Source organism: Pseudomonas sp. B16120 (genome assembly GCF_044218845.1).
Taxonomy (GTDB): domain Bacteria; phylum Pseudomonadota; class Gammaproteobacteria; order Pseudomonadales; family Pseudomonadaceae; genus Aquipseudomonas; species Aquipseudomonas paracarnis.
Genome location: NZ_CP162588.1, coordinates 4,725,676 through 4,782,317 on the forward strand (window position 1 = coordinate 4,725,676; position 56,642 = coordinate 4,782,317).

52 protein-coding genes, 1 pseudogene and 1 riboswitch (2 of these 54 only partly in view) are annotated in these 56,642 nt (G+C 59.9%); of the genes and pseudogenes, 24 read left to right on the top strand and 29 right to left on the bottom strand.

From position 1 onward, the window contains the following. Both alaS and ltaE read right to left on the bottom strand, forming a co-directional pair. On the bottom strand, positions 1 to 1,102 hold the 5' portion of the coding sequence (gene alaS, locus AB4P90_RS22060; protein WP_014719590.1) for an alanine--tRNA ligase. Its footprint begins 1,517 nt before the window's first position; only the first 1,102 of its 2,619 coding nucleotides appear in the window; the start codon lies at positions 1,100 to 1,102; its stop codon lies off the left edge, out of view. 146 nt (positions 1,103 to 1,248) lie between these two features. After that, positions 1,249 to 2,253 carry a low-specificity L-threonine aldolase gene (gene ltaE / locus AB4P90_RS22065; protein ID WP_014719591.1) on the bottom strand — a complete coding sequence of 335 codons (1,005 nt, stop codon included), beginning with the start codon at positions 2,251 to 2,253 and terminating at the stop codon, positions 1,249 to 1,251. Positions 2,254 to 2,443: 190 nt separating this feature from the next. Continuing rightward, a riboswitch (FMN riboswitch) is annotated at positions 2,444 to 2,613 on the top strand. 97 nt (positions 2,614 to 2,710) lie between these two features. On the opposite strand from ltaE, the gene AB4P90_RS22070 reads away from it, so the two are divergent. Continuing rightward, positions 2,711 to 3,220 carry a 6,7-dimethyl-8-ribityllumazine synthase gene (locus tag AB4P90_RS22070; RefSeq protein ID WP_003193604.1) on the top strand — a complete coding sequence of 170 codons (510 nt, stop codon included), beginning with the start codon at positions 2,711 to 2,713 and terminating at the stop codon, positions 3,218 to 3,220. Positions 3,221 to 3,353: 133 nt separating this feature from the next. Here AB4P90_RS22070 and astE read toward each other — a convergent pair whose 3' ends face one another. The 7 genes from astE to AB4P90_RS22105 all read right to left on the bottom strand — a co-directional run bounded on the left by astE (position 3,354) and on the right by AB4P90_RS22105 (position 11,182). After that, on the bottom strand, positions 3,354 to 4,358 hold the full coding sequence (astE, locus tag AB4P90_RS22075) for a succinylglutamate desuccinylase (RefSeq protein WP_014719592.1): 1,005 nt from the start codon (positions 4,356 to 4,358) through the stop codon (positions 3,354 to 3,356). 11 nt (positions 4,359 to 4,369) lie between these two features. Beyond that, on the bottom strand, positions 4,370 to 4,657 hold the full coding sequence (locus tag AB4P90_RS22080) for a hypothetical protein (RefSeq protein WP_003175651.1): 288 nt from the start codon (positions 4,655 to 4,657) through the stop codon (positions 4,370 to 4,372). Positions 4,658 to 4,683: 26 nt separating this feature from the next. Continuing rightward, on the bottom strand, positions 4,684 to 6,030 hold the full coding sequence (gene astB / locus AB4P90_RS22085; protein WP_103452218.1) for an N-succinylarginine dihydrolase: 1,347 nt from the start codon (positions 6,028 to 6,030) through the stop codon (positions 4,684 to 4,686). 156 nt (positions 6,031 to 6,186) lie between these two features. Continuing rightward, positions 6,187 to 7,656 carry a succinylglutamate-semialdehyde dehydrogenase gene (gene astD, locus AB4P90_RS22090; protein WP_166405422.1) on the bottom strand — a complete coding sequence of 490 codons (1,470 nt, stop codon included), beginning with the start codon at positions 7,654 to 7,656 and terminating at the stop codon, positions 6,187 to 6,189. Next, positions 7,653 to 8,678, bottom strand: a complete 1,026-nt coding sequence (gene astA, locus AB4P90_RS22095) for an arginine N-succinyltransferase (RefSeq protein ID WP_003193612.1) — start codon at positions 8,676 to 8,678, stop codon at positions 7,653 to 7,655. The genes astD and astA overlap by 4 nt, the downstream gene beginning before the upstream one ends. Positions 8,679 to 8,729: 51 nt before the next feature. Further along, positions 8,730 to 9,749, bottom strand: coding sequence for an arginine/ornithine succinyltransferase subunit alpha (gene aruF / locus AB4P90_RS22100; protein ID WP_003175655.1), 1,020 nt, complete (start codon positions 9,747 to 9,749; stop codon positions 8,730 to 8,732). A gap of 212 nt (positions 9,750 to 9,961) precedes the next feature. Then, positions 9,962 to 11,182 carry an aspartate aminotransferase family protein gene (locus AB4P90_RS22105; protein ID WP_014719595.1) on the bottom strand — a complete coding sequence of 407 codons (1,221 nt, stop codon included), beginning with the start codon at positions 11,180 to 11,182 and terminating at the stop codon, positions 9,962 to 9,964. 301 nt (positions 11,183 to 11,483) lie between these two features. On the opposite strand from AB4P90_RS22105, the gene AB4P90_RS22110 reads away from it, so the two are divergent. After that, positions 11,484 to 16,532, top strand: a complete 5,049-nt coding sequence (locus tag AB4P90_RS22110) for a dermonecrotic toxin domain-containing protein (RefSeq protein WP_395605375.1) — start codon at positions 11,484 to 11,486, stop codon at positions 16,530 to 16,532. A 7-nt stretch (positions 16,533 to 16,539) separates the two neighbouring features. Here the strand turns inward: AB4P90_RS22110 and argR are convergent, their stop codons facing one another. From argR to acs, 7 genes are all read right to left on the bottom strand, one after another. Then, the gene (gene argR / locus AB4P90_RS22115) at positions 16,540 to 17,520 is read right to left on the bottom strand and encodes a transcriptional regulator ArgR (protein ID WP_014719597.1); all 981 of its coding nucleotides are present in this window, start codon (positions 17,518 to 17,520) and stop codon (positions 16,540 to 16,542) included. Positions 17,521 to 17,766: 246 nt separating this feature from the next. Further along, on the bottom strand, positions 17,767 to 18,531 hold the full coding sequence (locus AB4P90_RS22120) for an ABC transporter ATP-binding protein (RefSeq protein ID WP_395605376.1): 765 nt from the start codon (positions 18,529 to 18,531) through the stop codon (positions 17,767 to 17,769). 27 nt (positions 18,532 to 18,558) lie between these two features. After that, the gene (locus tag AB4P90_RS22125; protein ID WP_168224592.1) at positions 18,559 to 19,671 is read right to left on the bottom strand and encodes a succinylglutamate desuccinylase/aspartoacylase family protein; all 1,113 of its coding nucleotides are present in this window, start codon (positions 19,669 to 19,671) and stop codon (positions 18,559 to 18,561) included. A 1-nt stretch (position 19,672) separates the two neighbouring features. Beyond that, positions 19,673 to 20,371, bottom strand: a complete 699-nt coding sequence (locus AB4P90_RS22130; RefSeq protein WP_003193625.1) for an ABC transporter permease — start codon at positions 20,369 to 20,371, stop codon at positions 19,673 to 19,675. Beyond that, complete coding sequence (locus AB4P90_RS22135; protein WP_003193627.1) at positions 20,368 to 21,057, bottom strand: ABC transporter permease; 690 nt, start codon at positions 21,055 to 21,057, stop codon at positions 20,368 to 20,370. Before AB4P90_RS22135 ends, AB4P90_RS22130 begins: the two co-directional genes overlap by 4 nt. A gap of 91 nt (positions 21,058 to 21,148) precedes the next feature. Beyond that, positions 21,149 to 21,934, bottom strand: a complete 786-nt coding sequence (locus tag AB4P90_RS22140; RefSeq protein ID WP_020302951.1) for an ABC transporter substrate-binding protein — start codon at positions 21,932 to 21,934, stop codon at positions 21,149 to 21,151. Between the two features lie 696 nt (positions 21,935 to 22,630). Then, positions 22,631 to 24,586 carry an acetate--CoA ligase gene (gene acs, locus AB4P90_RS22145; RefSeq protein ID WP_005790645.1) on the bottom strand — a complete coding sequence of 652 codons (1,956 nt, stop codon included), beginning with the start codon at positions 24,584 to 24,586 and terminating at the stop codon, positions 22,631 to 22,633. Between the two features lie 398 nt (positions 24,587 to 24,984). Between acs and AB4P90_RS22150 the strand changes: the two genes are divergently transcribed. Beyond that, positions 24,985 to 25,254, top strand: a complete 270-nt coding sequence (locus tag AB4P90_RS22150) for a DUF2790 domain-containing protein (RefSeq protein ID WP_014719601.1) — start codon at positions 24,985 to 24,987, stop codon at positions 25,252 to 25,254. A gap of 137 nt (positions 25,255 to 25,391) precedes the next feature. On the opposite strand, the gene AB4P90_RS22155 is transcribed toward AB4P90_RS22150, so the two are convergent. Continuing rightward, a complete protein-coding gene (locus AB4P90_RS22155) occupies positions 25,392 to 25,805 on the bottom strand; it encodes a type II toxin-antitoxin system VapC family toxin (protein ID WP_014719602.1) in 414 nt (137 codons plus the stop codon). Continuing rightward, positions 25,802 to 26,032 carry a type II toxin-antitoxin system VapB family antitoxin gene (gene vapB / locus AB4P90_RS22160; RefSeq protein ID WP_395605377.1) on the bottom strand — a complete coding sequence of 77 codons (231 nt, stop codon included), beginning with the start codon at positions 26,030 to 26,032 and terminating at the stop codon, positions 25,802 to 25,804. Before vapB ends, AB4P90_RS22155 begins: the two co-directional genes overlap by 4 nt. A 480-nt stretch (positions 26,033 to 26,512) precedes the next feature. On the opposite strand from vapB, the gene AB4P90_RS22165 reads away from it, so the two are divergent. The 3 genes and pseudogenes from AB4P90_RS22165 (at position 26,513) to AB4P90_RS22175 (ending at position 28,723) form a co-directional block, all read left to right on the top strand. Further along, on the top strand, positions 26,513 to 27,763 hold the full coding sequence (locus AB4P90_RS22165; RefSeq protein WP_014719604.1) for a ribonucleotide-diphosphate reductase subunit beta: 1,251 nt from the start codon (positions 26,513 to 26,515) through the stop codon (positions 27,761 to 27,763). A gap of 66 nt (positions 27,764 to 27,829) precedes the next feature. Next, positions 27,830 to 28,003, top strand: a pseudogene (locus AB4P90_RS22170) (HNH endonuclease); the annotation flags it as partial. 72 nt (positions 28,004 to 28,075) lie between these two features. Beyond that, positions 28,076 to 28,723 carry an HAD-IB family hydrolase gene (locus AB4P90_RS22175; protein WP_020303103.1) on the top strand — a complete coding sequence of 216 codons (648 nt, stop codon included), beginning with the start codon at positions 28,076 to 28,078 and terminating at the stop codon, positions 28,721 to 28,723. A 91-nt stretch (positions 28,724 to 28,814) separates the two neighbouring features. Here AB4P90_RS22175 and AB4P90_RS22180 read toward each other — a convergent pair whose 3' ends face one another. Beyond that, entirely contained in the window at positions 28,815 to 29,774 is a 960-nt protein-coding gene (locus AB4P90_RS22180; RefSeq protein ID WP_014719606.1) for a LysR family transcriptional regulator, read from the bottom strand. 193 nt (positions 29,775 to 29,967) lie between these two features. On the opposite strand from AB4P90_RS22180, the gene argH reads away from it, so the two are divergent. The 7 genes from argH to AB4P90_RS22215 all read left to right on the top strand — a co-directional run bounded on the left by argH (position 29,968) and on the right by AB4P90_RS22215 (position 36,818). Next, positions 29,968 to 31,395 carry an argininosuccinate lyase gene (gene argH / locus AB4P90_RS22185; protein ID WP_032902798.1) on the top strand — a complete coding sequence of 476 codons (1,428 nt, stop codon included), beginning with the start codon at positions 29,968 to 29,970 and terminating at the stop codon, positions 31,393 to 31,395. Between the two features lie 123 nt (positions 31,396 to 31,518). Beyond that, positions 31,519 to 32,397 (top strand): amino acid ABC transporter permease, encoded by an 879-nt coding sequence (locus AB4P90_RS22190; protein WP_038451266.1) that lies wholly within the window; start codon positions 31,519 to 31,521, stop codon positions 32,395 to 32,397. A 24-nt stretch (positions 32,398 to 32,421) separates the two neighbouring features. Further along, the gene (locus tag AB4P90_RS22195) at positions 32,422 to 33,186 is read left to right on the top strand and encodes an amino acid ABC transporter ATP-binding protein (RefSeq protein WP_003193648.1); all 765 of its coding nucleotides are present in this window, start codon (positions 32,422 to 32,424) and stop codon (positions 33,184 to 33,186) included. A 25-nt stretch (positions 33,187 to 33,211) separates the two neighbouring features. Continuing rightward, positions 33,212 to 34,033, top strand: a complete 822-nt coding sequence (locus AB4P90_RS22200) for an ABC transporter substrate-binding protein (RefSeq protein ID WP_014719608.1) — start codon at positions 33,212 to 33,214, stop codon at positions 34,031 to 34,033. Between the two features lie 163 nt (positions 34,034 to 34,196). Next, positions 34,197 to 35,366, top strand: coding sequence for an MFS transporter (locus AB4P90_RS22205; RefSeq protein WP_019819281.1), 1,170 nt, complete (start codon positions 34,197 to 34,199; stop codon positions 35,364 to 35,366). Between the two features lie 54 nt (positions 35,367 to 35,420). After that, positions 35,421 to 36,371 carry a hypothetical protein gene (locus AB4P90_RS22210; protein ID WP_166405529.1) on the top strand — a complete coding sequence of 317 codons (951 nt, stop codon included), beginning with the start codon at positions 35,421 to 35,423 and terminating at the stop codon, positions 36,369 to 36,371. Positions 36,372 to 36,461: 90 nt separating this feature from the next. Next, the gene (locus AB4P90_RS22215) at positions 36,462 to 36,818 is read left to right on the top strand and encodes a transcriptional regulator (RefSeq protein ID WP_014719611.1); all 357 of its coding nucleotides are present in this window, start codon (positions 36,462 to 36,464) and stop codon (positions 36,816 to 36,818) included. 6 nt (positions 36,819 to 36,824) lie between these two features. Here AB4P90_RS22215 and AB4P90_RS22220 read toward each other — a convergent pair whose 3' ends face one another. The 3 genes from AB4P90_RS22220 to AB4P90_RS22230 all read right to left on the bottom strand — a co-directional run bounded on the left by AB4P90_RS22220 (position 36,825) and on the right by AB4P90_RS22230 (position 40,364). Continuing rightward, entirely contained in the window at positions 36,825 to 38,270 is a 1,446-nt protein-coding gene (locus AB4P90_RS22220; RefSeq protein WP_020303107.1) for an amidase family protein, read from the bottom strand. 231 nt (positions 38,271 to 38,501) lie between these two features. Next, entirely contained in the window at positions 38,502 to 38,993 is a 492-nt protein-coding gene (locus tag AB4P90_RS22225) for a hypothetical protein (protein WP_019819290.1), read from the bottom strand. A 312-nt stretch (positions 38,994 to 39,305) separates the two neighbouring features. Continuing rightward, positions 39,306 to 40,364, bottom strand: a complete 1,059-nt coding sequence (locus tag AB4P90_RS22230) for an MBL fold metallo-hydrolase (RefSeq protein ID WP_395605378.1) — start codon at positions 40,362 to 40,364, stop codon at positions 39,306 to 39,308. A gap of 122 nt (positions 40,365 to 40,486) precedes the next feature. On the opposite strand from AB4P90_RS22230, the gene AB4P90_RS22235 reads away from it, so the two are divergent. The 3 genes from AB4P90_RS22235 to AB4P90_RS22245 all read left to right on the top strand — a co-directional run bounded on the left by AB4P90_RS22235 (position 40,487) and on the right by AB4P90_RS22245 (position 43,944). Next, on the top strand, positions 40,487 to 41,116 hold the full coding sequence (locus tag AB4P90_RS22235) for a TetR/AcrR family transcriptional regulator (RefSeq protein WP_014719615.1): 630 nt from the start codon (positions 40,487 to 40,489) through the stop codon (positions 41,114 to 41,116). Positions 41,117 to 41,302: 186 nt separating this feature from the next. After that, positions 41,303 to 42,361 carry a diguanylate cyclase gene (locus AB4P90_RS22240; RefSeq protein WP_395605379.1) on the top strand — a complete coding sequence of 353 codons (1,059 nt, stop codon included), beginning with the start codon at positions 41,303 to 41,305 and terminating at the stop codon, positions 42,359 to 42,361. Positions 42,362 to 42,624: 263 nt separating this feature from the next. Beyond that, the gene (locus AB4P90_RS22245) at positions 42,625 to 43,944 is read left to right on the top strand and encodes a PAS domain-containing methyl-accepting chemotaxis protein (RefSeq protein WP_020303112.1); all 1,320 of its coding nucleotides are present in this window, start codon (positions 42,625 to 42,627) and stop codon (positions 43,942 to 43,944) included. 25 nt (positions 43,945 to 43,969) lie between these two features. On the opposite strand, the gene AB4P90_RS22250 is transcribed toward AB4P90_RS22245, so the two are convergent. After that, positions 43,970 to 44,854: a LysR family transcriptional regulator gene (locus tag AB4P90_RS22250; RefSeq protein ID WP_014719618.1), complete on the bottom strand. Its 885-nt coding sequence runs from the start codon at positions 44,852 to 44,854 to the stop codon at positions 43,970 to 43,972. Between the two features lie 80 nt (positions 44,855 to 44,934). On the opposite strand from AB4P90_RS22250, the gene AB4P90_RS22255 reads away from it, so the two are divergent. Both AB4P90_RS22255 and AB4P90_RS22260 read left to right on the top strand, forming a co-directional pair. After that, positions 44,935 to 45,642 carry a CTP synthase gene (locus AB4P90_RS22255; RefSeq protein WP_014719619.1) on the top strand — a complete coding sequence of 236 codons (708 nt, stop codon included), beginning with the start codon at positions 44,935 to 44,937 and terminating at the stop codon, positions 45,640 to 45,642. Next, positions 45,639 to 45,959: an antibiotic biosynthesis monooxygenase gene (locus AB4P90_RS22260; RefSeq protein WP_019819298.1), complete on the top strand. Its 321-nt coding sequence runs from the start codon at positions 45,639 to 45,641 to the stop codon at positions 45,957 to 45,959. The genes AB4P90_RS22255 and AB4P90_RS22260 overlap by 4 nt, the downstream gene beginning before the upstream one ends. 130 nt (positions 45,960 to 46,089) lie before the next feature. Here AB4P90_RS22260 and AB4P90_RS22265 read toward each other — a convergent pair whose 3' ends face one another. Next, positions 46,090 to 46,413, bottom strand: coding sequence for a DUF2025 family protein (locus AB4P90_RS22265; protein ID WP_014719621.1), 324 nt, complete (start codon positions 46,411 to 46,413; stop codon positions 46,090 to 46,092). Between the two features lie 232 nt (positions 46,414 to 46,645). Here AB4P90_RS22265 and AB4P90_RS22270 point away from each other — a divergent pair, with 232 nt between their 5' ends. From AB4P90_RS22270 to AB4P90_RS22280, 3 genes are all read left to right on the top strand, one after another. Then, on the top strand, positions 46,646 to 47,773 hold the full coding sequence (locus AB4P90_RS22270; protein WP_395605380.1) for a glycerophosphodiester phosphodiesterase: 1,128 nt from the start codon (positions 46,646 to 46,648) through the stop codon (positions 47,771 to 47,773). Positions 47,774 to 47,867: 94 nt separating this feature from the next. Then, on the top strand, positions 47,868 to 48,173 hold the full coding sequence (locus AB4P90_RS22275; RefSeq protein WP_014719623.1) for a PepSY domain-containing protein: 306 nt from the start codon (positions 47,868 to 47,870) through the stop codon (positions 48,171 to 48,173). Positions 48,174 to 48,319: 146 nt separating this feature from the next. After that, positions 48,320 to 49,339 (top strand): transporter, encoded by a 1,020-nt coding sequence (locus AB4P90_RS22280; protein ID WP_014719624.1) that lies wholly within the window; start codon positions 48,320 to 48,322, stop codon positions 49,337 to 49,339. 465 nt (positions 49,340 to 49,804) lie between these two features. Here AB4P90_RS22280 and AB4P90_RS22285 read toward each other — a convergent pair whose 3' ends face one another. Genes AB4P90_RS22285 through AB4P90_RS22295 form a run of 3 tightly spaced genes read right to left on the bottom strand, consistent with a single transcriptional unit; the run spans position 49,805 to position 52,469 of the window. Then, positions 49,805 to 50,779, bottom strand: a complete 975-nt coding sequence (locus AB4P90_RS22285; RefSeq protein ID WP_072435199.1) for a biotin-dependent carboxyltransferase family protein — start codon at positions 50,777 to 50,779, stop codon at positions 49,805 to 49,807. Further along, positions 50,776 to 51,654: an allophanate hydrolase subunit 1 gene (locus AB4P90_RS22290; RefSeq protein WP_020303116.1), complete on the bottom strand. Its 879-nt coding sequence runs from the start codon at positions 51,652 to 51,654 to the stop codon at positions 50,776 to 50,778. The genes AB4P90_RS22285 and AB4P90_RS22290 overlap by 4 nt, the downstream gene beginning before the upstream one ends. A 56-nt stretch (positions 51,655 to 51,710) precedes the next feature. After that, entirely contained in the window at positions 51,711 to 52,469 is a 759-nt protein-coding gene (locus tag AB4P90_RS22295) for a 5-oxoprolinase subunit PxpA (RefSeq protein WP_038451281.1), read from the bottom strand. Between the two features lie 249 nt (positions 52,470 to 52,718). Between AB4P90_RS22295 and AB4P90_RS22300 the strand changes: the two genes are divergently transcribed. Beyond that, on the top strand, positions 52,719 to 53,636 hold the full coding sequence (locus AB4P90_RS22300) for a LysR family transcriptional regulator (protein ID WP_014719628.1): 918 nt from the start codon (positions 52,719 to 52,721) through the stop codon (positions 53,634 to 53,636). On the opposite strand, the gene AB4P90_RS22305 is transcribed toward AB4P90_RS22300, so the two are convergent. After that, a complete protein-coding gene (locus AB4P90_RS22305; RefSeq protein ID WP_020303117.1) occupies positions 53,633 to 54,529 on the bottom strand; it encodes a LysR family transcriptional regulator in 897 nt (298 codons plus the stop codon). The genes AB4P90_RS22300 and AB4P90_RS22305 overlap by 4 nt on opposite strands. A 106-nt stretch (positions 54,530 to 54,635) precedes the next feature. Here AB4P90_RS22305 and AB4P90_RS22310 point away from each other — a divergent pair, with 106 nt between their 5' ends. Continuing rightward, the gene (locus tag AB4P90_RS22310; protein WP_014719630.1) at positions 54,636 to 55,394 is read left to right on the top strand and encodes an SDR family NAD(P)-dependent oxidoreductase; all 759 of its coding nucleotides are present in this window, start codon (positions 54,636 to 54,638) and stop codon (positions 55,392 to 55,394) included. Positions 55,395 to 55,405: 11 nt separating this feature from the next. Here AB4P90_RS22310 and AB4P90_RS22315 read toward each other — a convergent pair whose 3' ends face one another. Then, a complete protein-coding gene (locus tag AB4P90_RS22315; protein WP_014719631.1) occupies positions 55,406 to 55,843 on the bottom strand; it encodes a multidrug/biocide efflux PACE transporter in 438 nt (145 codons plus the stop codon). An 88-nt stretch (positions 55,844 to 55,931) separates the two neighbouring features. Between AB4P90_RS22315 and AB4P90_RS22320 the strand changes: the two genes are divergently transcribed. Further along, a protein-coding gene (locus tag AB4P90_RS22320; protein WP_019819309.1) for a LysR family transcriptional regulator crosses the window boundary here: on the top strand, positions 55,932 to 56,642 show its 5' portion. 144 nt of this gene lie beyond the right edge of the window; the window shows 711 of its 855 coding nt (coding positions 1-711); it begins with the start codon at positions 55,932 to 55,934; its stop codon lies off the right edge, out of view.

Below are 56,642 nucleotides of genomic sequence, written 5' to 3' on the forward strand. Positions count from 1 at the left end.
CCAGGGTCTTGGAGAATTGCTCTTCTTCAGCCTTGAGCACCCGCTCGATGTTGCTTTGCTGTTGCTTGAGTTCCGGGAAGGCATCGCCCATCTCGGCAACCAGCGCGGCCACGATCTTGTAGAAGAAGCTGCCGGTAGCGCCCAGCTTGTTACCGTGGCGGCACGCACGACGGATGATGCGACGCAGCACGTAGCCACGGCCTTCGTTGGAAGGCAGCACGCCGTCGGCGATCAGGAAACCGCAGGAACGGATATGGTCCGACACCACCTTGAGCGAAGACTGGCCTTCATTGGCGCAGCCAATGGCTGCCGCCGAGGCGCTCAGCAGGTTGGTGAACAGGTCGATTTCGTAGTTGGAGTGAACGTGCTGCATCACCGCACTGATCCGCTCCAGGCCCATGCCGGTGTCTACCGACGGTGCCGGCAGCGGATGCAACACGCCATCGGCGGTGCGGTTGAACTGCATGAACACGTTGTTCCAGATCTCGATGTAGCGGTCGCCGTCTTCTTCCGGCGAGCCTGGCGGGCCACCCCAGATATCGTCGCCGTGATCGTAGAAAATCTCGGTGCACGGGCCGCACGGGCCGGTATCGCCCATGGTCCAGAAGTTATCGGACGCGTAGGGCGCGCCTTTGTTGTCACCGATACGGATCATGCGCTCGGCAGGTACACCGATTTCCTGGGTCCAGATGTCATACGCTTCATCGTCCGTCGCGTACACGGTGACCCAGAGTTTTTCCTTGGGCAGCTTCAGCACGCCGGTGAGGAAGGTCCAGGCGAACGTGATCGCGTCTTTCTTGAAATAGTCGCCGAAGCTGAAGTTACCCAGCATCTCGAAAAAGGTGTGGTGACGGGCGGTGTAGCCGACGTTTTCCAGGTCACTGTTCTTGCCGCCGGCGCGTACGCACTTCTGGCTGCTGGTAGCGCGGGTGTAGGCGCGCTTTTCCTGGCCCAGGAAACAGTCCTTGAACTGGTTCATCCCCGCGTTAGTGAACAGCAGGGTTGGGTCATTGCCTGGGATCAAGGAGCTGGAGGCTACACGGGTGTGGCCTTGCTCTTCGAAGAAGCGAAGGAAGGCTTCACGGATTTCTGCGCTTTTCATTAGGTTCTTCCACGGAGGCTGCGGCCAAAGGCCAGTGCGCAACATCATCAGACGGAGCGACGGCAAAGGGCCGCATTATATCGGCCCTTTGCCGGTGGTACAGCGTGTTTATGTGATAGAAACAGTCAATTAGACGGCCTGCACTGTCATTTCTGCGAAAACGCGACGAATGTCTGCACCACTTGCTCGATCTGCGCCCGGCTCACATCCAGATGGGTGACCATGCGCAGGCGCGGCGCGGCGCTCAACTTGACCCCACGCTCGGCCGCAAAGGCCTTCAGCGCCTGCGCCTGATCACCTACCTGCACATACACCATATTGGTCTGCACCGGCTCGACGCTGTAGCCGGCCTTGCGTAACTCATCGCCCAGCCATTGCGCGTTGGCATGGTCGTCAGCCAGGCGCTGCACCTGATGATCCAGAGCATACAACCCCGCCGCCGCCAGGGAGCCCGCCTGGCGCATGCCGCCGCCGACCATCTTGCGCAAGCGCCGAGCCTTGGCGATCAGCGCCGTCGAGCCACACAGCACCGAGCCGACCGGCGCACCGAGGCCCTTGGACAGGCACACCGACACCGAATCGAAATGCTGGGCGATTTCTCGCGCATCCACCCCCAGCTTGACCGCCGCGTTGTAGAGGCGCGCGCCATCCAGGTGCAGGGCCAGGCCATGCTCGTGGGTAAATGCACGGGCCTTGGCCAGGTAATCCAGCGGCAGCACTTTGCCCTGCATGGTGTTTTCCAGCGCCAACAGGCGTGTGCGGGCGAAGTGGAAGTCGTCGGGCTTGATGGCGGCAAGCACTTGGTTCAGATCAAGGGAGCCATCAGCTTGAACTTCCAGGGGTTGCGGCTGGATCGACCCCAGCACCGCCGCACCGCCGCCTTCGTATTTGTAGGTGTGAGCCTGCTGGCCGACGATGTATTCCTCGCCGCGCTCACAGTGAGCCATCAACGCCAGCAGGTTGCTCATGGTACCGGTGGGCACGAACAGCGCCGCGGCAAAGCCCAGGCGCTTGGCCAACTCGGCCTCCAGGCGGTTGACGCTGGGGTCTTCGCCGTAGACATCATCGCCGCTGACGGCGCTGGCCATTGCGTCGAGCATGCCGGGGGTAGGTTGGGTCACGGTGTCGCTGCGCAGGTCGATCACGGTCATGAAGGGGGCCTCTAACGGAGTGGATAAGTCCTTTTGTGTGTGATTACTGCGGGCAAAGCCACGGAATATCAAGCCCCTATTGCATTCATTCGAATACCAACCAATCAAACCGATATAAGTTATCGAGACGGCAGCCGTGCAGTTTTCGAAAAACCATGTTAAAAACTCTGCGCCGCCAGGGTTCTGGTGGCAACGTTCTCAGGGCGGGGTGCAATTCCCCACCGGCGGTAATTGCACGCAATGTGCATAGCCCGCGAGCGCTTGGCGCCTCGAACTGCTCAGGCAGGACGGCGACGAGGTCAGCAGACCCGGTGTGATCCCGGGGCCGACGGTCATAGTCCGGATGAAGAGAGAACGGGATTGGCACCTAAGGGCCGCGCGCTTGTTTGCGCATGCGTACCCTTAAATCCCATTCGATTCATAACGCCCTGTTTTTTTCTTAAACAGGAGTCAGAACATGCAACCCACCGCAATCGACAGCAAAAGCAAAAACCATCACGGCGAGCGCGTCGCGTTTATCCAGGCCTGCTGGCACAAGGATATTGTCGACCAATCGCGCAAAGGCTTCCTCGCCGAAATGATCGCCCAGGGTTATCAGGAATCGGACATCGACTTCTTCGAAGTCGGCGGCGCCTTTGAAATGCCCCTGCACGCCAAGTTGCTGGCCAAGACCGGCCGTTACGCCGGCATCGTCGCTGCCGCGCTGGTGGTGGACGGTGGCATCTACCGTCACGAATTCGTCGCGCAATCGGTAGTCAGCGGCCTGATGCAGGTGCAGCTGGAAACTGAAGTGCCGGTGTTCTCGGTGTCCCTGACGCCGCACCACTTCCATGCCGGCAGCGAGCACACCACGTTTTTCTACGAGCACTTCGTGCACAAGGGCCAGGAAGCGGCGCGCACCTGCGCCGATACCCTGCACAAGGTACGCGCGATCCGTCGTAGCGAGCCGCGTGCGGTAGCGGTCTAAATCCAAGCCTCACCGCAAACCAGTGTGGGAGCTGGCTTGCCTGCGATGCAGACACCTGGGTGTATCAGTGATACCCAGGTGATGTTATCGCAGGCAAGCCAGCTCCCACATTGGACTGAGCCAGACTTGGCTCTCAGGCCAGGCCGGCATCCGTGGTGGGCACGATCAATATCCCGGCGCGCAAGCCGTTCTTCACCTTTGGGTTGGGAAAGATAATGCGGGCGCCCTCCTCCTCGATCACCCAACGGGTCTTGGCCACGTCTTCGGCCAGCAGGTAGCCCCTTTCCAATTCCGAAAAGTTTTCCACATCTGCGGGCAGGTGCATCAGGAAGGCGTCGCTGTGCTTGATCACTTCTCGCGCAACGGCGAAGAGTTGCAGGCCGTCGAGGCTACCGGTCTCAGGCTCGTTGCCCTCGATGATCTGCTTCAGACGCGCTTCCAGGCGCGACACGTCCACACCGTCGTTCTGCCCGAACGGCCGGGCCTTGCCCAACTCCAGGGTGAACGCCTCGGCGCCGAGTTGCTCGTAGGTAAACGCGGTGAAGGTAATCGAGGTTTTGTTCTGCAGCAGCACCGCCTGCATGCCAGCCGCGTTCAGCCGCTCCAGCTCACGGCGCGAATGCTGTCGGTCTTCTTTCCACGGGTACAACGCGAACTGTTCGATTTTCGAACCACGAATCGCGGTATGCAGGTCGTAATGCAGGCGCGAACGGCCAGGCAGGCTGAAAAAGCTGCGGGCCAATTGCTCAAGCTCGGCGGCGCGCATGGCTTCGGGGCCGATGTTTTGTTCATGCCGGCCATTGAACAGCCGGTTGACGTCCAGCTCGAGGTAACGCTCACCGCGGCGCATGGCCTCGGTATTACCGAACAGGAACAGAATACGGGTGCGGGGTTTGATCTCCCCGCGGGCAATGCCATGCAACAGGCGGTCGAGCAATTCGATCGGCGCGGTTTCGTTGCCATGGATGCCGGACGACAGCAGCAAGTCGCTGCCGTTGTCCAGAGCTTCAGGAGGGCGCACTTCAAGCGCGCCTTCGCTGAGCCAGCGCATCTGCACGCCGTCGACAGTCAGTTGAATTTTTTGCGCCGGTTCACGACCGGCGAGGGTCAGTTCAAGCAGTTTGCCGAGGGCGAGCATAAGCAGCTTCCTTAGTGGTTGCAGCCTGGGCCATGGACGTGATCGTCGTCGTCACCTTCAACGTCGGCCGGTTCCATTTCCAGTTGCAGGCTCATCAGGTTGGTGGCCAATGGGCGCATCAGCAGGTTGGCGTACTCGGCGTCGCCCTCTTCTACGTCTACGCCAATCAGCAGTTGGCCGCGGCCATCGTGCTGGATCCAGATCTCCTTGCCCTGCCAGACCACGGCGACGCGGGTGCAGGAGGTTTCCAGCTGGGTGCCGTCGGTGTCTTCAAGGATGAGTTTCAGGGTGTCGGTCATAAATAAAATATCTCAGCCGTGTGGCATTAATTGATCTGGAAAGGATAAACCGAGCCCAGTTTAAGGATTTGCGTCAGTTCATCCAATGCCGTCCGGCACTCAAGCAGCAACTGCGGGTCAGCCAGGTCGGTTTCGCGCAGGCTGTCACGGTAGTGCTTGCCCACCCATTGGGTCAGGGTTTCGTACAACGGCGCGGTCATGATAACCCCTGGGTTCACGGCCGCCAGCTCGGTTTCGTTCAACGCCACGCGCAGGCGCAGGCACGCCGGCCCACCGCCATTTTGCATGCTTTGCTTGAGGTCGAAGACCTTGACCTCGCGAATCAGCCCGCCGGCAGCGGTCAGCCCTTGCAGGTACTGCCACACGCGCTCATTGGCGCGGCACTCTTCCGGCACGATCAGCAGCATCGAACCATCAGGACGAGTCAGCAACTGGCTGTTGAACAGGTAGGAACGCACCGCGTCCTCGACACTGACCAACGCGCGAGGCACACACACCGACTGGAAGTTACCGCCCAGCTTGCCCAACTTGCCGTGCAGTTCGGCGAGCATCTGCTCGGTGTTGAGGAACGCATCCTCGTGATAGAACAGCACTTCGCCGTTGCCCACCGCGATCACATCGTTGTGGAACACACCCGCGTCGATCACCGCCGGGTTCTGCTGGGCGTAGACCACACCGTCATCCTTCAAGCCATGCAGGCGCGCAACGGCCTGGGAGGCTTCGAGGGTCTGGCGCGCCGGGTACTTCTGCGGGGCCGGGTAACGAGGGTCGAAAGCACTACGGCCGAACACGAAAAACTCGACGCCCGCCTCACCGTACTCACGACAGAAACGCGTGTGGTTGGCCGCGCCTTCATCGCCAAATTGCGCCACGGCCGGCAAGGCGGCGTGGTGAGCGAAATGCTTGCCATCGGCGAACATCGCCCCCAGCACGCGGCTGGTGGTGGGGTGCTCGATGCTGCGGTGGTATTTGCAATTGAGGTTGGCGGCAGTGAAATGCACGCGGCCGTCTGCGGTGTCGGCGCTTGGGCTGACGGTGGCGGCGTTGGCTACCCACATGCTGGATGCCGAGCAGCTCGCTACCAGCAAAGGCATAGCCTGCCTGGCAGCCTGCTCGATCACCTGGGCGTCGGTGCCGCTGAAACCCAAGCTGCGCAAGGCGGCTACATCCGGGCGCTCCTGGGGCGCCAATACACCTTGCACAAAGCCCATGTCCATCAGGGCTTTCATTTTCTGCAGGCCCTGCAACGCCGCTTCCTTCGGGTTGGAAGACTGCTGGCTGTTGCTTTGGGACGCGACGTTGCCGAAGGACAAACCGCCGTAGTTATGGGTCGGCCCCACTAGACCGTCAAAATTGACTTCACAGGATTTCATCGGCGAGGCTCCACGAACATCTGTTTTTATAGGCATCAAATCACTTGAATACACCACAGATCCATTGTGGGAGCGGGCTTGCTCGCGAAAACGGTGGTTCAGTCACTTCAAATGTTGAATGAAACACCGCATTCGCGAGCAAGCCCGCTCCCACATTTAGATCAGCGTTATACCTGGCGTGAGCGTTGCCGGGACTATCAGGCTCGGCGTCTCCAGCGAAGCCACCGGGTACGCGCAATAATCCGCCGCGTAATAGGCACTGGCGCGATGATTGCCCGACGCCCCGACACCACCGAACGGCGCGGTACTGGCAGCGCCGGTCAACTGCTTGTTCCAGTTGACGATGCCGGCGCGGCTTTCCAGCCAGAATTGCTGGTAACGCGCTTCGGAGTCCGACAACAGGCCAGCGGCCAGGCCGTACTGGGTGTTGTTGGCCTCCGCGATGGCACCGGCAAAATCCGCATAGCGGATCACCTGCAGCAGCGGCCCAAACAGCTCTTCATCTTCACGCTCCGTCACACCGGTTACGTCGATGATGCCAGGGGTCAACAAAGCGGCCTGAGCCTGAGGCTGAGTCATCTCCAGCAGTGCCACGGCGCCATTGGCCAACATCAGTTCCTGGGCTTGCATCAAGGCTTTGGCCGCAGCCAGGGAGATCACCGAACCCATGAACGGCGCCGGTTGCTGATCAAAAGCGCCCACTTCAATGCTCGCACTCACCGCCACCAGGCGCGCCAGCAAGGCATCGCCCCAGGCACCTTGCGGCACCAGCAAGCGGCGGGCACAGGTGCAACGCTGGCCTGCCGAGATAAACGCCGACTGGATGATGGTGTACACCGCCGCATCCACGTCGGCGACTTCGTCCACGACCAGCGGGTTATTACCGCCCATTTCCAGGGCCAGGATCTTGTCGGGGCGCCCTGAGAATTGCTGGTGCAAGTGGTTGCCGGTGCGGCTGGAGCCGGTAAAGAACAGGCCGTCGATGCCTGGGTTGGCCGCCAGGGCGATGCCGGTTTCCCGCGCGCCTTGCAGCAGGTTCAGCACGCCCGGTGGCAAACCGGCTTCGATCCAGCACTGCACGGTCAGCTCGGCGACCTTGGGGGTCAGTTCGCTCGGTTTGAACAGCACGGTGTTACCCGCCAGCAACGCCGGGACGATGTGCCCATTGGGCAAGTGCCCAGGGAAGTTGTAAGGGCCGAACACCGCCACCACACCGTGGGGCTTATGGCGCAACACTGCGGTGGCGTCGCCCAGGGGGCCGCTCTTCTCGCCAGTACGCTCGCGGTAGCTTTGCACCGAGATCGCAATCTTATTGGCCATGCTGGTGACTTCAGTGGCCGACTCCCACAGGGGCTTGCCGGTTTCTTCGCCAATGCAGCGGGCGATTTCATCGGCACGGCTTTTAAGCGTGGCGGCGAAGGTTTCCAGCACGCTGATGCGTTCTTCGAGCGGGCGCCTGGCCCATGCCGGGAATGCCTGACGCGCAGCCTGCACGGCGGATTCGACCTGTTCAGCGCTGGCACCGTTACCAGCCCACAGCACTTGCTGGGTCACCGGGTTGCGCGATTCAAACAACTCACCCTGGCCAGCCAGCCAGCTACCTGCGATATACAACGAATTCATTATTTGGACTCCCGAGCAGCAGACAACGCAACAGCACGTACTTGATCACCCACCACCAGCTGCAGGCGCTTGGCGGTCTGTGGATCGACCACCAGGGTACCTGCCGCCAGACGGGCCGGAGCGGCGGTGATACGGCATTCTTCGCGCTTGCGGTTATGGATCAGGAACGGCGTGGCGTCGTCCCCCGGCGTGCCGATGGCCAACACCAGTGACTGGCTGTCGCGCACCGCACGGATCTTGCTGGTTTCACATTCCACCGCCGGGCCGGCGTCGAAAATATCCACATAGCCCTGGTAGCTGAAGCCTTCGCTCTTGAGCATGCTCAGGGCCGGCTCGGTGTCCGGGTGGACCTTGCCGATCACATTGCGCGCGTCTTCGGAGAGAAAGCAGCTGTACAACGGGAACTTGGGCATCAGCTCGGCGATAAACGCCTTGTTGCCCACGCCGGTGAGGTAGTCGGCCTGGCTGAACTCCATCTTGAAGAAGTGCCGGCCCAGACTTTCCCAGAACGGCGAACGCCCGGCATCGTTGGACACACCGCGCATCTCGGCAATGATCTTGTTGCCGAACAGTTGCGGGAACTCGGCGATAAACAACATGCGCGCCTTGGCGAGCATGCGACCGTTGAGGCCGTTGCGGTAATCGGCATGCAAAAACAACGAGCACAATTCGGAATTACCGGTGAGGTCGTTGGCCAGGAACAGCGTCGGTATCTCACGGTAGATATTCAGTTCCTGGGAAGCGCTGACAGTCAGCCCAACCCGGAAGTTGTACCACGGCTCGCGCAGGCCAACGGCGCCAGCGATGGCAGAGATTCCCACCACGCGGCCTTCGTCGTTTTCCAGCACGAACAGGTAGTCGGCATCGCCGCGCCCGGCTTCGCCGCGAAAGGTTTTTTCCGCCCAGCCCACCCGGTGGGTCAGGCGCTCTTCGTTGGCCGGCAAGGTGGTGAGACCGGTGCCAGTGCTGCGCGCCAGATCAATCAGGGCCGGTAAATCGCTGCTGCGTACGGGACGAACGATCATGCTATCTCCTCGAACGGGCCGCTGTTGTCAGCCACCCGCGAAACTCTCTTTTTAAACCGCAACCAGGCGCACACTGGCGCCTTCACCAACACCCAGCGCTTCGGCTGCCGCCAGGTCCAGGGTCACCGGTTTGCCGGGCGCGTAGTCCAGCTCCAGCATCACCGCACGGTAATCCTGCAACTGCGCGTTGCTCACCAAGTACTGGCGGCCAACGCCCTTGACCATCTCGCCGATCTTCACCGGCACCACGCGGCTCTGGGCGATTGAGCGAATGCCCGAGACCCGGGCGTGCAGCGTCGGGCCACCGTCGAAGATGTCAATGTAATGGTCAGTTTCGAAGCCTTCACGCATGAGGATGTCGAAGGTGATTTGCGCACGCGGGTGCACCTGGCCCATGGCCTCTTGGGCTTCGTCCGGCAGCAGCGGCACGTAGATCGGGTAGTGCGGCATCAACTCGGCGAGGAAGGTACGGCTTTTCAGCCCGCACAGGCGCTCGGCGGCGGCGTAGTTGAGGTCGAAGAAGTTGCGGCCAATGGCATCCCAGAACGGTGAATCGCCGTTCTCGTCGCTGTAGCCGACAATCTCGGTCACCACCGAGTCGGCAAAGCGCTCAGGATGGCTGGCGACAAACAGCAGTCGGCCACGGGAATTGAGTTCCGACCACGGCGAACCGACCAGCTCAGGCACCACATAAAAGCTAGTGAGCAGGCTGTTGCCGGTAAGGTCGTGGCACTGGGAAAGCACGTGGATCTTGTTGTGGATCTTCAGCTCGCGGGAGGCGTGCACGAAGGTTTCGTTACGAAAGCTATAGAACGGCTCGGAGTAACCGGCCGAGGCTACGATAGCCGAGCAGCCGGCGAGCTTGCCGGTCTCGGTGTCTTCCAGCACGAAGAAATAGCTCTCTTCACCGTTGAAACTCACCTCGGCCGCGAAGGACGCTTCGCTGGCCGCGATCTTGTCGCTCAGGCGTTCCACATCATCCGGCAAGGAGGTGACACCAATCGGGCTGTCCGCAGCCAGACGCTGTACCTCGCCCAGATCAGCCATTTGCGCGGGGCGCATCACCAGCATGGTGTCACTCCTTAACTCGAAAACTCACAGAGGAAAAAATGCCGGACACAGGCCCCGGATACACATCGGTCTCAATGTGTAAGCAGATCCATGTGGGAGCTGGCTTGCCGGCGATACAGGCAACTCGGTATATCAACGGCACCGAGGTGATGCTATCGCAGGCAAGCCAGCTCCCACATTTGTTCAGGTCCGGCCAATAAAATGTGTCGCTATCAGGCTTGCGTCAACGTCTTCACAGCACGCTCAAAACGATCCAGGCCTTCATTGATGTCCGCCTCTTCCACCACCAGGCTCGGTGCAAAACGCACCACGTCAGGGCCGGCTTGCAGGATCATCAAGTTCTCTTTTTCGGCCGCGTTGAACACGTCCTTGGCCTTGCCTTTGAAGGCATCGCTGAGTACGCAACCGATCAACAAGCCCATGCCACGCACTTGGGTGAAGATGCCGTACTGCTTGCCGATCTGCTCCAGGCGCGCCTTGAACAGGTCGTGCTTGGCATTCACACCCGCCAGCACTTCTGGGGTGTTGATCACGTCGATCACCGCTTCCGCTACCGCGCACGCCAGCGGGTTGCCGCCGTAGGTGGTGCCGTGGGTGCCGACTACCAGGTGCTTGGCCAGGTCTTCACGGGTGAGCATCGCCGCAATCGGGAAGCCGCCGCCCAGGCTCTTGGCGCTGGTGAGGATATCTGGCGTCACACCGTAATGCTGGTAGGCAAACAGGTGGCCGGTGCGGCCCATGCCGGTTTGCACTTCGTCGAATACCAACAGTGCGTCGTGGGCGTCGCACAGCTCGCGAGCGCCTTGCAGGTAAGCCAGTTCGGCCGGCAGTACACCGCCTTCGCCCTGGATCGGTTCCAGAACCACGGCGCAGGTCTTATCGGTTACTGCCGCTTTCAGCGCAGCCAGGTCGTTATAAGGAACGTGGGTGATGCCGGTGATTTTAGGCCCGAAACCATCGGAGTACTTCGACTGGCCACCGACGTTGACGGTGAACAGGGTACGGCCGTGGAAGCTGTTCAACGCGGCGATGATCTCGTACTTCTCGCTGCCAAAACGGTCGAACGCCACGCGACGGGCCAGCTTGAACGCGGCCTCGTTGGCTTCGGCGCCGGAGTTGCAGAAGAACACGCGCTCGGCAAAGGTGGCGTCGATCAGCTTGTGGGCCAGACGCAACGCCGGCTCGTTGGTGAACACGTTGGAGACATGCCACAGCATGTTGGCCTGTTCGGTCAGTGCACCGACCAGCGCCGGGTGCGCATGGCCCAATACGTTGACCGCGATGCCGCCGGCAAAGTCGATCAGCTCGCGACCGGCCTGGTCCCACACGCGCGAACCTGCGCCACGTACAGGGATAAAGGCAGCAGGTGCGTAGTTGGGCACCATCACTTGGTCGAAATCGGCACGTTGCACCGGGGCTTGCTCAACGGACATCGGAGTCTCCTGAAGAGGAACGCCTGCCTGGAACTGGCGGGCGATGCAGGGATTGTAAGGACAGTTTTCAGCGCCACCTTGTCGCCAAGCGACAACTTCTTATAGCGCCAACCCCGGTTTTACGCGGGTTTACGGCAATGCGACATATTGCATCGCAATGGCGCAGTGTAAACGCTGCGTTCAGTGAGAGGCAGAGGCACGGCCCGCTGATTTTCGCCTAATGCCTTAACTATCTGCTGCCCGTGAACCCATCAGGCTTGCTGTGATGACAGTGACTCACTCCCACTGAAGGATCAGCCTCGTGCCCACGCCCTACCCCACGACCATCAGCCAGCGCCTCGCAGTCGCCGCCACCCAAGTACCCCCCGGGTTTCACACACGCCTGCCGGCCTGGCTGGCAAGCGCCTCGGATGACAAGCGCCAAGCCTTGAAGAATGCGCCACTGGACATTGCCAACTGGCAGGCAGACGCCAGCCGCCAGCAGCACGCGCCGCTCAAACAGGCGGTGGAGCAGAGCTGGGCCGCGCAAAACAAAGTAGACACGGCCCTGGCCGACCTCAAGACACCGCAGGCCTTCGCCGCGCCGCTTTTGCAACAGGCGTTCAAGACAAGATGGGGCGTGGAGATCGATGTCCGCACCACCCATCTGCGCCTGTATGCGCCCCTGACGATCCCACTGTTTCCTATAGAAACTGGCGGCGTCAAAGTCTGGACCGTTTCGTTGGTGGACGCCGCGCTGCATAACTTCGACGCAGCAGAAAGCGAGAAAACTGCCTTCACCGCGGACTCCAGCTTCATTACCCAACCCACCACCACCGGGCAATTCGACACCCTGCCCTCAGTGAACAGCAAAGTCAGCATCCAGACCTTCGTCGGGCTGTGCCGTGAACTGGACATCGGTGCGCAATACCAGAATTACCTCAAGACATTTTTCGGCTTCAAAGATGCCAAACGCAAGGCTTCGCTGCGCAGCACTGTCATCGAGAGCCTCAAAGCCGAGGCCCAAACTGCCGTACACCTGGCGCGCCTGAAAAAGGACGGCAGCGAGCGGGTGTTACGCACGCTCCAGGCTCAACTCAAAGGCATCAGCGGCCTGACACTCGACGGTAAGACGCTGCTCAGCCACGACCTGAGCCTGATGGACGCACCACTGGCCGGCATTGTGCTGTTCGCCGCAGACCTGGAACTGCACCACAGCGCAGTGCCCGTGGTGGCGTACATTCCCGGCGACCCACAGGCACCGCTCAAGTATTACCACGATGGCATCGCATTCATTCAAGACCTGATCCGCAAATTACGCGATGCCGATTACCAGGCATTCTTCAGCCGCTTTATAAGCCACGAGCACCGCGCCTACTTCTTTGCCAACCTGCATAACCGCTTGTCCCAGGTTACCTGGCATCACCCCGTCCCCGGCGACCCCAGGCCGACCTGGCGCGCCGAACCTGTGGCCAACCCCAACCTGCAGTTGCACGCGACGAAAATCACGGGCGAGCTGTACGAACACCTCTATGAAACCAAACTCAATAAGCTGCTCAATGACGCGCGAAGCATCGCCGTGTCCACCGCCGACGCCGACAGCAAGGCACGCTGGCAGCGCTGGGCCATCGTGCAGAAAATCGGTAAGGCCCTGCTCGAAATCGCCGCCTTCATCGCCACGCCGTTCATTCCCCCCCTGGGCTTACTGATGCTCGGCTACACCGCCTATCAACTGCTCGATGACGTATTCGAAGGCATCGTCGATTGGGCCGAGGGTCTCAAGCGCCAGGCGTTCGGGCACCTGATGTCGACCCTGGAGCAAATGGTGCAATTGGGTATGTTCGCGGTCGGCGCACCGATTGCCGAAGGGCTGCTACGCCAGGCACTGCCTCGGGAAGTCTGGGCGTTTTTCGAGCGCCTTCATCCGGTCAGCTCGGACGACGGCAAAACGCGCCTGTGGAGCCCAGACCTGAGCCCCTACGCCCACGACCTTCAATTGCCCACCGCCTCGCGCCCCAAGGCCGATGGATTGCATGCCTACGGGGACAAGCAGATCCTGCCCCTTGAAGGGCAACACTTTGCCGTCAAGCAACAAGCGGGCAACGCCGTGCTGGCGCACCCAAGCCATGCGCACGCCTACCAACCGCCCGTTATCGGCAATGGCAAAGGCGCCTGGATAACCCCACTGGATCACCCGCTGACATGGCATCGCAGCACCTTGTTGCGCAGACTCGGCGAGCCCGCCAACGCTCTCAGCGAAACCGGCCTGGAACAGGCACAGCGCATCAGCAGCACCGACGATGGTGCCCTGCGCAAACTCTACATGGACCGCCAACCGCCACCGCCCTTGCTGGCCGACAGCCTCAAGCGCATCCATATCGACCAGCAACTGCAAGACTTCATCGACCAGATGAACAGCGACGACCCACTGGTTTACGCAAAAGCCGACACGCAAACCCAACTCTGGCTGCTTAGCCAGACCGGCCTGTGGCCGGAATCCAAGACCCTGCGCTTTCTGAATGCCAAAGGCGAAACCGTATGGGAACACCCAGGCCGGGAAAATGCGGCGGTAGCGCAAATTCATGAAGCGCAGATGAACAACGGCGACCTGCTCAAGACCCTGCTGGAAACCCTCGACGAGTCAGAGCGCAAGACTGTGCTGGAGGAAGACTTCGGTAGCCCGGCCCCCCAACTGCATGTGCGCGCCGCCAAGCTGCGCAAACAGCTGGCACGCAGAGCCGAGGATAAACGCGCTTCGATGTTCGACGCGCGCTATCGAGGCCTGGAGCTGACCACCGATGCGCGCGTGCAAAAGCTCATCGACAGCACACCGGGCCTGCCCGTCAGCGCGGCCGAGGAGGTCCTGCTCAGTGCCCACGGCCAGGACTTGCTCGACATCGACCAGGGCACGCTGCCTTCGCACCTGGTCGAACGCGCACGCTGGGCGGCCCATCAGGTCAGAATCAGCCGGGCCTATGAAGGCCTGTACATGGGTGCGCTGGAGAGCGGCGACACCCATCGACTCGCCCTGCACTCCCTGGAAAAATTGCCGGGCTGGTCGCCTCAGGTGCGTCTGGAAGTTCGCGACTTCAAGCGCGATGGTCACCTGCGCGACGCTATCGGCCCCGCCCAGGCGCCCATCCGACGCCTGCTGCTGCGCACCATCGAAGGCGATTACATTCCCGAAGACAGCAAGGGCACCCTGCTTGGTGAAACCGATTTCTACACCGCCGTGCTCCAGGCACTCCCCGATGCACAGCGCGACGCACTGGCTATGCAGATAGGCCAAGGCCCGCACTTGAGAGAAACCTTGCGCCAACACACATTGGCACATGACGAACTTGGCGCCCTGCTGGCCGAAGTTCCGCTGCTCAAACCGTCCTATGACCCGACATTGGTGCGCCTACCCGGCGGCATGGAGGGCTACGACGCCAGCCCGGTCACCGCTGGCAGCAGCGAAGGGGTCTCGCTGGAGAGTCAGTTGCATGAGCTGTACCCACAACTGAGCCCCAGCCAGGTGACGGCCGTACTCGCCGCCATGCAAAACGATCCCGGCACACCTTGGGGTACCCTTCAATTTCTGAAGAAAGAGTTCTCGCAACTGGAAACCAACCTGCGGACATGGCAGCAGAATGTGCCGCAGACCCTTGTCGGTACAGATTTACCGTTGAGCCGCTGGCGGATTGCTGCGGAACAGCAAAATCGCTTTCTCTGGTCACAAAAACTGATCGGCGCCTGGCGCCACAACACCCCCGTAGACCCTGCTTATGACAACGGTCACCTGCTGCAACTCAACCAGCCCATTTATGGGGAACTGCCCGCGCTCGATACCCGCCTTGGGCACATCACTACCCTGGAATTCCAGGGTTACTTGACCACCCGCGGCACGCCGGGCTTCCTGGCATCTTTCCCCGGATTGCGCCGACTGGCCATCAGCGACATGACCCTCAGAACACTGCCCGGCGAAATCAGTGCATTGACCCACCTTAACGCGCTGACACTGCGCGGCTGCGCACTCAACCTGACCACCCCAACCCGAGCAGCCCTGGCCAACCTGACCGAGCTGCATACCCTTGACCTGTCCCACAACCCGTTGGTGCTGGCGCCCAATTTCGAAAACATGGCCAACCTGCGAACACTCAACCTGAGCCACTGCGGTATTTCCATCTTTCCCACAGGCCTGCTCAATCGGCCTCGGCTGGCAAACGCCAATCTCAGCCACAATAACCTGCGCAGGCTGCCAGAAGCCCTGTATTCGTTGCCCGCCAGTGCTGCCAAGGCCTACGACCTTTCCGGCAACCCGCTGACGCGCGCAACCCTGGAACGGATAAAAACCTACTGCCAGAGCACCGGGGAACATTTTGGCGTCCAAGCCAATCCAGATGAGGTTCGCCTGGTCCAAGCGCTTTACCCGACCTACAACGTTCCCGAGGCCAATCAATTTATCTTCAGGCTACCGGGCGGGCTGGATGATTCGATGGCGAATCTCGTGCGCCTCAAGGCCGACTACGAACGCTTGCAAGCCGACCTGCAGGAATGGGTGGTGGATGTGCCTGAGAGCCACCCCGTCACGAACCTGCCCATGGATGAACAGATTCGCCCACAGCAACAACTCATTCGAGCGCAAATCCGCGCTCTGCTGGAGCAAGGCTGGCGGCGTGAAACCAGCCTGGACTTAAGCCATGACCCGCTGACGCAGTCCCATCAAATGACATTGACCTTGCCGCTGTGGGGAGACCTGCCAAGACTGAATGTGGATTTCAAGCATATTTCCAAGCTGGAGCTGAGGGCACAGGAAACCACCTCGATACCCGAAGGTTTTCTGGAACGTTTCCCCAATCTGGAAAGCCTGCTGATCCACCGCTATGCCCTGCAAGACATTCCCGCTGGCGTCTTCAAGCTGCCCAAGTTGACCACACTCAGCCTCACGCAATGCAATCTGCGACTGACCCCCGACAGCGTCGCCGCCTTGAGCGACCTGCACGACCTGGAGTACCTGGACCTGAGCGATAACCCGCTGGCGCTGACGCCCGACGTCAGCAAAATGTCCGGCCTGGAAACCCTGATGATGGAAAACACCAGGCTTACCGAGGTGCCTCACGGGGTGTTCAACCTGACGTCGCTCACCCAACTGAACCTGAGCGATAACCACATCACCGAGTTGCCCACGGACCTGCTTGAAGTAGACCCGGACTCAGCGGCAGGCTTTGACCTGAGCGACAACCCCTTCTCACCCGTAGCACTTGCCATTCTGCGTCGCTATTACAACCGCACGGCAGTGGATTTCGATGTAGCGCAAGCCCGACAACCCGCGCCAGACCGCTCCAGCTCACGCTCTGCGACGTCATCCGAAACAGAGGGAGAAGAATAGACGCAGCTCACCCGCGCTCGGAAGGCACCGACGACAACTCGAACGGGCTGCTGCTGCGACGCTGGTTGCGATCTTCGCGAGGAGTGGCGCCGAAGAAATTGCGGTAGGCGCTGGAGAAGTGCGGCCCCGAGGAGAAGCCGCAGGACAGGCCGATCTGGATGATCGACTTGCTGGTTTGCATCAGCATCTGGCGCGCCTTGTTCAGGCGCAGCTCCAGGTAATACTGGCTGGGGACGCGGTTGAGGTATTGCTTGAAGATGCGTTCAAGTTGTCGTCGTGAAACACACACGTGCTGGGCGATTTCGTCGGTGGTCAGCGGCTCTTCGATATTGGCCTCCATCAGCAATACCGCCTGGGTCAGCTTAGGGTGGCTGGAGCCCAGGCGGTTTTGCAGCGGGATACGCTGGCGCTCGCCGCCTTCGCGGATGCGCTCCACCACCAGTTCTTCAGACACAGCACCGGCCAACTCGGCGCCATGGTCACGGGCCAATACCGCCAACAGCAGGTCAAGTACCGACATGCCGCCGCAAGCGGTCAGGCGATCACGGTCCCAGTCAAACAGGTGGCTGGTGGCGATGACCTTGGGGAAACGCTCGGCGAAATCGTCCTGCCAGCGCCAGTGCACGGCGGCGCGGTAGCCATCGAGCAGGCCCAGTTGGGCCAACGGGTACACCCCCGCTGACAAGCCGCCGATCACACACCCCGCCCGAACAAGCTGCTTGAGCGCGGAGCTCAGTGGCGAAGCGATGACCGTCGGCGGTTCGTCGGCCAACAGGAACAACTTCTGAAAACCCTCCAGCTTACCGGCCCACGGCTCGCCCGGCAGTTGCCAGGCACCTTCGACTGCGGGTTCGGCGAGCAGGAACGACAACTCGTAGATCACATCCGGATGCACCCGCTGGGCAACGCGCAAGGCCTCCTCAGCCAGCGCAAGCGTGAGGGCTTTTGTGCTGGGCCAAATCAGGAAACCAATTTTGTGGGCGGTCATGGAGTGCTATCCGGAGCGAAAACGGTGAAAGAAGCTGTGGGCCAATGCTAGCCCGTAATCAACTACAAATCCCAAAACAAACACAGATCAACAGTGGGAGCTGGCTTGCCTGCGATGGCGGTGGGTCAGTTAACACATCATTGGCTGATACATCGCTATCGCAGGCAAGCCAGCTCCCACAGGGGATCGGGGCTTACCTCAAGACTGCGGAGCATGCACTATCCCGGTGCACAAAAGCAGTCTTGATTATTTCAAACTGCCAGAGAGGAACTGCTGCAACCGTTCCGACTGCGGGTTCACCAGCACTTCCCGCGGGTTGCCACGCTCTTCAACGATGCCTTTGTGCAAAAACACCAATTGGTTCGACACTTCGCGGGCAAAGCCCATTTCGTGGGTCACGACCACCATGGTGCGGCCTTCCTGGGCCAGGTCCTGCATCACCTTGAGTACTTCGCCTACCAGCTCCGGATCCAGCGCAGAAGTAGGTTCGTCGAACAGCATCACCTCAGGCTCCATCGCCAGTGCACGGGCAATCGCTACGCGCTGCTGCTCGCCACCGGACATGTGGCCGGGGAACGCATCCTTACGATGGCCCACGCCGACTTCGGCCAGGTAATGCTCGGCCTTCTCGCGGGCTTCTTTCTTGGATATGCCCAACACGTGCACCGGGGCTTCCATCACGTTTTCAATCGCGGTCATGTGCGACCACAGGTTGAAATGCTGGAACACCATGGACAGGCGCGAACGCATGCGCTGCAACTGCTTGGGGTCGGCAGCCTTCATGGCGCCGTCCTTGTTGGCCACCAGTTTCAGCTCTTCGTTATTGAGCAAAATCTTGCCGGCGTGGGGCTGCTCCAGCAGGTTGATGCAGCGCAAAAAGGTACTTTTGCCCGAACCGCTGGAACCGATGATGCTGATCACATCACCGGCGGCGGCGGCCAGGGACACACCTTTGAGCACTTCATGACTGCCATAGCGTTTATGCAGGTCTTGGACTTCAAGCTTGTACATGCGGTCGGTTCTCACAAAAACAGGTGGTCAGTCGTTGAGCAAGCGCCCGTGACGCAGCGCTTCGCGCCCCGCCACCTTGGCCAGCCAGAAACCCGCTTGGGCATAACGTAGCCGTTCAACGGCAAACAACACCCCCGAGGTGCCCGCGCAAATAGTGCTTACGCGGTCAGTCAGGGGGTCAATCACTTCAAAAATCTCGTCGCCGGTTTCTACCCAGTCGCCCGCTTTACGCAGGTAACTGATCACCCCGGCATGGGGCGCGAACAGCAGTTCGGTGCCCTCGAAAGGCACACCTTCGCAAGGTTCGTGTTGCGGCGCGGGCCACTCGCCCTTGATCAAGCCTTGTTCGGCGAGGAACGCAAGGATGCCTTCGGCGTGGAAGATGGCTTCATCACGGCCGGTGTCGGCCTGGCCGCCCAATTCCAACGTCGTCGCCAGACAGGCCAGCGGAATTTGCGCCTCGGGGAACAGGCGCGACAAACGCAGCCACGGCAACGAGCACGCCTCGTCAAACGAACTGCCGCCGGAATCCTCCGCCAGCAGGCCGACCTTCACATTCAAATGTGCCGACAACGAACGCCACTGCGGCCAGTGCTGGGGCAGCGCGTACATATGCAGCGCTGCCTCAGCATCGCAATGCAGGTCCAGCATCACATCGGCGGTGCAGGCATGGCTCAGCAGGATACGCTGCATGCCTTGCAACTGGCTGCTCGGCTCGGGCAAGGCGGTGAGTGTATCGCTCATGGCCTGGCGAATCAGGCGCACATTGGCGTGCGGGTCGTCCCCCAGCTTGCCTTGTAGCAACTCGGCCACCGGCTCGCTCAGTTCGACGAAATCGCGGTTGAAATTCTTGCCGCTGCCGACTTCGAAACGCCCTTGGTGGCTGCCCTGCAACAACTGGCCGAGCCCCATCGGGTTGGCGACCGGCACCAACTCGATCACGCCGTTGAGGGCGCCTTGCTGTTCCAGCGTGGTGAGGCGTTTTTTCAGCTCCCACGCGGCACGCATACCCGGCAACTCATCGGCGTGCAGGCTGGCCTGGATATAGGCCTTGCGCTCGCCACTGCCGAAACGAAACACGCTCAGCTGGCGCTCGCAGCCCAGGTGCCCCCAGGGCAGCAGATGATCGATACGTTCCATGTCAGTGCTTCCGTGGAGCCAGGTAGCTCAGCCAGCGGCGCTCGGCCAACTTGAACAGGCGCACCAGGATGAAGGTCAGGCACAGGTAGAACACGCCGGCGGTGATATAGGCTTCGAACGGTAGGTAATACTGGGCGTTCACCGTACGCGCGGCACCGGTGATGTCAATCAGCGTGACGATGGAGGCCAGACTGGTGGTCTGCAGCATCATGATCACTTCGTTGCTGTACTGCGGCAGCGCACGGCGCAGGGCCGACGGCAACAGGATGCGGCGGTACAGTTTGTAGCGCGACATGCCCATGGCCTTGGCCGCCTCGATTTCACCGTTAGGCGTGGCCTTGAGGCTGCCGGCGATGATCTCGGCGGTATAGGCGCTGGTGTTGATGGCAAACGCCAGGCACGCACAGAACGTGGCACTGGACAGCAGCGGCCACAGGAAGCTTTCGCGCACCACCTCGAACTGCGCCAGGCCGTAGTAGATCAAAAACAGCTGCACCAGCATCGGCGTGCCGCGGATCACGTAGGTGTAAAGCCAGGCCACGCCATTGACGATCGGCTGCTTGGACACGCGCATCAAGCCCAGGGGCAAGGCTGCGAGCAAGCCGAAGAACAGCGAGATAGCGAGCAGTTTCAGGGTGGTCAGCAAGCCGCCAAGGTACAGCGGCATGGCCTCCCAGATGACGTTGTAGTCGAAGATCATAGATCAGCCGCCCTTACGCCTACCGAGTAGCGCTTCTCAAGGTAACGCAAGGCCAGCAACGACACGCTGGTGATCACCAGGTACATCGCCGCCACTGCGAGGAAGAAGGTAAAAGGCTCGCGGGTGGCGTCTGCCGCCTGCTTGGCCTTGAACATCATGTCTTGCAGACCCACCACCGAAATCAGCGCGGTGGCCTTGGTCAATACCAGCCAGTTGTTGGTAAACCCGGGGATCGCCAGACGAATCATCTGCGGCACCATCACCCGGAAAAATACCTGGAAGCTGCTCATGCCATACGCCAGACCGGCTTCAGCCTGGCCCTTGGGAATGGCCATGAAGGCGCCACGGAAGGTTTCCGACAGGTAGGCGCCAAAGATGAAACCCAGGGTGCCGATACCGGCGGCCAGGGGGTTCAAGTCGATATAGTCGTCAAAGCCCAATAGCGGCGCGACGCGGTTAAGCAAGTCCTGGCCGCCATAGAAAATCAGCAGGATCAGCACCAGGTCGGGGATCCCGCGGATCACCGTGGAGTACAAGTCACCCAGCCAAGCCAACCAGCGCACCGGCGACAGGCGTAACGCGACCCCGATCAGACCCAGAACAATGGCCAAGGCCATGGACGACAAGGCGAGCTGAAGCGTCAACCATGCGCCATCGAGGATAACGGCCCCGTAGCCTTTCAACATGATTCAGGTCCTCGAAAAGGGGGATGAAAAAATGGCGCAAACTTCAGGATGACTGTTGCTTGCGCCATTTCGGACAGACAGCTGCGACTACTTACTTGGCATCAGCGCCGTAAATATCAAAGTCGAAGTACTTGTCCTGGATTTTCTTGTATTCGCCGTTGGCACGGATTGCAGCGATGGCCGCATTGATGCGCTCAAGGTTTTCCTTGTCGCCTTTGCGTACCGCGATGCCTACGCCGTCGCCGAAGTATTTGACGTCGGTAAACGCCGGACCGGTGAACGCGTAGCCTTTGCCGGCGTCGGTTTTCAGGAAACCGTCTTGCAGCAGGGTGGCGTCAGCCACGGTACCATCGAGGCGGCCGGCAGCCACGTCCAGGTAGATTTCGTTCTGGGTGCTGTAGCCCTTGATGTCGGCACCCTTTGGCGCCAGGACTTCACGGGCGAAACGGTCGTGGATCGAACCGCGCTGCACACCGATCTTCTTGCCCTTGAGTTCATCCAGGCTGTCGCTGACGGTGGTGCCTTCCTTCATCACCAGACGAGCTGGGGTCAGGTAGTAGCGGGTGGTGAAGTCCACGGATTTCTTGCGGTCGTCAGTGATGGACATGGACGACAGGATCGCGTCGATCTTGCGCACTTTGAGTGCCGGGATCAGACCATCGAATTCCTGCTCGACCCAGGTGCACTTGACGTCCATCTGCTTGCACAGCGCATTGCCGATGTCGTAGTCAAAACCGACGATGCTGCCATCCGGCGCCTTCGAGGCAAACGGAGGGTAAGCCGCTTCGATACCAATTTTCAGCGGCTTGCCTTCGGCGAAAGCCTGCATGGACAGCACGGACAGCGCCAGGGCGCCCAACAGCACGAGTTTCTTCATCTTGGGACTCCATCGGTATAGGGCAAAAACAGCAGTATGAGCCATGGCCCACGATGCGGCGAAGGTGTAACCGAATAGCGGTGCTGCGTCCTGCGCGGGCGACACCTGCGACGACGAGCGAGTGATCGGCATTCTAACGACAGGCCGGAGGCCGATATTTCCTCAATGCGACAACAATTTACAGAAGCACTGAGAAAGCGGTTCCAGCTCATTGACAGCCTCTGAATTTTATGCAGAGACAAAAGATATTAAACCTGATGATGCTGCAAATTGCGGGCCTATTATTCGCAAACCCTTCTAGCACGGCAAGTCTGGCGTTTAATCTTATTTGTGGGGATGTCTAGAACGCGGTTTTTCGGGGCGTAGGCGTGGTCCATCGCCCCAGGTTTGTGCGGGCGGTTACACATTTGAGCGAGGCGGTAACATTCAGAAACGTCCTACGGGGAAAACCGATATTTATTGGTTTGGTGGCTATGCAGGTCTGTCAGACCGCCATCCATACCCTCTTATGAAATGCAATCTGAACTGTGGGAGCTGGCTTGCCTGCGATAGGGATGCCTCAGCCAACCAACCTTTGCCTGACATACCCCTATCGCAGGCAAGCCAGCTCCCACACTAAATCTGGGCGGTCTTGAGGCCGTACAAAAAAGCCCCACCCGGCTTGCACCGAATGGGGCTTTGTCCCACCTACTCCGCTTACGCGACGTTCATGGTCTTGTGCGTTTCAATCAAATGCGCCACCACGCTTGGATCTGCCAAGGTAGAGATATCCCCCAACCCATCGTATTCAGCCGTGGCGATCTTGCGCAAAATGCGCCGCATGATTTTCCCCGAGCGCGTTTTTGGCAACCCAGGCGCCCACTGGATCACATCCGGCGAGGCAATCGGCCCGATTTCCTTGCGCACCCAGTTCTTCAGTTCCAGGCGCAGTGCTTCGTTAGGCTCTTCACCATTCTTCAAGGTGACATACACATAAATGCCCTGCCCCTTGATGTCATGCGGCACACCCACCACCGCCGCCTCGGCGACTTTGGGGTGCGCAACCATGGCGCTTTCAATCTCGGCAGTGCCCATGCGGTGGCCGGACACGTTCAACACGTCATCCACACGGCCCGTGATCCACCAGTAACCGTCCTCATCGCGACGCGCGCCGTCACCGGTGAAGTACATGCCGCGGAAGGTCTTGAAGTAGGTGTCGACAAAACGGTCATGGTCGCCGTACAGGGTACGCGCCTGGCCTGGCCAGGAATCGAGAATCACCAGGTTGCCTTCGGCGGCGCCTTCGATGATGTTGCCCAGGTTGTCCACCAGCGCCGGCACCACCCCGAAGAACGGCCGTGCCGCCGAACCCGGCTTCAACGCATGGGCGCCTGGCAGTGGGCTCATCAGCGTGGCGCCGGTTTCGGTTTGCCACCAGGTGTCGACGATCGGGCAACGGGATTGGCCGACGTTCTTGTAGTACCAGTCCCAGGCTTCCGGGTTGATCGGCTCGCCCACCGAACCCAGCAGGCGCAGGCTACTGCCGTCGGCGCCTTCGCAGGCTGCGGTGCCGGAAGCCATCATCGCGCGGATCGCGGTCGGTGCGGTGTAGAGGATGTTGACCTTGTGCTTGTCGACAATCTTCGCCACGCGGGTGATGTCCGGGTAGTTCGGCACGCCTTCGAACAGCAGCGTGGTCGCGCCATTGGCCAGCGGGCCGTAGACGATGTAGGTGTGGCCGGTGACCCAGCCCACGTCGGCAGTGCACCAGTAGATTTCGCCCGGGCGATAGTCGAATACACGCTCGTGGGTCAGGGCCGCATAGAGCAGGTAGCCGCCGGTGGTGTGCTGCACGCCTTTAGGCTTGCCGGTAGAGCCAGAGGTATAGAGGATAAACAGCGCTTCTTCGGCGCCCATTTCTTTTGGCGCGCAGACGGTGCCCGCCACTTTCATCAGGTCTTCGTACCAGATGTCGCGATGCTGGTTCCACTTGATCGCGCCATTGGTGCGCTTGCACACGATCACCTTCTGGATGCTGCTGGTTTCCGGGTTGGTCAGCGCGTCGTCAACGTTAGCCTTCAGCGGAATCTTCTTACCAGCGCGGATGCCTTCGTCAGCGGTAATCACCACTTTCGACTTACAGTCGATGATGCGACCGGCCAGGGCTTCCGGGGAAAAACCGCCAAACACCACCGAATGGATCGCGCCGATGCGGGTACAGGCCAGCATGGCGACCACGGCTTCGGGAATCATCGGCATATAGATAGTCACCACATCGCCGCGGTGCACATCCTGGCCGCGCAAGGCGTTGGCGAACTTGCAGACTTCCTCATGCAACTCGCGGTAGGTGATGTTGCGGCTCTCGGCAGGGTCGTCGCCCTCCCAGATGATTGCGATCTGGTCGCCACGCTCGGCGAGGTGACGGTCCAGGCAATTGTAGGAAACGTTCAGGGTGCCATCGGCGAACCATTTGATGTCGACATGGTGGTCGTCGAAAGAGGTCTGCTTCACCGCGGTGAAAGGCTTGACCCAGTCAAGGCGCTTGGCTTGCTCGCGCCAGAAGCCATCGGGGTTGACCACCGACTGCTGGTACATGGCCTTGTAGGTCGCCTCGTCGGTCAGCGTGTTGGCTGCTACTTCGGGGCGAACGGGGTACAGGGAAGCCGCACTCATCTTTCTTACCTCGGTGACAATAGTTGTTGTTGTATGGCCCCTGTTGTAGCCGGGGTGGGCCTATAGAACCATTCGACGATGGTAGTAACAAGACCCTACAAATTGCCCTGCTATGCCGTTTCACCGCTCTGGCCCGCGTGCTGCGGCGCTTGGCAGCTTTCTGAAAAAAGCTTAATCGAGGGATTGTTACAAAAACCGCCAAAAGTGTTTATCAAAACCACGGGTATATGAATATAACCGAGGCGCCTAAAATCAACTCCGCCAACAAGGCACTCTGATTAACAACGCAACAGCCCCCACGAAGGCAACGTTAATCCGAACTTCCCAACTTTTAAGTGACACACGTGGCCTCACAAGGGCCCCGTGCCCCCTTTCGCCCTGAAGAAGGTAATGAAGCAATGAAAGCGTTATTAGTGATGGCCCTGAGCAGCCTGTGCGCCACCGCCGCCCTGGCGGACGAAGCCCCGACTGAACTGGCCGGCCAGAACGCCCCGATCGTTGAGGACTACACCTACAGCACTCACCTGGATGTGGCCAAAGTCTTGTCCATGAGCAGCATTCCAGAAGTCTGCGAAGTTGTACCGGTGAAGATGGAATATGAAGATTCGCAAGGCCAGCGTCATATTCTTAACTATCAAGTGATGGGCAATGGTTGCTCTAACGGCTAACAACTTCTGAAGTTGGATTCTTAATTGCCGCAAGAAATCGTTCTTGCGGCCAAGAACCCGCCCTTGAATACACCCCACATCAATCGTGGGAGCTGGCTTGCCTGCGATGGCGATTTCAGCCATAACACCCGCTCCGGTTAATGGACCCAATCCTCGTAAGACAACCCCGCTACGCGACTGAACTCCCGAATATTGTTGGTCACCAACGTACACCCCGAAGCAATTGCATGCCCTGCAATAGCAGTATCATTTTGGCCGATGATCGCCCCTTGCTCGGTCAGGCTTCGCTTCACCTCAACCGTCGCGTCCACCGCCGCCACGCCCCACGGCAACACTTCATCGAGTCGCTTCACAAACTCATCGACTAACGTCTTGTGTTTGGACGATGCCTTTTTCCCAATCTGTCCATATCGCATTTCGGCATAGGTTATGGCCGAAATCACGATTCGATTGCTCCTCGCCACCTCCAAGGCCAGACGCTTAAGCACGCACTCGGGCCGCTCACGCATGATGAACGAGCAAATGCAGGTATCCAGCATGTATGTCGTCACAGGTTGAACCTGCCTTCATCGCCAACAACGTCCTGACGCTCCTGAAGAAAATCTTCGTCCGCCCTGGGTAACTCACTCAGCGACCCCCAGCTAGGTCGGGCAGGTCGTAATGTAATCGTATCTCCATTGCGGGTGATTTCGAGCTCACCGACTCCCTCATAGGCCATGTCGTTTGGAAATCGAATAGCCTGGTTCTTTCCATTTTTAAAAATTGAGACTGTGCGCATGATTCATCCTCTACCTATGCCTGACATATGCAATGTAAGGACACCCTGAAGCCTATGCAAGACATATGGCAATTGGCCGACGATCGGAGACGTGTGCCAGCTGCTAAAAAAACTTGCGACAGCAACAGCCCGAAAACTCTCACCCCGGCTTAAAAAGCGTCCTTTTTGTCTCTAATCAGTGACCATCCGCCGCAACACAAACCCAATTTTTTCCCTATAATGCGCGGGTAAATCGGGCCTGCAATATCCCTTTACACAGGGATAAAGAGCCAGACCTTGAGCCTGCGCTGCAGCAAGCACGCATCGCTGCGCCCCTCAAGCCTCATGCAGCACCCGCAACCTGATTCCGTTTATTTGCCTGCGCGAGCTGTTGCAACAAACGATTCCTTAAGATCCACCGCGGCCCTAGGGCCGTGTGAACATCCAACCATCCGGTTTCACACGGGCACCTTTGAGCCCTCACGCAGGAGACGACACGTCATGCTGAGCTGGGACGAATTCGACAAAGAAGAAGAAGGCGAAGTAGCCGCTAAAGGCGCCAACGCCGGCCACGCCACCGAAGCCAACATGGACCGCCTCGACGGTGCCGGCGCCGCTGCCGCCGTGGAAGCCCGCGCCGTCACCGCCAACGACTCCGCCGCCATCGTGCGCGCCAAGGCCGCCCTGGACAAACTCGACGTCGCCGAAGGCCTCGCCGAGCTGGAAGGTGCCTCCGCCCGCGTCGCCGTTGATGAAAAGCGCATGATCAACTGCCGCGCCGACCTCAACCAACTCGTGCCATTCAAGTACGACTGGGCCTGGCAGAAGTACCTCGACGGCTGCGCCAACCACTGGATGCCGCAAGAGGTCAACATGACCGCCGACATCGCCCTGTGGAAAAACCCCGAAGGCCTGACCGACGACGAGCGCCGCATCGTCATGCGCAACCTGGGCTTCTTCTCCACCGCCGACTCCCTGGTAGCCAACAACCTGGTGCTGGCCGTGTACCGCCTGATCACCAACCCGGAGTGTCGCCAGTACATCCTGCGCCAGGCCTTCGAAGAAGCGATCCACACCCACGCCTACCAGTACTGCATCGAATCGCTGGCCATGGATGAAGGCGAGATCTTCAACATGTACCACGAGATTCCATCGGTGGCCAAAAAGGCCGCCTGGGGCCTGAAGTACACCCGCTCGATCTCCGATCCGAAGTTCGAAACCGGCACCGTCGACACCGACAAGGAACTGCTGCGCAACCTGGTCGCCTACTACTGCGTACTGGAAGGCATCTTCTTCTACTGCGGCTTCACCCAGATCCTGTCCATGGGCCGCCGCAACAAAATGACCGGCGTGGCCGAGCAGTTCCAGTACATCCTGCGCGATGAGTCGATGCACCTGAACTTCGGTATCGACGTGATCAACCAGATCAAAATCGAAAACCCACACCTGTGGGATGCCGAGATGAAGGAAGAAGCGACCCAGATGATTCTGCAGGGTACGCAGCTGGAGATCGAATACGCGCGTGACACCATGCCGCGTGGGGTGCTGGGCATGAACGCGGCGATGATGGAGGATTACCTCAAGTTCATCGCGAACCGTCGCCTGTCGCAGATCGGCTTGAAGGAAGAGTACCCAGGCACCACCAACCCGTTCCCGTGGATGAGCGAGATCATGGACTTGAAGAAAGAGAAAAACTTCTTCGAGACCCGTGTGATCGAGTATCAGACCGGCGGCGCGCTGAGCTGGGATTGATTCGGACTAAGCACTAAAGGAAGCCCTGGCATGTTCAGGGCTTTTTTTCGTCGGTAAAAAAGGAATTTGCCATTTCTTGAAGTACATCACCTCAAGCACCTGGCCCGGAAGGGTTCGGATCGCCCCCCCAATGCTGTAGCCTTGTGCCCCAATTGCCATCAGCGTTGTCACCGGTCAAGCGCTCGGGAAGCTTTCACCGAAGAGCTTTACGCCAAGATCGGAAGATTGGCACGGGAGTAGACTCCTGCTGTCACAGCTGATGCCCGCTTGAAAACTATCAGATAGGATCGAGGCCAACCCGTGAACCCAGACATGCTCGAAGCCGGCCCCGCAGACGCCAAAGTACTTTCCGTCTTTGACTTCGACGGCACCCTCACCCACCACGACAGTTTCGTGCCCTTCCTCAAGTTTGCCTTTGGCCCCGGCGAGTTTTATGGCCGGATGGTCAAGCTGGCGCTGCCGGGGCTGCGGTTTTTGGTGCGGCAGATCAGCCGGGATGAGTTGAAGGCGCAGTTGATTCGCACCTTTATGACCGGGGTGGAGAAGGCTTGGGTTCAGCAGCAAGCGCAGGAATATTGCCAGGCGCGCTGGAGCAAGTTGATGCGCCCGAGCGGTTTGCAGTCGGTAGCGGATGAGGTGAAGTCCGGGGCGGTGGTGACGCTGTGTTCGGCGTCGCCGGCGTTGGTGTTGCAGCCGTTTGCCGACCGGCTTGGCATCCGCTTGATCGGCACTGAGCTTGAGGTGGTGGATGGAGTGCTGACCGGCAAGCTCACCGGGAATAATTGCCGTTGTGAGAATAAGGTGCTGCGGCTTGAGGCGGTGTATGGGGACCTGGGGGAGTATCGGCTCAGGGCCTGGGGCGATACGCGTGGGGATCGGGAGTTGTTGGCGGCGGCGCAGGATGCGCATTTTCGGCATTTTCATGCGAAGAAGAAAAAGCGGGCTCGGTTGCAGCGGTGATGCGGGTGGGTGGGGTTGGCGGGAGACCGAGGCGATCCCTTCGCAGCCACGCTGGGGCTCGACAGCTCCCACATTTGAGCTTTGTTGAAGCTTAGGCCGACGTCTTCAAGTCTACACCCAGCGCTGTGGCGAAGGCTTTTACCATCGGGCTTCTCGGCGCGTTGTGGCGCAGGATCAGGTTGAACGCGGTGCTTAAATGAACCTGCTCTGGGCACAGTGCGCGCAGGCGCCCTTCCCTTACCAGTGGCGTGGCGTAGTGTTCTGGCAGAAAGCCCAGGAAGCGGCCGGTGAGGATCAGGATGGCGACGGCTTCCACTTGTGAAGCCGAGGCGGACTGGCTGTCGTGGCTGACGAAGTTGGCCTTGTCGCGATGGATCGCATACCGATGGTTGACCACTTCGTATTGGCGAAGAGCGTCGGGGGTGATGTCGCTCGCAGTGAACAAGGGATGCCCTACGGCGCAGTAGGCGTGGGCCTTTTCTTCGTAGAGTGGGAAGTAGTCGAATTCTTCACGGCGTTGGTACACCGGGACGATGCCGGCGACCAGTCGCCCTTCCACTACCCCACGTTCAACTTCGTCCAATTGCGAGGCGTGTAGGCGCAATCTTATTTTTGGCGATTGGCGATGTAAGTTGCCCAGGGCGGTAATCAGTGGGGAACTAACGTCGGAGACGGTGTTATCGATAACGCCCACACTCAGGTCGCCGATGAGTTCATTCTGCGCCGAACTAAGCTTGTCGCGAAAACTGTCCACCGAGGTAAATAACTCGATGGATGCTTGATACACCAACTTGCCTTCTTCGGTCAGCCCGAACCCTTCGCGGCCCCGTGTGCACAGGCGCATGCCGATGCGAATCTCGAGATCGGAGATCTGTTTGCTGATGGCCGCCAGGCCCACGTTCAGCTCGTTTTGCGCGGCACTGAAGCCGCCGGCTTCGACCACGGCCATAAATACCCGCAACAATTTAAAGTCCAGCCCGCTCAGTTGCAGCGGCGCTCGTGTGCCGGGTTTTGGCGGCAGGTTTCCAGAAGTGGAAAGTGGGGTTTCCATAATGCGCGTTGACCTCGAGTGCCATATTCAACAGGCTTGAACCCAATCCTTGAACATAGCCAGGCGGCGATAATGAACATAAACATCCGCCCTTGGCAACCTTGAATACGGCGCGTCAGACGTCGGTTCTACACCGATAAACTTCTGTTGAAACTGCCTCCGACTCTTCTAAAAACAAGCGTGAGGAACACCCATGTCCCAGCCCACCGACCGCCTTTGGGGCGCTCGTTTCAAGACCGGTCCGTCTGCGGCGTTGGCCGCGTTGTCGCGTTGCCCTGAGCGCTATTTTCGCCTCACGCCCTACGACCTGGCCGGCTCCCGCGCCCATGCCCGTGAGTTGCAGCGCGCCGGTTTGCTGGATGAATCGGAAACCCTGCGCACCCTCGAAGCCCTGGACCGTATCGGTGAGGATTTCGCCGCCGGTCGCCTGCATCCCACCCTGAATGACGAGGACGTACACACCTTTATCGAACGCGTATTGACCGAGCGCCTCGGTGCCCTGGGCGGCAAGTTGCGCGCCGGACGCTCGCGCAATGACCAGACGGCCAATGATCTGCGCCTGTTCCTGCGTGACCATGCACGCACCATCGCCACTGAGGTGTTGGGCCTGCAGCAGGCGTTGGTTGAACAGGCCGAGCAACATGTGCAGAGCATCTGCCCGGGCTTCACCCATTTGCAGCAGGCGCAACCCATTGTGTTTGCCCATCATTTGCTGGCTCACGCGCAGTCGATGCTGCGCGATGTGCAGCGCCTGGTGGATTGGGATGCGCGTACGGCCCTGTCGCCGTTGGGCGCGGCAGCGATGGCAGGTTCGGCGATAGCACGTCAGCCGCAGCACTCGGCCAAGGAAATGGGCTACACCGGGCCATGCGAAAACTCCATCGACGCTGTCGCCAGCCGTGACCATGTGGCGGAGTTCCTGTTTGTGGCGGGCATGCTCGGGGTGAATATTTCGCGGCTGTCTGAGGAGTTTTGCCTGTGGTCGTCGCGCCAGTTTCGCTGGGTAGTGCTAGACGACGCCTACGCCACCGGCAGTTCGATCATGCCGCAGAAAAAGAACCCGGACATTGCCGAACTGGCGCGGGGCAAGGCCGGGCGTTTGATCGGCAACCTGACCGGGCTGATGTCGACGCTCAAGTCGTTGCCACTGTCGTACAACCGCGATTTGAGTGAAGACAAGCACAGCGTGTTGGACAGTGTGGACACCTTGCTGCTGGTGTTGCCGGCGATGGCCGGGATGGTGGCGACCATGAAGGTGCAGGTAGAGGAGCTACGACGCCAGGCACCGATGGGCTTTACCTTGGCGACTGAGGTGGCGGATTGGTTGGCCACCCGTGGCGTGCCGTTCAAGGAGGCCCATGAGATTACCGGCGCGCTGGTACAGGCCTGTGAGCAGCATGAAATTGAGTTGTGGCAAGCGTCACCGGCGATGTTGGCCGAGGTGGATGGGCGGCTCACCCCGGACGTGCGTGATTGCCTGACCCTGGAGGCGGCGATTGCGGCGCGCAGTGGGTGGGGTGGTACGGCGCCGGAGCGGGTGAAGGAGCAGATTGGGCGGTTGAAGACTGCTTTGGCTGAACAGCAGAAGTGGGCTGAGAGTTATCAGGGGTTTCGGATTTAAGCCCTGGTAGGTGTGGTGAGCTCACCGGCGCTTTCGCAGGCAAGCCAGCTCCCACATTCGACCGGGTTTCAACCGTAACACCGTGTACATCGGTTAGAGCGTCATTAGTTTTGGAGTAGCAGCATGAACCAAACCCCGGCCGAGCGCTTGGAAGCCGAGCGCAAGTTGTCCGAAAACCAGTTCGATATCACCCGGTACGAACATGTGCCGCGGCGGTATTACGGGCGGATGTTTTTTGCCACGTTGATCGTGATTGTGTTGGCTGCGCTGTTGCGCGCGTTTGCCAATGGCCAGATCGAATGGTCCTACATTGGCCAGTTCCTTACGTCGCAAGCCATCCTCTGGGGCCTGGTGAACACCATCGTCATGTCGATCCTGGCGATGGCATTGGGCGTGGTGATCGGCGTGATCACGGCGATCATGCGCATGTCGGCCAACCCGATCCTGCGTTACGTGGCCATCACCTACACCTGGTTGTTTCGCGGTACACCGCTGATTTTGCAATTGTTGCTGTGGTTCAACCTGGCGTTGATCTTCCCGGTGATCGCGATTCCGGGCCTGTTCAGCATCGACACCGTCGACCTGATGACGCCCTTCGTAGCCGCCCTGCTCGGCTTGAGCATCAACCAGGGCGCCTACACCGCTGAAGTGGTGCGTGCCGGCTTGCTGTCGGTGGACACCGGCCAATACGAGGCGGCCAAGTCCATCGGCATGCCGAGCCTGCAGGCGCTGCGCAGGATCATTCTGCCGCAGGCCATGCGCGTGATCATCCCGCCCGTAGGCAACGAGTTCATCAGCATGGTGAAAATGACCAGCCTGGCCAGTGTCATCCAGTACTCGGAACTGCTGCACAACGCGCAAAACATCTACTACGCCAACGCCCGGGTGATGGAGCTGCTGATTGTGGCGGGCATCTGGTACCTGGCGGTGGTGACTGTTCTTTCATTTGGTCAAAGCCGCCTCGAGCGTCGTTTTGCCCGCGGCGCCGGCAAGCGTTCGTAAGCCTGGGTTGAGGAGATTTGCCCCATGAGAAGCATCGTCAAGGCTGTCAACCTGAACAAGTATTACGACCAGTATCACGCCCTGCGTGACATCAATATCGAGGTCGAGCAAGGCGAGGTGATGTGCATCATCGGCCCGTCCGGCTCGGGCAAAAGTACCCTGCTGCGTTGCGTCAACCAGCTGGAAAAGATCGACAAGGGCGGCCTGTGGGTCGACGGCGAACTGGTCGGTTATCGGGTAGTCGGCAACAAGCTGCACGAGATGAACGAAGCGCAGATCGCCCGCCAGCGCCTGGCCACCGGCATGGTGTTCCAGCGTTTCAATTTGTTCCCGCACATGACCGTGTTGCAAAACATCATCGAAGGCCCGTGCCAGGTGCTCAAGCGCTCGCCCAAGGAAGCCATCGAAGACGCGCTGGAACTGCTGGCCCGCGTTGGCCTGGCGGACAAGCGCAATGCTTACCCGGTGGAGTTGTCCGGTGGCCAGCAACAGCGTGTGGCAATCGCCCGTGCCTTGGCGATGCGCCCCAAGTTGATGCTGTTTGACGAACCCACATCAGCCCTCGACCCGGAGCTGGTAGGCGAAGTGTTGTCGGTGATGCGCGATTTGGCCACCACCGGCATGACCATGATCGTGGTCACCCATGAATTGGGCTTCGCTCGCGAAGTGTCCAACCGCATGGTGTTTATGGACGCCGGCCAGATTGTGGAAGCCGGCAGCCCGGAAGACATTCTAATAAGCCCACAAAACCCGCGTACCCAAAGCTTTATTTCTGCCGTTCGCACTTAACTAAAAAACTAACGAGAACGCCCCCATGAAGAAGATGTTTATCCCTACCTTGCTTGCAGGCCTGATTGCCTCCTCATGTGTATTCGCGGCCTTGCCGCAAGCCATCAAGGACAAGGGTGAGATCAGCGCGGCCATCGTGCCGAACTACCCGCCGATGGACTTCAAGGACCCGGCCACCAACACACTCACCGGCTTTGATTTCGACCTGGGCAACGCCCTGGCCGAGCGACTGGGCGTGAAGATCAAATGGCAGGAAACCGGCTTCGAACAAATGCTCAGCGGTCTGACCACCAAGCGCGTCGACATCGTGCTGTCAGGCATGACCGACACCGCCGAGCGCCAGAAAGCCGTGACCTTCATCGACTACTTCACCAGCGGCCCGCAGCTGTACACCCTGGCCAAGCGCGAAGAGATCAAGGAATTGACCGACCTGTGCGGTAAAAAAGTCGGCACCAGCCGCCGCACCACCTGGCCGTCGGAAATTACCGCCTGGAGCAAGGCAAACTGCGAGGCGGCGGGTAAGCCGGCAATCGTGGTGATCGGCACCGAAGGCTCGGCGGATGCGCGGGCGCAGTTGCAGCAGAACCGCCTGGATGCGGCGATGCAGGGCAGCGAGACCATTCCTTATTTGATGTCGCTGGACAAGGGCAAGTACAAGCCGGTGGGGCTGGCGATTTCCAAGCAATTCACCGGGCTTGGGATTGAGAAGAGCAATACCGAGTTGGTCATGGCGATCAGTGAGGCGTTGCAAGACATGATTGATGACGGGACTTACGGCAAGATCCTGAAGAAGTGGGATCTGGAACAAGGTGCGGTAGAAAAAATCACCATCAACTCTGGCCAATAACGCCATCGAATGTGGGAGCTGGCTTGCCTGCGATAACGGTGGGTCAGCTAAAACAATGTTGGCTGTTACTCCGCTATCGCAGGCAAGCCAGCTCCCACACTCAATCTGCGTTCGCTGGTGATCTGAGTCGTGTAGGTAAGAATCACAAGGAGCCCACCCCACCGTGGCCACCTACTCCCTGGTAATCCGTCGCCTGATGATCTGCTCGGTGACCATCGTGGTCAGCCGTGCCATGACCAGCCCATTGCTGGCCCTTTGGCTGAGCACACGCCTGGGCCTCAACCAGCAGGACATCGGCCTGCTGATGGGGGTCGCGGTGTTCATCGCCACGCTCATGGGGTTGTATGGCGGCTACATCATCGATCGCCTGGAAAAGCGCAAACTGCTGATCCTGGCCATGCTCTCCAGTTCCATCGGTTTTTTGTTGCTGACCTTTGCCAGCAACCTCTACCTCACCACGCTGACCCTTGTTGTGACTGAAGCCGCGTCGGCGCTGTTCCTGATCGGCTCCAAGGCGATCATCAGCGAGAACCTGCCGGTGGGTGAGCGCGCCAAGGTGTTTTCCCTGCGCTACACCCTGACCAATGTCGGCTATGCCACGGGCCCGATGTTGGGCGTAGTGATTGCCGGCCAATTGCCGTGGGCACCGTTTTTGATCGCCAGCGCCATTGCCTTTGGCAGCCTGTTCCTGATGATCGGCATTGCGCCGACCCAGCGCGACGACAGTCATAAGCCTCAGAGTTTCCTCAGCACCCTGCGCATCTTGCGCAGCGACCGCACGCTGATCCTCTTCACCAGCGGCAGCCTGTTGAGCACCATCGTCCATGGGCGCTACACCCTTTATCTGTCGCAGTTTTTGCTGGTGGCCTACACCCCCGACCAAGCACTGAAAATTCTGTCTGCGGTGCTCGCCTGCAACGCCATCACCGTGATTTTGATGCAGTACCAAATCGGCCGATTTCTCAAGCGCGAGCAATTGCGCCATTGGATCGTGCTGGGCACCCTGCTGTTTATTGTCGGGTTGGTCGGCTTCAGCCAGGCGCACAGTCTGCTGACCTGGTGCCTGGCGATGTTTGTGTTCACCTTGGGCGAGATGATCATCTATCCCTCAGAGTTTCTGTTTATCGACACCATCGCACCGGATGCACTACGGGGCAGTTATTACGGCGCACAGAACCTGGCCGCGTTTGGCGGGGCCATGAGCCCGGTGATTTGCGGCTATCTGCTGATCAATGCGGCGCCCACCAGCATGTTCTTTGCCTTGGCCGCACTCACGGCCATGGGCGGCACCCTGTGTTTCTTGAGCGGGCGACGCGTGGCAGGTTCTTGCTGATATTTACGCAAGATCCGGCTATTAATAGCCAAACCTCTGAAGGACCCGAGCCCCATGAAATTCGACACGGCCTACAGCCTGAGTCTCGACGACAAGGTGTCGATCTATGACATACGAGACCTGAATTTCGACGAAACCACCGCGTTCGATTCCGACAAGGACAGCTTCCTGTGCCCCAACGACGCCTGCCGCGCGGCGTTCGATAGCACCAATGCGTTGAGCACTTTCAACGCCAAGAACGTCAACTACCTGCGCACGCCGCACTTCAAGAACAAACCCGGCACGCGGCATATCGACGGCTGCCGCTATGCCGGCAGCCATAAACCTGCGACGGGTGAAAATGACGACGAGCGTGAGGAAAATTTCCCATCGGAATTTGTGCTGACGCGGCGACTGTACGAGCCTAGAACGCTGGTAGTCGGCACCGCTGGAAGCGTCCTTCAGGAGCCGACGAAAGCGCCCGCAAACCGCGCTACCACCTCTTCTGGCAGCAATGACTCGATCCCGGACAAAACCAGCGTATTCGCACACCCGGTGGAGTGCTACGTGTCCAACATCGATGACAAGGACAAGCTCAAGGCCATGCCTTTGAAGATCGGTGAGCACGCGGCGACCTACTGGGCATTCTTCAAGAAGATCGAATACCTGCAAGACAACCAGGGTTTGATTTACTGGGGCAAGATCAAGGCCATCAAGGACTACACCAGCAGCTTTCGCATCGACTTCGAAAAGAAGGTGTGGCTCGACAAGAAGCCTTATTCGGTGAACGTCTACCTGAGCAAAAAGCTCATCGAAAACTACCGCAAGCGCACGGCATTCCTGGAGCAGATCAAGACGGCGGCCAGCAGTGAACGGTCGCTGTATTGCTTTTTTTATGGGGTCACGCCGCAGCTTGTGCACGTGCCGAGCCAGAAAAACCCCGAGCAGACGTTCGGGGTATTCAGCGCCAGGATCGAGAATCTGGATCACCTGATTATTCGTGAGGCACCGGGGCTGGAATCATAAGGGGTTGCAACGCCAGTGGATGAGCGGTAGAAACAACTGTACAAAAACACAGTATAGTTGCACCTCCCCTGTCGAACCTGGAGAAACCCCATGTCCTCTCTGGCAATGAGTTCTTTCGTAGAACAACAGATCGTCCTGCATCAATTCACCGCCAAACACTGCGCGCAGGCGCGCGTCATGCTGGGCTGGAGCCGCGAAGCGCTGGCTCGCCAGGCTGGCGTGGCGGTGCAAGCCATTGAACAATTGGAAGACCACGGCGACGTGGACGATGAAACCCGTTTGATCCTGGCGTTTCGCCTGGAGGCCGAAGGGCTGGTGTTTTTCCCGGGGTTCGCACCGGGGTGGGGGATGAGTGCGCGCCGGTTCGATACCCCGGCGGCGCAACCTTCTGCACAAAGCCTTATCTCTCAATTGATGGGTTCAACCGTGGCAACCAGCCGAGGCTGACTCAACTCAGCCGTTGGTGGCCTCAACCGTTTTATCTGGACTGTCTGGTGTTTGCGTAGAAGGAGCACCTGGGAGAAAAGCCGGTTCTTGAATGGCCTGCGAGGCTTGCTCATAACCATGGGCTACTGACAGCAAGGTGGCTTCACTCTTGCCGGAGCCATACACGTATATTGCCGTGGGCATGCCTTCATCATCCATGCCTGATGGAACAGATATACCGGGGTACCCGGCGGCTGCACTATAGAAATAGTTGTGGGTCAGAAAATTCGACACCATGGCGTCGAGCTTGTGCTCCTTCAGGGGGGCATCAATGGTCTTCTGAAATACAGGAAGGATGGCTTCCCACAATACCTCGCGCTTTTGCGGCGTGGTCTCCAGCTCATTGATCATTTCCAGCAATTTCTGGTCAGGCTCATCAGGTTTCTGCGTGCGTTTGATAAAAGCAATCAGCTCAGCAAGTGACTTGACGGGCAAGCCTTCCCGCCCAGCCAAATAGTCTTCCAGTTGTTGCTTGACCTCCGAGAATATCGCCTCGTTATAACCCTCATAGGCTTCATCGGGGACACCGGCGTCCAACCGCTCCAAGGGCACTAGAATTGCACCCTGGGCCTTCATCACTTCGAGCGCCGCCTCATAGTGCTTGCGGTCTGCGCGCTTGGCCGGGTCTTTGGACTCCTCTGCGGACAATTCAGGCAAAGGGGTATAGCCAATACGCTTACCCTTCAAGGCATCAGCGTGCAGGCCCTCGGTGTAGACGTTGGTCTCGGTCATTGCATTGAGTGCTTCTGCCGCATCACAGATATTGCGGGTGAAGGTCCCCACCGCGTCCATGCGGGTGCTGGTCATGACGCCTTCGGTACTGACCAGGCCCGTCGTTGTTTTCAGGCCAAACACACCGTTGTAGGCTGCGGGGCTGATGATTGATCCGTTGGTTTCCAACCCCAGTGCCACGGGCACATGCCCCTGGGCGACCGCCACGGCCGAACCTGAACTCGAGCCGGCCACCGTCCCTCCGAGTCGATGTGGGTTCAACGTCTGGCCACCTCGGGAGCTCCAGCCATCCGCCGATTTGAGTGAGCGAAAGTTGGACAGCTCACTCATATTGGTTTTGCCTACAATCACCACGCCAGCTTTCAGCAAATTGTCGACGACCTTGGCATTCCGGGCGGCAGGCGCACCCACCAACGCCTTGGAGCCTGCACTGGTCTGCATGCGGTCATTGGTTTCAAAGACATCCTTGAGCGCTATCGGCACGCCATGCAAGTACCCGCGTACGCGGCCATTGGCACGTTCCTGATCGCGGGCCTTCGCCTCCCTCATGGCATCCGGGTTGGTTTCCAAAAACGCATTGCCGCCCTGTAGCCCACGATCAATATTGGCAATTTGTTTGAGCGAGTCCTTCAACAGTGACTCTGAGGTGACGCCGCCTCCTTGGGCCATCTCCGCTGACATCTGGCAGGCACTCTTGAAACCTTGCACCGGGTTTGAAAGCTCCTGAAGCAGGCCCGTGGCCCATCCACCTGCCGAAACTGGTCCGATCATGAAGTGCCCCTCTGTTTGACTGAGTGTGAGAGCTATCGGTCGATAGCGCCGCACCAGTCTAAGAGCCGACCACCCACCACTATTTCAGGCGAATCCTGCCACTGCGTCCTACCCTTCGCAGCCCGATGTAGGCATCAATACCTACGGCCGCAGCACGCGGTAAGCTCGTACCAGTGCCGCCAAGCGATCACCCGCCCAGCGCGCACCGTAAAACCAGACCTTGGAGCCGTCTTCCAGGGTTTCACACATACTGGGGTAGCCGCTTTTACAGGCGTGATGAAAGGCGGCTTCGGGATCCTCTGACACCAAGGCATCAAGGCGAAGACCTACCACCAGCTCGTCGATTTCATGACAAGCCTGCTCACAATCGCCGCTGCGCTGCATATCCACTGCCACGCATTGCGCACCAGCCTGGCGCAGGGTGTCGAAGACTCGGTTCAAGGCCGCACTGCGTGCGACCCGTTCAACCTGCTTGCCCTGCACATAATGCTCGGCATAGCCGATACGATATCCCGTCAGCGGCAGCGAGGCGGTGAAGGTGGTGTTATTCAATACCAGCGGTACCTCCACCATCACCGGTTCGGTAGGGTCAACGCCGCTGATGGCGATCAGCGATAGCGCGGGATCGCGCACCGGCCGTATATGGGGGAGCCAGAGCGTTATACCCAGGTATGGGCGTGGCGCCCGCACGTTGCTCGGTGCCAAAGACAATAGAAGGGGGAGCGGCACCGTGGGGTGAAGCGGGAACGTCGACGGCGTTCATTAGCGATGGCAGCGGTTGAGCTGACGCACACGGCAAACCCATCTTCCAAAGTTTCTTACAATGGCTGTCCATCGAAACATCCTCCCGGAGATAGAATTTCCGGGGGATCATCGCACTCTCTCTTGACCTTTGTCGCAGGGCTGAAATTCGCTGAAAAGCTCTTTTCCAAACGGGCCTTTGGCTCAGCCTGCTGCGTGTTCGTTGACCGATTGAGGTTCCACTTCCAGCCACCAGGCATGCCCACGCTCAGGCTGGTTCAAGCGAAAAGCCTGGCCCATCGCCGGAGTGGTGATCGAAACATTGCGCTCCCAGGCCAGGGCCATGATGCGGTCGAAGGGCTCATGCCAGGCGTGGAAGGCCAGGTCGAAGGTGCCATTGTGAATCGGCAGCAGCCAGCGCCCTTTAAGGTCGATATGCGCCTGCAGCGTTTGCTCCGGCTGCATGTGTACATGGGGCCAATCGACGTTGTAAGCGCCGGTTTCCATCAGGGTCAGGTCAAACGGCCCGTATTGCTCGCCGATGCGTTTGAAACCGTCGAAATAGCCCGTGTCGCCACTAAAAAAGATACGCCGCGTGTCGTCGATCATCACCCAGGAGCACCACAGGGTCTGGTTGCCATCAAACAGGCCGCGCCCTGAAAAGTGCTGAGCCGGCGTGCAGACAAAACGAACGCCATCGACTTCGATGCCCTGCCACCACTCCAACTGGCGCACTTTGCTGGCGTCTACGCCCCATTTGACCAGCGTGTCACCCACGCCCAGGGGCGCCAGGAAGTAGCGGGTCTTTTCGGCCAATTGGACCACCGCTTGGCGGTCGAGATGGTCGTAATGATTGTGGGAAAGGATCACCGCTTCCAGCGCAGGCAGCTCTTCAAGACTGATAGGCGGCTGATGAAAACGCTTGGGGCCGGCCCAACGCAATGGCGAGGCGCGTTCGGCAAACACCGGGTCGGTGACCCAGAATTTACCACGCAGTTTCAGCAGCACGGTTGAATGGCCGAGGCGATACACGCTGTGATCAGGGGCGGCCAATAACTGCTCGCGGGTCAGTGGCTGTACCGGAATCTGCCCCACCGGCCGTGTCGTTCGCGGCTTGTTGAATAGCATGTTCCAGAAAATGCGCAGGGTCTTGCCCAAGCCACCGTGCTGCACCGGCGTGTCGTTGCTGAAGTGCCCCAGGCCCTGCTCGGCAGGCTTGGGCGCCGAGGGCGCAGGGTCGAGACGGGTTGAAATCGTAGCCATGACAAAGTGACTCCTGCGGTCCGCTCAAGTATTACACTGCACAGTGTAGTTTCTAGATTGCAACAAAATCCGGAGCAAGTAAACTGCCCGGTGTAATTTCATTGTTGAGTCGAATGCCTTCCATGACTGCCCCCAAACGCCTCACCGAGCGTAAACGCGAAGCCATCGTGGCGGCGGCGATTGCCGAATTTCGCGAGCACGGCTTCGAGGTCACCAGCATGGACAAGATCGCCGCCAGCGCTGGCGTTTCCAAGCGCACCGTGTACAACCACTTCCCCAGCAAGGAAGAACTGTTCGCCGAGATCCTCCACCAACTGTGGGCCAGCAGCGTTGCCCAACTGGACGTGATCTACACCAGTGACCGCCCACTGCGCGACCAACTACGCACGTTGCTGGAAGCGAAAATGCAGATGATGTCAGACGCCAACTTCCTCGACCTGGCACGCGTGGCCATTGCTGCCACTATCCATTCGCCGGAGCGCGCGCAAGACATGGTCAACCGCCTCAGTGCGCGGGAAGAAGGCTTTACCCAATGGGTGCGCGCCGCCCAGGAAGACGGCCGCCTCACCGGCACCGACCCGGCGTTCGCCGCCCACCAGATCCAAAGCCTGCTCAAGGCCTTTGCATTCTGGCCGCAAATCACCCTCGGCCAGCCCACCCTCGACCCTGCCACCCAGGCCCACGTCATCGAATCGGCCATCGACCTGTTCCTCGCCGGCTACGAAGCCAGCACGCAGCGCACGCCCCAGTAAGCCCTGTTGCAGGAGCGACATTTAAGGTCGTTTATGGCGTTTTTGCCCGCTGTTTTGCGCAAATGGCCTGGAAGGACACTGATTAATCCCACAGGAATAATCGACAATCCACCTTTCTTATCCGACCACCGGCTCTGCCCGCTGACGCGTGCTGTTGCACCCGCAAAAAAGTTGACCCAGGACACTATGGAAAACAGACGAGGCAAAGGGCTTTCATTTGCCAGGCGTATCTACACGCCAAGGATTATCGGCCTGGGTATCGGTAGCATCAGCGTAATCGGGGCTTTGTATCCCTTGTCGATGCCCGGTTGGGTCTGGGCGTTGCTGCTGTTCAACGGCATTGCCTGGCCGCATGTGGCGTACCTGATTTCCACTCACTCGCCATTTCCCTACCAGGCCGAACAACGCAACCTGCTGTATGACTCAGTGCTGGGCGGATTCTGGGCCGCGGCCACTCAGTTTTCGCCACTGACAGCGGTGACTATTCTGTCGATGATGGCCATGAACAACGTCGCAGCCGGTGGCAAACGCCTGTTCCTGTGCGGGTTGCTGGCACAGGCGGCCGGTATCGCGGTGGCCTGGGGCCTGTTCGGCATCAAGTTCGACCCCAGCGTCAGCCTCACCGAGGTCTACACCTGCCTGCCGATGCTGACGCTCTACCCGATGGCCATCGGCATGGTCTGTTACCAGTTGGCGATCAAACTGTCGCAACACAAACGCGCCCTCAGCGCCCTGAGCCGCATCGACAGCCTCACCGGCCTGCTCAACCATGGTTCCTGGAAAGACCTGCTGAACCTCAAGTTTCACAAGTGCCAACAGCAACACGGCCAAGCGACCATTGCTTTGATCGATATCGACCACTTCAAGCACATCAATGACGTTCATGGCCACACCGTGGGTGACGCGGTGCTGCGCCAGTTGAGCCAAGCGCTGCGCGAACACTTGCGCGAAGAAGACCTGGCCGGCCGCTATGGCGGCGATGAGTTCTGTGTGATTCTTCCGAAAATGCCCCTGCAAGCCGCTGCGCAGGTAATGGAGCATCTACGCGAAACCTTCAGTCACTATCGACATCCGCAAATCCCAGACCTGCGCGTCAGCCTGAGCATTGGCCTGGCGGATTTCCACCCGTCCTTCAAGGACGCGGTCATGTGGCTCGATGCTGCGGATCGCGCGTTGTACACCGCCAAAAACAGCGGCCGCAACCGCGTCAAGATCAGCGAATGCACGGTCGTTCATTCAGCCTGAGTTGTCTGATGACACCTCGTCCGAATCTTGCTCCGCCCACCTGCTGCAATAGCATAATGCCGCCATTGGTCGCCTGGCCAAAATAGTCCTGCCTGACGAGCGAACTTCCAGGCCGATTGATCACTCTGAGACCGTTGTTCTACCCCCCTCTGTCAGCACCAGGAAGCTGGCAATGAGCAAGTCAACCGTAAGGCCAGGGGCCCTACGGGGTCAGGCGCAAATACATGGACCCCGCATACGCTTGCATGCCCGAGCCCTCCACCATGCTATTTCACGCTCACAAGAAAACCATCAGTACCCTGCAACACAGCCTTGCCCAACAGACCAGCCTGCTGGACGCCATCGAGCGCTCCATGGCCGTGATCGAATTCGACCTGCAAGGTACCGTGCTGCGCGCCAATGACAACTTCTTCAAGACCATGGGCTACCGCGCCGAACAGATTCTGGGCCAGCCCCATCGGATGTTCTGTACCCCGGCGTTCGCCCGCAGCGCGGACTACAACCAGTTATGGACGCACCTGCGCAACGGCCAATTCCAGTCGGGCACCTTTGAACGAGTAGGCGGCAACGGCGCCTCGGTGTGGCTGGAAGCCAGCTATAACCCGGTACGGGATGAAGCGGGGAATGTAATCAAAGTGGTGAAATACGCCATGGACGTCACCCCGCGCCTGCAAGCCGAGAGCGAAGCCAACGCCAAGCTTGCAGCCATCGACCGCGCCATGGCGATGATCGAGTTCAACCTCGACGGCACCATCATCACCGCCAACGGCAATTTCCTGCAGCGCATGGGCTACAGCCTGGCGCAGATCCAGGGCAAGCATCACCGCCTGTTTTGCACGGCCGAACTGGCCAACAGTGCGGCCTACAGCGAGTTCTGGAAGCGCTTGAACCAGGGCGAGCTGTTCAATGGCCAGTTCGAGCGGGTGGATAAACACGGCCAGGTCGTGTGGCTGGAAGCCAACTACAACCCGGTCTACGACGCCAGCGGGCGCTTGTGCAAAGTGGTGAAGTTCGCCTCGGACGTCACCGCCCGCGTGCTACAGCATGCCGCTGACGCACAGAGCGCCGCCCAGGCTTATCACCTGTCGTTGAACACCCAGGAGATGGCGGAAAAAGGCGCTGAGGTGATTCAGAAGACCGCCAGCGGCATGCGTGAAATTGCCGTGGATATCGACACCTCTTCGCAACTGATCGCCAAGCTGGGCGAACGCTCGCAACAGATCACCGCCATCGTCAACACCATTCGCGGCATTGCCGACCAGACCAACCTGCTGGCCCTCAACGCCGCCATCGAAGCCGCCCGCGCCGGCGAGCAGGGACGTGGCTTTGCCGTGGTGGCCGATGAAGTGCGGCAACTGGCCGCGCGCACCAGCGGCTCCACCGCGGAAATCTCCGGCATGATCGCCATGATCCAGGACGAAACCCGCCAAGCCATCGACAGCATGGACGCCACCCGCGACCGCGCTGCCCAGGGTGTGGAACTGGCCAACCAGGCCGGCACGGTGATCCTGCAGATTCGCGAAGGTACCGGCGAGGCGGTACAAGCGGTAAGCGCGTTTGCCAATGAGCGGGGCAATCGCTGAACCCTTGGCGCTGGCTGTCTGAGGGTTAACTTCGCAGCCAGCGCACATGCCGCCCCAACTCATCAAACAGCGTCACCACCGAGCGCAACGCCCGACAATCAGGCCGCGTCAACAACCACAACGCCGTATCGTGCCCTGCCAGCGCAGGGCCCAGCGGTTGCACGCCATTCCCGACTAGAAAATCCGGCAGCGCCGCTACGCCCAACCCTGCGCGCACTAATTCGGCCACCGACTGCATGCTGTTGCACCGATAACGGAGACGCACGCCCGGCAAATACTCACGGCGCCAGGCGACGGTGGGGTGATCGGGTAAAAAATCGTCCGGCGCGATCCAGGCCAGATCGGCCCACTCATGGTCTGGGTGCAGGCGCGCATAGTCGGCACTGGCACACACCTGATACGCCACCGCCCCCAGGCAACGTCCGACAAGATGCTCCGGCGGCGCCGTGGTCAGGCGCAGGGCGATATCCGCATCGCGGCGGCTGAGGTTGGCGAAGTCATTGGAGGTGCTCAGTTCCAGGGTCAACGCCGGGTAGGCCGGCATGAACTGCGCGAGGGCCGGCAACAGCAAGCCTTGCAACACTGAGTCGGTGCAGGTCAGGCGCACGGTGCCGCTGATCACTTCACCGCCCTGTTCCACGCCAATGCGCGCCGCCTCCAGCGCCTGCTCGGCACGCTCGGCCTGTTGGGCCAGGTTGCTCGCCAGGCTGGTGGGCAAATAACCGGCACGGCTTTTTTCAAACAGGGTTTGGCCCAGCGCCGCCTCCAGCCGCCGCACCGCACGGAACACCGTGGATACATCGACCCGCAGCAGCGCCGCCGCCCGCGCCAGGGTACCGCCGCGCACCAGGGCCAGGACCAATGACAGGTCGGCGTAGTCGATTTGATAGTGCGTAGCTGCATTGAACATATGGGCAAACGCCAATATTGATTGCGTGAGCGCCAATCTATAGTGGGTATCAACCCACCACAAGCCATGGGACGTACACGATGCCAACCCCCGCGCTGCACCTTGCCCTGATCGGTGACTACAACCCTGATGTGACCGCCCACCAAGCCATTCCCATGGCCCTGCAACAGGCCGCCGACGCTCTGGGCCTGAGCGTCCACGTGCAATGGCTGGCCACCGACACCCTTACCTCCACTTCTGCCCTGAGCGACTTCGACGGCTTCTGGTGCGTGCCCGGCAGCCCCTATCGCGACGTCGACGGCGCCCTGCGCGCGATACGTTTTGCCCGCGAACAAGGTCGCCCTTTCCTCGGTACCTGCGGCGGTTTTCAACATGCCGTGCTGGAATATGCCCGCCATGTGCTCGGCTGGGCCGATGCCCAGCACGGCGAATTAATGCCCGATGCTGAGCGCGCTGTCATCACGCCGCTGGACTGCTCCCTGGTGGAAGTGAACGACACCGTGCGCCTGGCCGCGTACACGCGCATTGCCCAGGCTTACGGCAGCCTGGACATCCACGAGGGTTACCGTTGCCGCTACGGCATCAACCCCACCTTTGCCGACGCCCTGCTGGACGCCAACCTGATTCCCACCGGCCACGATTCGGCGGGCGATCTGCGCGCGGTGGAACTGCTCGACCACCCGTTCTTCGTCGCCACCCTGTTCCAGCCCGAACGCGCCGCACTCAAGGGCATCACGCCGCCGCTGGTGATTGCGCTGCTCAAGGCCTGCCAGGAGGTATCGGCATGATTGCCAAAACACCCGCCCCACCTTATTACGCGGTAATTTTCAGCTCGCTGCGCACCGACGCCGACCGGGGTTATGGCGAGGCCGCCACGCGCATGCTGGAACTGGCCAGGCAACAACCGGGGTTCCTTGGGGTGGAATCGGCGCGGGAGGATGGGCTGGGGATCACCGTGTCCTACTGGGCCAGCGAGGCGGCGATCCTGGCCTGGAAACAACAGGCTGAGCATCGGCAGGTGCGCGAGCAAGGGCGGGCCACTTGGTATGCGGCGTTTCACACGCGGGTGTGCAAGGTAGAGCGGGCCTACACCTTCTCCACTTGAATCACCGAACCCGGTGGGAGCTGGCTTGCCTGCGATGCAGACACCTCGGTGATGCAGTGAAACCGCAGTGAGACTATCGCAGGCAAGCCAGCTCCCACATTTGCTCGTCATCGTTAGCAATCGCGGACGCTCAGCTCACCAAACTACGCAACGCGCTGATCTGCGGGATCTCTACCCGGCGCATATACACACGCAGCGGCTCGGTGATGTTGATGCGCTCGTCGATATTCTGGTCGAGCAACAACTGCAGGCGCGCTCGGCACAGGGTCATGGTGTGGTCGGCGGCCGGCAGCCAGACGAACTCGGCCGTGGGGATGATGCCGTCATCGGCCACGTCCATGCCGAATGAGTCTTCGCTGAATCGTACGATGTACTGGCCGGTCTTGCGGTTGAGGCCGACAAAACCCTGGAGTTGGTCGGCGGCCTGGCAGATAAGCTCGGAAGTGATGCGCATGGTAAACCTCACTGAAAAGTCCCACAGGGACTGGAAAGATGGTTTACACGCGTGGCAGAAAATACCGCCCTCTGGCGGGGCAGCTACCCGTAAGAATACTGCAACACCCTGCAAAAAAGTCGACAAAATTGGCCGGTGCGCACGTTAATGTCGGTTTGGTGATAGCGCCGTTCGCAATCAATTGTTAAAAAGGACACCTTCTCAAAGTTACCTCCACGAAAGGACTTCGCATATGCCTGTCACGTTTTCCAAAAGCGCCTTGCTGCTGGCGTTGATGCTCGGCCTTGGCCAGGCACAGGCTGCCGAGCCGGTCAGCCCGGCCGAATTGGCGACAAACGAAGGCATTCCCTACCCTGCCGTGATCGCTCACCGTGGTGCTTCCTACGATGCGCCTGAATCCACCGCCGCTGCCTACAAGGTTGCACGCGACCTGGGCGCCGACTACCTGGAACTGGACCTGCAACGTAGCAAGGACGGCGTGCTGTTCGCCCTGCACGACAACAACCTGCAGCGCACCACCGACGTCGCCACCAAGTTCCCCGAGCGCAAAGACGCGCCTGCCAACGAGTTCACCTGGAAAGAACTGCAAACCCTCGACGCCGGCAGCTGGTTCAACGCCGCCTACCCGGACCGCGCGCGCCCTGGTTTCGTTGGCCTGAAAATCCTGAGCCTGGACGACATCATCAAGATCGCCGAAGGCAACCCCTCGCACAAACCCGGCCTGTACATCGAGACCAAGGAGCCCAAGCAGTTCCCCGGTATCGAAGCCGACCTGAAAAACAAGCTGCTCGACAAAGGCTGGCTGAGCTCCGCCGGCTCCAAACTGGGCAAGAGCAACACCGGTGTCGGCCAAGGCAAGGGCCGCGTGGTGCTGCAAACCTTCGAAACCGCCAGCCTCAAAGAGCTGCAGAAGGAAATGCCCAACACTCCGAAAATCCTGCTGTTGTGGGTGGGTGAAGGCAGCATCGAGCCCAAATCCAAAGTGACCTTCGCCGAGTCTGGCGAATCCACCAAGGCCGCCTACTACGCCAAGCAAGAGCCTAAAGACGCTGCCGAATTCGAAAAATGGGTTGATGAAGCCAAAAGCCTCGGCGCCATCGGCACCGGCCCGTCGGCCCAGCTGACCGACCACGGCGACCAGAGCTACACCGACCTGGTGAAGCCTGAAATGAACAAGCTGACCCACGACAAGGGCCTGCTGGTGCATGTGTATACGGTGGATGAGCCGGTGGACTTCGAGAAAGTGATGAAGGCCGGCGTCGATGGCATTTTCACCAACCGCGCCGCCGAGCTGTTGAAGTTCTACAAGCGCTGGCCGTCGTCCAGCGTGCAAGACCTGCTCAACGACCATAAGTACTAAAAGCGTTAGTGTCAGTGAGCCATTAAGGATGAGTTAAGTTGCGCCGGTTAATCTGGCGCCACTTAAACAGCTCAACCTAAGAAGGACACACACCATGAAAACCTTGACTGCCCTGTTCGCTGCTACTGCCCTGACCTTGACTGCCGGCCTGGCCCAGGCTGATGTCCGTCCGGACCAGATTCCTAGCCTGCTCAAGTCCGGTGAAGTGATGGCGTTCGAAAAGCTTAACGCCGCCGCCGTCGCCCAACATGCCGGCGCGACCATCAACGATACCGAGTTGGATCACGAAGCTGGCAAGCTGGTCTACGAAGTGGACCTGACCGACACCACCGGCAAGAAATGGGATGTGAAGCTCGACGCCAAGACCGGTGCCGTGCTGGAAAACAAGCAAGACACCTGAGTTGAACCTTGAAAAAACGCGCCACCTTCGGGTGGCGCGTTTTTTTTATGCGCGCCTCAAACCGTCACATAACCGTCATACCGCCTTGCAATGATTCGCTCAGGAACCTGTGAAACGTCCTACAGGCCCTTTCTCTGCGAGTCGCCATGAACCACAGCATCGACCACGGCCATCAAGATTCCGATCTGTTTGGCCTGCTTTACGGTTTTCGTTTTCGCCCCGGCGAGAAAGGCCAACAAATTGATTCCGCCACCGCCCTCGCCGCCTTACAGCACCCGCCAGACCCGGACGAATTCCTGTGGCTGCACCTGAACCTGGCGCACGCCGCCTGCGAGCGCTGGATGCAGGCGCATTTGTCGCTGCCGGAAGAGTTTTTTGAAGCCTTGCATGAGGGCTCACGCTCCACGCGCATCGAGCATGTGGACTCGGCCTTGTTGGCAGTGGTCAACGATGTGGTGTTCAACTTCAGCAGCATGGTGTCGTCGGATATTTCCACGCTATGGGTGTGCGCTCGCAGCCGCTTGCTGGTGAGCGCGCGCCTGCAGCCTTTGCACTCGGTGGATAAATTGCGCTCGTCGGTGAAGGCCGGCGAACACTTTCGCTCCCCCTTGGAGCTGTTGGTGCACCTGCTGCGCGACCAGGGCGAAGTGCTGACGCAGATCGTGCGCAAGACCAGTATCAGCGTCGACCATATCGAAGATCAGCTGTTGTCTTCGCGCCTGTCCACCAACCGCGCCGAACTGGGTGCCGCCCGCCGCGTGCTGGTGCGCCTGCAACGCCTGCTGGCGCTGGAACCGGGCTCGCTGCTGCGCCTGCTCAATCGCCCGCCGCAATGGCTGCAAAAGGAAGACGTGAAGGAGTTACGCAAATCCACCGAGGAGTTTGCGCTGATCATCAACGACCTGACCGCCTTGGGGGAACGCATCAAGCTGTTGCAGGAAGAGATCGCCGCCAACCTCAATGAACAGAGCAACCGCACGCTGTTTACCCTCACGGTGGTGACGGTGCTGGCGCTGCCGATCAATATCATTGCCGGCTTTTTTGGCATGAATGTGGGTGGGGTGCCGCTTTCCCAGGATCCGGAAGGCTTCTGGATACTGGTGGCCTTGGTCGCAACCTTCACCCTGATCGCTGGACGGTGGGCATTCCGCAAATTCTCAAATTGAAATAAGCCCCAACTGTGGGAGCTGGCTTGCCTGCGATTGCGGTGTATCAGCCAACACAATGCAAGCTGGCCCACCGCTATCGCAGGCAAGCCAGCTCCCACAGGGTTTTGCGTTTATTCAGTGTTTGAAGCGTCCAGCCACTGATCGCCGGGCATTGCGCACATTCTCAAATTGAAATGAGCCCAACTGTGGGAACTGGCTTGCCTGCGATTGCGGTGTATCAGCCAAGACAATGCAAGCTGACCCACCGCTATCGCAGGCAAGCCAGCTCCCACAGGGTTTTGCGTTTATTCAGTGTTTGAAGCGTCCAGCCACTGATCGCCGGGCATTGCGCACATTCTCAAATTGAAATGAGCCCAACTGTGGGAGCTGGCTTGCCTGCGATTGCGGTGTATCTGCCAACACAATGCAAGCTGGCCCACCGCTATCGCAGGCAAGCCAGCTCCCACAGGAGTTTGCGTTTATTCAGTGATTGAAGAGTCCCGACATCGCTTTGAGCCGCTTCTTGTACACCCGCCGCGCCTCCAAAGCCTCCTCGAGGCTCACCGCCACAAACCCCGCTCGCTGGTTGGGCTGCATCTGCCCGATCAAGTCCAGGTCGGCGCTGATCACCGTGCCAATCATCGCGTAGCCACCGCCCGACACCGCATCGCGGTGCAACACAATCGGCTCCAGCCCCGCCGGTACTTGAATCGAGCCAATCGGGTAGCAACTGTCCACGATGTTGGAAGGATCGGAGCCCGCGCCAAACGGCTGTTCCCGTGGCTGGAAGCTCAACGCGCTGCCGCCCTTGAAGCGGTAGCCGATGCGATCGGCCTCGGAGCCCACCGTCCACGGCTCGGCAAAAAAGCTGCTTTTGGCCTCGTCAGTCAAGCGCTCGTAATACAGCCCCGGCACTACCCGCAACGTCACATCGCCGCCGACCGAACGCCGCAACGCCATCGGCAAGCTGTTGCCCGCACGCCCCATACCGCTGGCGGTACCGATCGGCAATTGATCGCCCTCCTGCAAGCGTCGGCCGTTAAACCCGCCGAGGGCGCCGAGTGTGTAGGTGGAGCGGCTGCCGAGCACCAACGGCACGTCGATACCGCCGGCGACGGCGAGGTAGGTGCGTGCGCCGGCCTTGGGAAACTCGAACCGCAGCACCTGCCCGGCGCGCACGGCAAAGGCGGTGTCCTGGTGCACCACTTCACCGTCCAGGCGCGGCGACATCAAGGCGCCGCTCAAGGCCACCAGCGCGTCCTGCTGGAACTCCAGCTCCGGCCCGATCAGCGTGCATTCCAGGCCCGCCGCGCCCACAGGATTGCCCACCAGGTGGTTGGCCGCACTCAACGCGTATTGGTCCAGCGCCCCCGACGGCGGGATGCCCAAGTGGTAATAACCTTCGCGGCCCAGGTCCTGCACGGAGGTGGCGAGGCCAGGTTTGAGGACCTTGATCATGCCAGCGCCTCCTGCAGGGTTTTCGGGTAGCCGATGGGGTCGGCGAGAAAGGCATCCAGGGAAAACTCCACCGGGCGGATGCGCAGGTCGAAACGACCGGCGTCCACCTCGGCGACCGCCAGGTCATAAGCCTCGCGGTCCATCGGCTTGAACTGCACGATATCGCCAGGGCGGAAGAACACCATGTGCTCCTTGAGGTACGCCAACTGCTGCGCCGGGTCGTAGATCGGTGCCGGGGTAACGCCGAACATCTGGTAACCGCCCGCGCCACGCACCGAGTAGATACACCCAAAGCAGCCGCCATGGCCCAGGGTCAGTTTCGGCGTGTCGGTGCGTGGGCGCAGGTATTTGGGCACCTGCAATTGCCGCTCGCGTTCGACCATCTGGAACATGAACGGCAAGCCCGCGACAAAGCCGACCATCGACACAAACCACGGCGCGCCACTGTGGGCGGCGATGAACGCGTCCACGTCGGCCAGGCCATTGATGCGTGCCGCGTATTCCAGGTCTGTGCCGCTGGGGTCTTGGTGGCGGTCACGAAAACGCATCAGGGTTTCGCGGGTCCAGGGGTCGTTATAGAGCACCGGGATTTCGATGATGCGCGTGCGCAAGGTGCGTTCGGCCACGGCCTGGGCTTCGGCGCTTTGCACGGCGTCGAGCAGCGCGTGAGGGGCGATGCGGTCAGGGTCGAAGCGAATCTGGAACGATGCGTTGGCCAGGCAGACATCCAGTACGCCTTCCAGTGCCAGGCGCTCCACGGCGCGGGTCACCGCCATGCCCTTGAAAAAAGCCTCCAGGGACATGCTGTTGCTGACCTCGGCAAACAGGTGTTCATCACCGCCGAAGCTGTAGCGGATGGGGGACGTTTCAGCCATGTCTGTTCCTCTTGGAATCATTGTAGAAAGGCAGGCAAAAAAGTAAGGGTTGGCTCTTATTGGGGAGGTCTGACGTCGATACCCGCCTGGTCCAGGGCTTCACGGGTGGCCTCCACCAGCTCCAGGGCGCCAGGGGTGTCGCTGTGCAGGCAGATGGAATCGAATTCGATCGCCAGGTCTTCGCCTTCGACGGTACGTACCAGGCCGGTCTGACACGCACGCAAGACGCGCGCGGCCACTGTGGCGGGGTCCAGCGCCCGCACATTGCGGGTAAACACGATGGAGCCGCTGAGGTCGTATTCACGGTCGGCATAGAACTCGCGCACCACCGGCTGCCCCAGTTCCTTGGCAATGCGCCAGATCACCGAGTTGGGCATGCAGTACAGCATCAGCGTGGGCTCGATGATTTGCAGGTTTTGCACCAACAGCCGGGCGGCCTCTTCATCGCGGGCCAGGTGCATGTAGAGCGCGCCGTGAGGCTTGATATGTTGCAAGGTCACGCCTTGGGCGCGGGCCATTTCACGCAAGGCACCGAGCTGGTAGAGCATGTCGTCCACCAGTTCCTGGGCCGGTGCGTTGATATGCCGACGACCGAAACCCACCAGGTCACGAAAGCCTGGGTGCGCGCCGATGGCCACACCCAGTTGCTTGGCGCGCTCGACGGTGCGGCGCATGGTGCCGGGGTCGCCTGCGTGAAAGCCGGTAGCGATATTGGCCGAACTGATATAGGCCATCAGCTCTGCGTCGACGCCGTCGCCGATGGTCCAGGGGCCAAAGCCTTCGCCCATGTCTGAATTGAAATCCACTGCCTGCATCAAGGTCGCTCCGCCAAAGGTGATGCCCGCAAAGTAGGCCGTGGCTTGACCCCTTGGGAAGATCTATTATCAGATGGCCCATCTTCTGAAAATCAGATAGCTTTTTATCCTCGACCCCCGATCGTTCCCACGCTCTGCGTGGGAATGCAGCCATGGACGCTCTGCGTCCGCACTTGAGACCGTGACGCGGAGCGTCACAAGAGGCATTCCCACGCAGAGCGTGGGAACGATCAATAAGCAGAGTGCGATATGTCTTTAACCTTGCGCCAGGTTCGCTATTTCGTCGCCACTGCGGAAATCGGCCAGATTTCCCAGGCAGCAATTCACCTGAATATTTCCCAATCGGCGGTGACCACAGCGATCAAGGAGCTGGAAGCCATGCTCGGCGTGCAGTTGTTCGTGCGCTCGGCCCAAGGCATGAACCTCACCGACGCGGGGCGGCATTTTCTCAACCGTGCCTATGTGATTGTGCGCAGCGTGGAGGATGCCCTCAACAGCCCGTTGCCGGACTACCGCGCCAGCGGCGTGCTGCGGGTGGCGGCCAGCTACACCGTGCTGGGTTATTTCCTGCCGCACCATTTACAGCGCATGGAGCATTGGCATCCGGACGTGACCATCGAGGTGTTCGAACAGGAGCGCCAGGCCATCGAACAGGGCCTGCTCGACGGCCAGTTCGACATGGCTGTGGTGCTCACTGCCAACCTCACCCACGCGGATATCGTCTCGGAAATTCTATTCAACTCTGAACGCCGCCTGTGGCTGCCGAGCCATCACCCATTGTGCGAACGCGGTGCCGTGAGCCTGGCCGACGTGGCCCAAGAACCCTACATCTTGCTCACCGTCGATGAAGCCGAACACAGCGCCATGCGCTACTGGGAACAGGCCGGGCAAACGCCCAAGGTGCGGCTGCGCACCAGCTCGGTGGAGGCGGTGCGCAGCATGGTTGCCAATGGCAGCGGCGTGGCGATCCTGTCAGACCTGGTGCACCGGCCCTGGTCCCTGGAAGGCAAACGCATCGAAACCCTGACCGTGACCGACCCGGTCACACCCATGAGCGTCGGCCTGGCCTGGCACCGCGAGCGCGCGTTTACCCCCGCGATGCAAGCGTTCCGGGATTACTTCCACGACGCGTTCCTGGCGCCCCAGCAGTTGTCGGCACGCCGTTAAAGATGAGCTTGCAGGGTGGCGGTCAACCAGTCCATGAACACCCGCACCCGCAACGGCAGATGCCGCTGGCCGGCGTACAGCAACGACACATCCAAGGGCGGCGCCTGGTAGTCGGGCAGCACCGCCACCAACTCGCCGCTGGCCAACAAGTCGTGTATCCCCAGTTGCGGCACCTGGGTAATGCCAAACCCGCCCAGGCACGCCGATTGATAGGCGTCGGTGCTGTTGACCGTCACCCGGCCTGCCATCGGCAGCCGCTGCACCTTGTTGCCCACCAGGTATTCGAACCCGGCCGAGCGTGCGCCCAGCGGCCGCACGTAATGCACCAACTGATGATGCGCCAGGTCTGCCAGGGTGTCGGGCACGCCATACCGTTGCAGGTACGCCGCGCTCGCGCAGTTGACCATCGGCATGCTGCACACCCGCCGCGCTACCACAGTTTGATCGGGCTGGGCGCCGACGCGCACCACGCAATCAAAACCTTCGGCGATCAGGTCCACCTGGCGGTCCGAACAGCTGATTTCCATGTCGATCAGCGGATGGCGCGCCATGAACGTGGGCAAGTTCGGCAAGATCACGCCCCGCGCCATGACATTGGGCATGTCCACCCGTATGCGTCCGGCCAATTGGGTTTCGTCCTGACGGAACAAACCTTCCAACTCTTCCATGTGCGCCAGCAGATCCTTGCTGCGCTCATACAACACACGACCATCCTGGGTCGCCTGCACCTTGCGCGTGGTGCGTTGCAACAGCCGAGCGCCGAGCAACTCCTCCAACGCCTGCACATGCTCGGAGACCGTAGAGCGCGGCAAGCCCAGGCTTTGGCCGGCCTGGGTAAAGCTCGACAACTCAGTAACGCGTACGAAGGTGCGCAGCAGCTCAAGCTTGTTCATTAGATTGTTCGCCTTATCCGGCCAGTGATTTTGATATCAGCCTGTTTATCACGTTACGGCCGGACAAATACACTCAGTCCCACTCACCCCATTCGAGGACTGCACCATGACCCGTAAAATCGCACTCATCACTGGCGCTAGCCGTGGCCTGGGCAAAAGCGCCGCCCTGCACCTGGCTGCGCAAGGCATCGACATCATCGGCACTTACCACAGCGCAGCGGCCGAAGCCCAAGCCGTGGTTGCCCAGGTAGAGGCCTTGGGCGGTCGCGCCGCCATGCTGCAACTGGACGTCAGCCAGAGCGCAACCTTCGATGCATTCGTTGGCCAGATCGGCACACTGCTCAAGGATGTGTTCGCCCAGGAGCATTTCAACTTCCTGATCAACAACGCCGGGGTTGGCACCTACGCAAGCTTTGCCGAAACCACCGAAGCCCAGTTCGACCAGTTGGTGGCGATCCATGTGAAGGCACCGTTTTTCCTCACGCAGAAACTGCTGCCGCTGATCAGCGATGGCGGGCGCATCATCAATATCTCCAGCGGCCTGGCGCGCTTCAGCCTGCCGGGGTATGCCGCCTACGCATCTATGAAAGGCGCGGTGGAAGTCTTGTCGCGCTACCAGGCTAAAGAACTGGGCCCACGGGGTATTACCGTGAACACCCTGGCACCGGGCGCGATTGCCACCGACTTCGGCGGCGGCGCGGTGCGCGATAACACCGATGTGAATGCGATGGTTGCCAATAACACCGCCCTGGGCCGCGTAGGCTTGCCGGACGACATTGGCGGGGCGATTTCGACCTTGCTGGCCGATGGCAGTCATTGGATCACCGGCCAGCGGATCGAGGCGTCGGGCGGGATGTTCCTATAAGCGACGCACGCCTACGGGGTAACTGGGGTTTTACCGGCGAATTTCTCGCGCAGCACGTCATAACCCCAGTGGTACACGTAGGTGTACGGCAGGAAGAACAACAACACGCCAATGTCGAGGATGAAGGCTTCCAACAGGCTGATCTTCATCAAGGCGGCAATCAACGGCACTGCCAAGAGGATCAGGCCGCCTTCAAACAGCAGCGCATGCAGCACACGGGTCCAACCACCGTTGGCCAGTTGCAGGCGATTTTTAAGGCGGTCGAACAGGCTGTTGAACACCACGTTCCAGCTCAGTGCCAACAGGCTGATGCCCAGGGTCACTGCGCCCATCTCCAGCGCTGGCCGGCCGGTGATCCACACCAACAGCGGCGTGCAAATCAATAAGGCCAACCCCTCGAAACCAAGGGCTTGAAAAACGCGTTCAGTAAGGGATTTGGTAGGGGTCATGGCCCGGCTCCGTGAGTGACGATGGTTGCCATGATCAGGCTTTGTCTCGATACTTCATAACCAATAACCATCGATCAAGGCGATAGTCATGGCCTCCCATGAAGTGCTTCAGGCGTTTGTCCAGGCTGCCACCCAAGGCTCGTTTTCCGCGGCGGCGCGCAAGCTGGGCAAAAGCCAGTCCACCGTGAGCGCGGCAGTGGCCAGCCTTGAGATTGACCTGAACGTGGTGCTGTTTGACCGCAGCAGCCGCAAGCCGACCCTCACACCGGCGGGGCAAGTGTTGCTGCAACGGGCTGAGCAAGTGCTGGAAGCCAGTAGCCGCCTGGAGCTGGCAGCCAGTCAGTTATCGCAAGGCCTGGAGCCGAAGTTGAGTCTCGCCATGTCCGATACTTATCAGTCTGATCGATTCGAGGTCGCTCTCAGCGCCTTCGAACAACGCTACCCAGACCTTGAGCTGGAATGCCTGATCGCGGAATGCGAAGACTTGATCGCACTGGTGCAAAGTGGCCGGGCGCAGATCGCGTTTATCGAGAAACAAGAAGCCTACCCGCCGGACCTGACGTTCTCCCCCGTGGAAGAGCGCACGGAGATCGCGCTGTTCGTCTCGCCCAGACACCCATTGGCAACCCTGGACAAGGTTCACTCGCACACCTTGCAACAACACCGGGAGTTGCGCTTGGCGAGCATCATCAGCCCCAATGAAAACCGCGGCACGCAACGTGTGTGGTCGGCGCCGAGTTACCTGATGCTGATGGAAATGGCACAGCTGGGTTTTGGTTGGGCACCGATACCGCGCTGG

Coding starts and splice junctions, on each gene's coding strand:
- aruF (WP_003175655.1), bottom strand. CDS start 9,749: ATGCTGGTGATGCGCCCCGCGCAAATGGCTGATCTGGGCGAGGTACAG.
- AB4P90_RS22210 (WP_166405529.1), top strand. CDS start 35,421: ATGAAATTCGACACGGCCTACAGCCTGAGTCTCGACGACAAGGTGTCG.
- AB4P90_RS22135 (WP_003193627.1), bottom strand. CDS start 21,057: ATGTTGAAAGGCTACGGGGCCGTTATCCTCGATGGCGCATGGTTGACG.
- vapB (WP_395605377.1), bottom strand. CDS start 26,032: ATGCGCACAGTCTCAATTTTTAAAAATGGAAAGAACCAGGCTATTCGA.
- AB4P90_RS22230 (WP_395605378.1), bottom strand. CDS start 40,364: ATGGCTACGATTTCAACCCGTCTCGACCCTGCGCCCTCGGCGCCCAAG.
- AB4P90_RS22260 (WP_019819298.1), top strand. CDS start 45,639: ATGATTGCCAAAACACCCGCCCCACCTTATTACGCGGTAATTTTCAGC.
- acs (WP_005790645.1), bottom strand. CDS start 24,586: ATGAGTGCGGCTTCCCTGTACCCCGTTCGCCCCGAAGTAGCAGCCAAC.
- AB4P90_RS22140 (WP_020302951.1), bottom strand. CDS start 21,934: ATGAAGAAACTCGTGCTGTTGGGCGCCCTGGCGCTGTCCGTGCTGTCC.
- astA (WP_003193612.1), bottom strand. CDS start 8,678: ATGATCGTTCGTCCCGTACGCAGCAGCGATTTACCGGCCCTGATTGAT.
- AB4P90_RS22290 (WP_020303116.1), bottom strand. CDS start 51,654: ATGGCTGAAACGTCCCCCATCCGCTACAGCTTCGGCGGTGATGAACAC.
- AB4P90_RS22240 (WP_395605379.1), top strand. CDS start 41,303: ATGGAAAACAGACGAGGCAAAGGGCTTTCATTTGCCAGGCGTATCTAC.
- AB4P90_RS22080 (WP_003175651.1), bottom strand. CDS start 4,657: ATGACCGACACCCTGAAACTCATCCTTGAAGACACCGACGGCACCCAG.
- AB4P90_RS22130 (WP_003193625.1), bottom strand. CDS start 20,371: ATGATCTTCGACTACAACGTCATCTGGGAGGCCATGCCGCTGTACCTT.
- AB4P90_RS22190 (WP_038451266.1), top strand. CDS start 31,519: ATGAACCAAACCCCGGCCGAGCGCTTGGAAGCCGAGCGCAAGTTGTCC.
- AB4P90_RS22270 (WP_395605380.1), top strand. CDS start 46,646: ATGCCTGTCACGTTTTCCAAAAGCGCCTTGCTGCTGGCGTTGATGCTC.
- argR (WP_014719597.1), bottom strand. CDS start 17,520: ATGACCGCCCACAAAATTGGTTTCCTGATTTGGCCCAGCACAAAAGCC.
- AB4P90_RS22305 (WP_020303117.1), bottom strand. CDS start 54,529: ATGAACAAGCTTGAGCTGCTGCGCACCTTCGTACGCGTTACTGAGTTG.
- AB4P90_RS22070 (WP_003193604.1), top strand. CDS start 2,711: ATGCAACCCACCGCAATCGACAGCAAAAGCAAAAACCATCACGGCGAG.
- AB4P90_RS22150 (WP_014719601.1), top strand. CDS start 24,985: ATGAAAGCGTTATTAGTGATGGCCCTGAGCAGCCTGTGCGCCACCGCC.
- AB4P90_RS22220 (WP_020303107.1), bottom strand. CDS start 38,270: ATGTCAGCGGAGATGGCCCAAGGAGGCGGCGTCACCTCAGAGTCACTG.
- AB4P90_RS22175 (WP_020303103.1), top strand. CDS start 28,076: ATGCTCGAAGCCGGCCCCGCAGACGCCAAAGTACTTTCCGTCTTTGAC.
- AB4P90_RS22165 (WP_014719604.1), top strand. CDS start 26,513: ATGCTGAGCTGGGACGAATTCGACAAAGAAGAAGAAGGCGAAGTAGCC.
- AB4P90_RS22310 (WP_014719630.1), top strand. CDS start 54,636: ATGACCCGTAAAATCGCACTCATCACTGGCGCTAGCCGTGGCCTGGGC.
- AB4P90_RS22255 (WP_014719619.1), top strand. CDS start 44,935: ATGCCAACCCCCGCGCTGCACCTTGCCCTGATCGGTGACTACAACCCT.
- AB4P90_RS22235 (WP_014719615.1), top strand. CDS start 40,487: ATGACTGCCCCCAAACGCCTCACCGAGCGTAAACGCGAAGCCATCGTG.
- AB4P90_RS22195 (WP_003193648.1), top strand. CDS start 32,422: ATGAGAAGCATCGTCAAGGCTGTCAACCTGAACAAGTATTACGACCAG.
- astE (WP_014719592.1), bottom strand. CDS start 4,358: ATGCTCGCCCTCGGCAAACTGCTTGAACTGACCCTCGCCGGTCGTGAA.
- AB4P90_RS22105 (WP_014719595.1), bottom strand. CDS start 11,182: ATGTCCGTTGAGCAAGCCCCGGTGCAACGTGCCGATTTCGACCAAGTG.
- AB4P90_RS22315 (WP_014719631.1), bottom strand. CDS start 55,843: ATGACCCCTACCAAATCCCTTACTGAACGCGTTTTTCAAGCCCTTGGT.
- ltaE (WP_014719591.1), bottom strand. CDS start 2,253: ATGACCGTGATCGACCTGCGCAGCGACACCGTGACCCAACCTACCCCC.
- AB4P90_RS22245 (WP_020303112.1), top strand. CDS start 42,625: ATGCTATTTCACGCTCACAAGAAAACCATCAGTACCCTGCAACACAGC.
- AB4P90_RS22295 (WP_038451281.1), bottom strand. CDS start 52,469: ATGCAGGCAGTGGATTTCAATTCAGACATGGGCGAAGGCTTTGGCCCC.
- AB4P90_RS22285 (WP_072435199.1), bottom strand. CDS start 50,779: ATGATCAAGGTCCTCAAACCTGGCCTCGCCACCTCCGTGCAGGACCTG.
- AB4P90_RS22250 (WP_014719618.1), bottom strand. CDS start 44,854: ATGTTCAATGCAGCTACGCACTATCAAATCGACTACGCCGACCTGTCA.
- AB4P90_RS22125 (WP_168224592.1), bottom strand. CDS start 19,671: ATGGAACGTATCGATCATCTGCTGCCCTGGGGGCACCTGGGCTGCGAG.
- AB4P90_RS22300 (WP_014719628.1), top strand. CDS start 52,719: ATGTCTTTAACCTTGCGCCAGGTTCGCTATTTCGTCGCCACTGCGGAA.
- AB4P90_RS22120 (WP_395605376.1), bottom strand. CDS start 18,531: ATGTACAAGCTTGAAGTCCAAGACCTGCATAAACGCTATGGCAGTCAT.
- AB4P90_RS22275 (WP_014719623.1), top strand. CDS start 47,868: ATGAAAACCTTGACTGCCCTGTTCGCTGCTACTGCCCTGACCTTGACT.
- AB4P90_RS22215 (WP_014719611.1), top strand. CDS start 36,462: ATGTCCTCTCTGGCAATGAGTTCTTTCGTAGAACAACAGATCGTCCTG.
- AB4P90_RS22200 (WP_014719608.1), top strand. CDS start 33,212: ATGAAGAAGATGTTTATCCCTACCTTGCTTGCAGGCCTGATTGCCTCC.
- AB4P90_RS22180 (WP_014719606.1), bottom strand. CDS start 29,774: ATGGAAACCCCACTTTCCACTTCTGGAAACCTGCCGCCAAAACCCGGC.
- argH (WP_032902798.1), top strand. CDS start 29,968: ATGTCCCAGCCCACCGACCGCCTTTGGGGCGCTCGTTTCAAGACCGGT.
- AB4P90_RS22265 (WP_014719621.1), bottom strand. CDS start 46,413: ATGCGCATCACTTCCGAGCTTATCTGCCAGGCCGCCGACCAACTCCAG.
- astB (WP_103452218.1), bottom strand. CDS start 6,030: ATGAAATCCTGTGAAGTCAATTTTGACGGTCTAGTGGGGCCGACCCAT.
- AB4P90_RS22280 (WP_014719624.1), top strand. CDS start 48,320: ATGAACCACAGCATCGACCACGGCCATCAAGATTCCGATCTGTTTGGC.